Here is a 57,671-nt window from a genome sequence, read left to right on the forward strand (position 1 = left end):
TTACAAAAGACCTCACAAGTCTTTGGGATATAAAACACCGATGATGGTATTAAATGAAAAAAATGTATTTTTGAAACTCTAAGATTGAATGGCCCGAAAAAAAGGGAAGCTTACAATACTTCAAAAGAATACGTAAGACATCACTATATTTCCTATGAAGGTAAATTTGAATTATACCAGTTATTTATAGAAAAGTGTCTAATAATTAGCAATCATAACAAATCTTTTATTTCTCTTATCACACCTCAAACATGGCTTTCAATAATACAAGCTACAAAACTAAGAAAATTGGTTTTAAGTAACTTTGAACTTAGTGTTATTGTTTTCCTTGGCAAAAATGTTTTTGAGGATGCTTCAGTTGACACTATAATATTTTCAATTAGTGTTGGAAAAAGTAATAATGAAATTAAGTATTTGCATGAAACTCATTTATTGAATGATAATGCAGATATTGATTTTATAGGTTATTCTTCGATTGATAAAAACTCTTATGTTATACCATTATATATTAATAGTGTTTCTGTTCATATAACAAGTAAAATAAACACAAATTCAATTACTCTTGATCAAATTGGAATTTGGAGTGATGGTATAAAAATAGTTGGTGATGCAAAAGATTTTGCTTTTCAATGTTCCAGATTTGATAATACATTTTATCCTATGTTAATCGGAAAGGACATTGAAAAATACATCTATAATTGGGGCGGTATCTATTGTTGCAGAAATAAAGAAGAGATAGAAAGGCATAATGCTTCAGATATTCGCTTAAGAGATGAATCAATGTTTCAACGTAATAAAATTCTTGTAAGAAAAACAGGCAATGAAATAGTTGCTACTATTGATAAAAACAAAATATACTATGAACAAAGTTTATTTAGTTTTGGTGTAAATGATGAAACAAAATTTTCACTTGAGTTTATTTTAGCTATTCTAAATTCCAGTACTGCTGATTTTTTATTAAAGTCAAATTCATTTTCAAAAAAAGAAACCTTTCCTCAGATAAGAATACACTGGCTTAAAGAGTTTCCATTAAAAAATATCACAATCATAGAACAAGCACCCTTTATTGAAAAAGCAGACATCATGCTTTCATTAAATAAAGAACTGCAAGAATTAAAAATAAGATTCACCAAGTTGTTATCCTCAAAATACACCGACCTTAACATAACCAACAAACTTGCCGATTGGACAGAACTTGATTTCAAAGCTTTCATCAAAGAACTTGAAAAACAAAAAATAAAACTATCCTTACCAGAACAAGCCGAATGGCTTGATTACTTTGAAAAAGAAAAAGCCAAAGCACAGGAAATAAAAGCCGTTATTGATAAAACCGATAAAGAGATTGATAGCATGGTATATCAGCTTTATGGGCTGACTGATGAGGAGATAAGGATAGTTGAGGAAATGTAAATTTAATATTTACATTTTGGCTTTTGCTTGTTCTAATAATGAAAGTAATTCGGCAAAACTATCTTTCCCAAAGGAAACGTATCTTGGATTTACGAGGAGCTTGCTATAATCTTCATCAATATTATTGGGAAATGAAATTTGTCCTAAACCATAAGCTATTATTTTATGGCGGTTAAAATAGAATTTTGGATTTATTCCTAAAGAAATAACGGACATGTGCTGCTGCATGGCGGGGCATCTTTGATGTCACGCCCGCCTGAACGACGCAGTCGGGCAGGCCCAAATGCCCGGCAGGACAGTTTTCCCGCTTGAAGCAGCACAAAGTTACCGGCAGTATATATTCTATTTCTTTAAAATTCTTTTTGTCAAAATTGAATAATTATCAAACATATGAATGATATAAACTCCCTCTGACAAGTCAGTAATATTTATATTGTTTATGTCATGTTGCAACAACCCTTTTAATATTAATTGGCCTTGAATGTTGTAAATAGAAAACAATTTATCATTTGATTTATTTTCAATATACAAATGGTTTGTTGCAGGATTTGGATAAACAAGGATACTATTTTCATCTGATATTTCTTTTTCAATACCACTTTGAGTAAGAGAACGCCTCCAGATACCCACACTGTCATATTGGGGTTGGTTATAATGAGGTTCAATGGGTTGAGTGCCGCATAATACATCATTATTTACCACGATAAAGGTTCTAGTCCATGATTGTATTTTTACTCCTTGATTGTATGGATACCAATTACTACCATTATCATTTGAACGATATATTGTCGTTGTAGAATCAGGAGAACCATTATCCGTAACAACAAAAATATCATTTCCAAACCAATAAACCTGTTCTACTTCCATTGATGTAAAATAACTTATATTATTCCATGATTGGCCATAATTATTTGATTGAAGTAACGAGCCTGATGTGCTCCAAATTGCACATAAAAGATTATGATTTTGCGTTGCAAAATTAAAGACATAACTATCATTTGGTATAAATCCAGTGTCTATTTGCTGCCATGTGTTTGCTGTGTCGACTGAGTACCAAATACCACCATCGCTAAATCCAACAAAAAGCATACTGTCTAATGCTGTAATTGCTACCAGATGACCTGTCTCAAGTAGACCATTATTTTTTGGAATCCAAGTCAAACCATGGTCATATGAAGCACGAACACTTGAGCCCACGGAAGTAAAGATTATGTCAGAAAAAACTAATAATTCATAGCAGTATGTCGAAGGCATCGCATTAATATAAATCCAATTATCTCCATTATCAGTAGATTTGTATAAACTGTCACCGCCGATTAAATAAAGGTCGGGACCTTCGTACTGAATGTTAGCTACGTTTAGTTTATGCAATCCATTATTTTTTTGTATCCACGAATGACCATCATCATCGGAGACATAAATACCTTTTGAAGTTGCTGCTAAAACTCTTGAGTTTACTTTTAGGAAATATTTCACTGAAATTGCATCAGGTAATCCAGTATCAGAAGGAATCCATTGTGGAAATGCTTTAATTGAAATAAAAATTAATAACTGTGCAATTGCAATGGTGAAAAAATGTGTTCTCATAATTTGATTTATTTTATGTTAGACTTTTATTTTGTATTGATCTTATATTGCCGGTAACGATTGTGTTGCTGTATGTCCCTTTACAAACGCTTACAAACGACAATAAACAATATTTTTCAACAAATATATTTAATTTTTTGCAAAAAAACAATAAATAGCATAAATGATGTTTTCAATAATTATCGAACAACATTAATGATTTTGGAATACAGTGGTTTCCAAGTAAAACCACCACCGAGAACTGTTTTTGCGGTAATCATTTATTCATTTCCTGTAGGCTTCGTTGATAGAATTGATGAATTAAAGGGATTGCCTGAATTTAAAGAACCACCAAAGCCTTTTGAGATTGAATAATATTTATCATAATTAACTTGAAGCCTTTCATAATATCAAAAAAACGTCCGATTATTTGATTGCAAAATTACAGTGGAGGTTATACCAAATTGGAAATATTAAATAGTCCGATAGGACGTATTGATATTTCTAATTTGCCTGCCTGTCTGCGACAGTCAGACAGGGTTATACCGATAGTTAAAATAAATAGTACAAACGAGTGAAGCGAAGTTTGGACTATATTATTTTTTAAATCGGTATTATGGCTTTTATACTACTATTTTAACAGGCTTGTATTGTTTGGGGGAGTATTATTTACATTTTTGTTGTACTCAATGTATAACCACCAAGTGTTACGAAAAATTGCTCCACATCTTAATGAACCTCTGCATACGAGACCCTTACGTATCCGCCAACTGGCGGATGTGAGAGCCTCTCCCCGTCAGTGGTGGTTGATGAGCTTATCGAATCATACTGGCGGGGCGGGCTACTCGATTATGCGTTCGTGCTTCATTCTTTACGAAGATGTTTTGTTCAATACTTGTTAGTTATAACTAAAGAACTATTCCAGGCTGTAGCACCAATTTGAAAAACACTGAAAGTAAAATTAAAATTGAAATATAGTAAACGCTTATTTTCTCGTTGCCCGTGCTCTTAGATGCCATTACATCCGTAATTCTCTCACCATTTTGCCATGGACCAATAAAAACAAAACCACTCATTAAAGGATAAATAATACTGATGATTGCAATTATAGGAAGATAAAGTACTGTCATAATTAGTGAACCGAAAATCCATGGCAGAATAATTATGTAAAACAGGTATTTTTTTCTAGAACTTCCAACCTGCAACCATTCTTGGTGTGTCGCAAATCCCAGAAAAGGCCTGCTCATCATCAATGTAATTTTTACCAGCAGAACTGCCGCAATCAGTGCAAGTATTATTTGCAAATAAAGCGGTGCCCCGAGTATGTGATATACCTTGCCGATATCACCAACCTTGAATAATGGGCCGGTCAATAAATAGCCAAGAAAATTATTAAAGCCAAGAATGGCAACCCATGCTATTAACAACTGTGTCAAATCATATTTTTTCATTCTAAAAAAGATACCCGCTGCAATTATGCCCTGCATCAAACTAAAAAGTGGACCTGAAAGAGCAATTGCAATATTTTGAGAGTTGGTAATGGTTTCGCTATTAAGGTGCTCAACATAATTGTGATGCAAGACTGGATGGCTGTCAAATAAAACTCCAAATAGTGCATGAAAGGATTCATGTAAAATAGTCGTAACAAGGAAAGCAGTTACATAAAGTACAGTTGAATTTACCGTTATCCTGAACATTTGTCTTTTATGTTTTAGTTGTTAAAGTTAACTTCTTTTACTCAGTTTGAAGTTCCGATGTCGCGAGGCATGACGCATAACGTTTTGCTGCTTGGCAGCAGCTATTTTAATATAATTACAGTTCCACACGTATCAGGTATTGGTATAAATGATATATTATTTTCTTTACAAAATTTCAAAACGGCTTGCTTGGCTCCTTTATATAAATTATTATTATAATCATGAACAAAAATGTACCCCCCTTTTTCCAATAATGGATAAAAAAAATTCAAGCCTTCGTATATTGGTTTAAACAAATCTGCATCAATGCTCACAAAACAAAAAGAATCAGAAATTCCGAAAGCCGTTTCCGGGAAAAATCCTTTTTTAATTATGCAATTATCAGGATATGGCATTTTTTTCATTACTGCATCTACACTTGTGTCTGAGAAATCCTGATTGCCATATGAAAATTCATTTTCCTGATCAATTCGAATATCTTTGGTATCAAATCCTTTAAAAGTATCAAACAAATAGATTTTTCTGTCAGAAAACAAATAATTTATTTGCCTTGAAAAATCTCCTTTATATACACCAAGCTCTGCAGTGTTTCCTTTCACGTTATTAGCTATAATTTCTTCATAACAAAGCTCTAACATAAAGTATCTAACATAATCAAGAGAATTTGGCAACGTTTTTAGTTTATCTCTTAAAACAAGAGATCTCATCAGATAAAAGCGTTTTCTAGATAAAATAGAGTCAACAATACCAAGGATTGATCTTTTAAAATTCATGATTTCTACCAAATAATATATAAGTAAAATCTTATTTATTGCATAATTGTATGATCTTGAATAGTTGCCGCATAACGCTAACGGCTGGTATTTTGGCGGCGATTTTTAAACCGTTTCCTGTTCCACCAGCCCAAAGTTAATTATAAGAACGTTCTTGTCCAAATGTCCCGCCCCGCCGACCTGTCCCGCACACGAAGTGTCGGGATGCCTGCCCGTCCGGTCAGGCGGGCTTGCCGACACAAAGTTAGCAACTGGCATTATTTGATTCTTTTCCCGATATAAAACACATACCCATAATATTTATGGTATTTCCGATATAACTCTGCCTCATAACGCTGATAGCCTATAAATTCTTCTGCGGATTTATTACCTTTATATTTTTTCAGAAAAGATTCCTGCATTTGTGGTTGCTGAGCATAATAGTCCGTCCAGATAGTATTGGGCACGACAAAAGTAGCAACCGGAAGATAACCTTCTTTTTGCATTTGAGCAACCTTGTTAGATATTGTGTCAATCTCGGGATAGGCTTTTTGCCAAAAATCCTGAATTTCGGCGGGCCGTTCTTCGCTAAACCAAGTATTTTCTGTAATTGCAATATATCCGCCCTTTTTCAGAAATTTCCGCCATTCCTTCAGCCCTTGTTCAAATCCAATGTTATAAATTGCACCTTCCGACCAAATCAAGTCCAATTCATCTTCCTGAAACGGTAGTTTTTCCATATTCCCGATAATACCTTTAACTCTATCCTGAAGATTTTTGGTTTGGGCATTTTGGTTGAATTTATTTATAAAATCGGGGCAAGCATCAACACCGGTAATTTCGCCCGCTGTGTTTTTCGCCAGTACCATTGTTTGGCCACCTGTTCCGCAGCCAATATCGGCAATTTTGGATTTTTCAGTAAGACCGTCTATAAAACTCAATGCTTTGAGCGTTATTTCGGGACTTCCTGGACCTTGCCGTTCTGTGTTCAAAAAATAATCATATATAACATTCAAGTCGAATTCGTGTATCGTTTGTTTTGCATTGCTCATAAACTGTCTTGTTTAAATTTTATTATCTGTCAATTCAATATGCTGTCACATGCTTGCCGCTAACGAACAGATATGGCAAGTCGGCGGCGATTTTTAAACGTTTCCTGTTCCACCAGCCCAAAGTTTATTAAAAGAACGTTCTTGTCCAAATGTCCCGCCCCACCGACCTGTCCCGCACACGAAGTGTCTGGATGCCTGCCCGTCCTGTCAGGCGGACTTGCCGACACAAAGTTATAATGCGTTAATCTTATAGTTTTTCAATTTTTTCAATAAATTCTTTGTCCCAATATTTCTTGTCTGTGTATTTTTTATAAAGCTTCAAATACTTTTTCGCAAGGTCATTTTGTCCATGAAGGTAATAAATTAAACTGAGATTGTGATAGGCGTCGCCTCTTTTCTTATTTGTCGAAACGCACTTTTTAAAAGTAGAAATAGTCAAGTCACGAAGCTCAGATTCCTCATACATTTCAGATTTTACATAATATGTCATGCCCAAGTCATAATAATATTCGTCAAGTCCGCTCGAAATTGTAGATGTGTCAATGGCTAATAAACATTTAAGTGTCAGGTTTACCGAGTCAAGATTTGTGTCATAACATTTGAAGTGTATGGTTTGTTTCTTTATGTCTGAATAGTTGATTTTATTCTGTGTCCATGCGAACGAACCTATCAATGCGAACAAAACGGTCAATGTTAATCTAATTTGTCCTGACATATTTTTTGTTTTTTTAATGCATTATAACGAACCGGTGCTGCTGCATGGCGGGGCGTCAAACGGGTGTGTCTGAAGGACACTGCACGTTCTGATGTCCCGTCAAATGCCACACCGCCCGAAATAGAGTTATTAGAACTTCCTGAAATTGAAAACTCCTGACTTTGAACCGTATGTATTGATGTAGCCCCAACGATGATGAACACAAATACTAATTTAGTAAAATTTTTCATCATAATTTTGTCAGAGTTTATCGTGCTGACTCCGCACTTTTTAAATTTTTAATTATTTAGCAAAGTAATTCTTTCTTCCGTTTCCTTTGGTTGCATATAACGTTCCGGGGCTTTGCAGCGGGCGGAACTTGAATATTCCTGCCGTGTCAACCCTTCCATAAAATTAGTTAATTTTCCATGCGTTTCAAGTTTTTCCCGCATTCCGCCTGGTGCAAAGCCCCTGTTAGCGTTTCGTTGGATTTCCTTCATCATTTATTTTATCACAATCAATTTTTTGCAGACGCTCTTTTGCCCTGTCGTCTGTAACTGGCAGTAATACATACCCGAGGCAATGTCTTCTGTCGAGATGAGCAGCGTTGTAAATGTTCTGTCTATCGTAAAACGCTTTATCTCGTTACCTTGTAAATTGTAAAAAACTATTACACCATTATTTACACCCAGCGGTAAAGCATATTTTATTGTAACTTCGTTAGTCGTTGGGTTAGGAAATAAACCTATGCCAGTCTCATTTTCCATTTCTGAAATGCCATTTAAGTAATGGCAAGGATTTACGTATTCGTTTATAATATATGATGTGTCTTTTGTATTTTTATTACTTATTGTAAAATTTACAGACCCAATATAGGTGGTATCTTGAGGCATCGCAGAATAAAATTGATAAATTTCTGCAACATAGTTTGCATTAGTCAGTCCTGCAATCGTTACTTTAAAATCCAACAGACAGCTGCATGTCGCTAAGTCATACATTGTATCTGTTTCATAAAGTTTTATTTGATTGTTGTCGATATAATAATGCCAAATATTCATTTCTGCTACACAATTTCGAAATGCATTACTGTCTAATATAGTTACGGTATCATGTTTAACTGTGGCGAAAAGCATATCATATTGCTGTGAAAAAGCAGAAATACTCACAAACATGAAAAGTGCAATAAATATTTTTTTCATTTCTTTAGTTTTTATTATTTACTGGTAATTATATATGTCTTTTTTTCAATGAACGCTAACGATTGTTTTGCCGCAAGTTCATTTACAAATACTTACAAACGACAACAAATAGTTTTTTTATTTACAAATATAATTTATTAAAATTAATTATCAGATAAATGTTTTGTATTTTTAGTGAAAAATAAAAAACCTAACTATTGTTTTTTCTGACGGTAAATATTATGGTGTTTGTTTTTATTCCCGCCACAAAAAAGGTCTGTAAGTGTTGATTTCACAGGCCTTTCATTTTTTTGAGCAACATAACCTGTCGAACTTGTAATTAGCTCATAATATTCTTAATGGCAAATCTGGGGTTGATAATTTGCTAAAACTTACGCGGCTTATGCTTTCTGGCCTTTTCGGCCAATAGGGTGGTGTATTCTGGTGTGGTTCCGCAGCAACCGCCTGTTACCAACTGGGCGTTCTTATCTGTCAATGGTTTGAGATAATTTTTCAATTTAGTCTTTCCTTTATTCAGTCTTTAAAGAATTTAGTTTTTTAGTGTCGGTATAGTCAGGGTTGGTAATAAAGACAAGCTCCCTGCCTGCCGCCTACAAGCCCTTTAATGGGTAGGCAGGTGGCAGGTTTGGGTTTCAGCGTTGTCAGGTGAGACCTGTCAATGTGCTTGGCTGTGGGCTTGCTGTCTTCTTTTTCTAAGAATTTCAATTGAATAAATTATTTTGCGTCTTTTTTCTTTTTAATGGTGTGTTTGAATTTTAACACTGCAAAATTTAATTCAATAGATGTTTCAGTTTCATTTAGGTCAAGGTCATTATCCAAAATCTCTGCAATTATTTCACCGCTTTTCTGTAACAGATTTTTTTTATTTTTATCATCTTTAATTTCCGAAAGTTTTTTGACGTTCCGTGTCAGTTCTTTTATTTTTGCAAAGGTCTCAATAATGGTTAGAGTTGTTTGAGTCGCTTTATTACTTTTCATTATTGTTGCAAGCATATATAAACCCCTTTCGGTAAAAGCTTTAGGAAGTTTGGTTTTTCCACCTTTTATTGAAGTCGAAAATTTCGACTTCAATGTATTCCATTCATTATTAGTCAAAACAATAATATACCCATCAGGGAATTTATCCGGATTATTACTAACAGCTTCATTAACTCTTTTGGTTTCTACACCATAAAGTTCAGCAACATCACTGTCTAAAAGAACTTTCTGATTTCTAATTTCGATAATTTTACTTTCTACTTCTTCAAGTCTGATAATTGCTGTCATAATTTATCATGTATAAATTCTATCTCAAAGATATAAAATAAAATATGCTGAAACATTTTTGAAACTTTTCTTAAAAATAATTTATACTAAAACTATTTTCAAAATTTATTACGGTGCGAGATTTTATAATAAAAAACTCCTACTAACTTATTTAGCAGGAGTTTTAAAAAATCCGATAATAGTTACTATTTACAGTTTACTTTATTTATCCAACCCTTTTTACCGCCCAATAATTGCAAACATGACCAATCGCCTTTCTTTTCAAGAACCACAAATTCTTTTCCCCCAGGTATTTTTGCTACTACTGCTGTGTTTGGGTCGGGTTCTGTATAAACATCAATCCTGTCGGAATCCTTGCCTTTGGTTGTTATTTTTTCAGCTAAAGCCGTTGCTGATGTCTGGAAGTCATACTTCTCAAAAGTTACACCCATACTTTGAAGTGTCTTCCACATTTCTAGGCTTTTCTTAGCATTCGTATAATGTTTTCCGTATTTTTTAGCATCAATCTGATTGGCAATTTCCATATAGTTAAGGCAATTTTCAGCATCACCGGTCATGTCGTATAAATAAGCCAGATTAAATGCAGCCGAAGCATTATAATTATCAGCATCGTAAATTGCTTTGTAAACAGCATAAACGCTTTGTAGATCGTCATTCTTAAAATAATCATCTATGTTCTTTACCTTATCTTTAAACTCATCTACTTTAATTTTTTGAAATTCGTATTTACAATAAACATAATGTGGAGCAAAATAATCAACCAATTTGAAAGATAATGTTGTTAAACCTGCATCAAGATATCAATCGTTGGTTTTGCTTTTAATCCAGGAATTGCCGTACTTCCAATATGGTCAATTTTTATTATTTTATTGTTTTATGTGTTTATTATTTTAGTAATTTTTTATATTTTATTATTTTTTTAGCATCATCAATCTGTTCAATTCTATTCATATTAATTACTAAAGGAATCAATTTGCCAATATTTTTACTTTGACTAAATTCTTCTTTAATTCTCTCATCAATGTTGAGTTCATTGACTCCTGAACAATTTTTTTCAGTAAAATAGAATCCTAATTTGAAATACAGGTTCCAAATTGATAACCAAAATACAGTTTTCTTTTTATAGCAGACTTTACATAGCCATGATTTTCCATCATTATAATATCTCCATTCGAGTGTTAATCCCAAATCGGTATCAGTAATAATTTCAATAAACTCATTAAAAACTTTATAAATATCATCTCCAAGGGCATTTTCCAGAACTTCTTTTGTTGGAAATATACTTGAATCTCTTAACAAAATTTCTTCCATCATTTTATGAATAATTAAATATTGTAGAATGTATTACATAGCACATAACGTTCCGGGGCTTTGCAGCGGGCGGAACTTGAACATTCCCGCCGTGTCAACCCGTCCATAAAATTAATTAATTTTCCATATGTTTCAAGTTTTTCCCGCATTCCGCCTGAGGCAAAGCCCCTGTTACCAGCCGTTATTAATTCATTATTCTGTTGTTTCGTTCACAAACGTTATAACTTTAAAACTCTTCCAGTTGCATATTTTCCATCATTTCCTTTGACTTTTAATAAATAAATTCCGTGAGGATATTCAGTCATATCAAAGTCAATCGGCGAGAATTTAATATCTGTCTTTGATGAAATATATTTTCCAAGATAATCCAGAATTTCAATAGAATAGGGTAGGACTCCCTTATAATCAATTTGGATTTTGTCATTTGTCGGATTTGGAAATATATACAGAAATACATCCTCTGTTTCATCTTCTTCTATTCCGCCAAAATGAATGTAACATTGGCCATTAAAATACGGACTGGTGTTGGTATAGGTTTGAAAATAATCTTTGTGTGCACATAAAAGAAGCGTGCCTTCTCCACCAAATGTCGTGCTCTGATATCTCTGAAATATAATTCCGATGTCTGGACCAATACCCTCGATAAACCTAAAGTGTTCGCCAGTTCCAAGTATAAGATAATAGTTGCTTGAAGATAGTATCAAAATTTTATTGCCACTTTCAAACATTACAGAATCTACAATTGCTATGGAATCATGATACAATTGATGTTTAACAATAAAAGTATCGCCAATGTTAAGACTTAAGTCCATAACCAAATTCTCGTCAGTTTCATAGCTACTTAAATACCATACTCTGCCAGTTATAGTATCCTCCCTGATGAATCCATCAAAACCATGCTGTCCATTTACAGCTTTGTAATATTGTCCATTAATCATCGTGTCAGAAGATACAACGAGAGAATCTGTTTCTACCCAGTCAGGCATTGTATGAAAAGCAACATTCCATGATGTTTGTGTTTGTCCAAATATTGATTTATATGGTTGCCCTATTGTTGTCCCTGCGGTTACTGTCAAAAAGAAAGAAATGATAAATAGTTTTTTCATGATTTAAGGTTCTTTATAATGGCTAGTAACTATTGTTTTGCCGCAAGTTCATTTACAAATACTTACAAACGACAACAAATAGTTTTTTTATTACAAATATAATTTATTAAAATTAATAATCAGATAAATGTTTTGTATTTTAGTGAAAAATAAAAAACCTAACTATTGTTTTTTCTGACGGTAAATATTATGGTGTTTGTTTTTATTCCCGCTACAAAAAAGGTCTGTAAGTGTTGATTTCACAGGCCTTTCATTTTTTTGAGCAACATAACCTGTCGAACTTGTAATTAGCTTATAATATTTTTAATGGCAAATCTGGGTTTGATAATTTGCTAAAACTTACGCGGCTTATGCTTCCTGGCTTTTTGGGCTAACAAGGTGATGTATTCTGGTGTGGTTCCGCAGCAACCGCCTGTTACCAACTGGGCGTATTCTTTTATCAACATTCAAGTTAACTATTATTAAATATATAAGGTTTGAAGGCACTGTTTTCCTTTAGAATTTTTGCCCAACTTCTTTTTTCGCTTGTCCAATACTTAAATTCAGGTTGTACATAAACTAAGTTTAATAAGTCAAACCAATCATTATTTTTGAATTTTCTTCCAGGTTGAGTATCTAATTGTTTGAAGTACTCATCCCATGCGGTAATAAAAAAATCCAGTCTTTCCCATTGTTTGTCATTTATATCTATTACGATATCTTTTTTGTATTTATCTCTGTAATATTCAGAAATTAATAAAAAGAAAAAAGGCTTCTGTGTTTGTATAATAGTGAAGAGTAAAGAGCCCTTTTATTAAAATCTTCCTGTATTTGTAAGCTGTTAGGCTGTTAGAGATTGTATTATTGCGATCAGATATTTTTATGTAATGTCTGAACGAAAATTCCATTTTTTTCTCCGCCTATCCCCGTAAGCATATGCTTCAACTTAAGAATTTGTAAAAAGGCTGAAGCCCTATTCGAATAATATTAAAATGAGGTATAGGCTCGGTCGGGCAGACCCGACTGATCCACCAGTTTTCTAGGACAGTCGGGCAAGCCTCGAAACTGAACTTTTCGATTCAAACACTGGATTTCCACTCAGACACTATTTAATGCAATCACTCGAAAAATTAAAAAATTGCTAATTTCATTTATTTTATTTATTTTTGATGTACCAGTAATTTATAATCAGAAAAAAATAAAATCAAATTTTACAAAATTTCTTCGGTCAATTTCTTCTTATAGGATAAGAATTCTTATCATTATAATGAATGTTTTTGCATCAATTTATCTATACCGGTTTATAAATGATAATATCATTATAAAATCAGGTAAATTGGTAATATTAAAATAGTTTAACGACCATGATGAACAAACTAATATTTTTTATTATTGTCTTATTCTATTTTACATGTAAAAATACCATTGCCCAGTATAATTATGTACCAAACCCGAGCTTTGAGGAATATGATTCTATTCCTTTATACTTATCTGACTCAACTATTCATAGTTACTATTATATTCCTAAATATTGGTTCTTGCCAGTTTCTTGTGGCAATATGACTTATTTTAATGCATTATTAAATAATGTAAGTCTGTTTTGGGGTGTACCTCAAAATCCTTGGACATACACATACCCGTATGATGGTAACGCATATGCAGCTATGAATTTATTTGTTATTCACACAAGTGAATATAGAAATTATCATGAGATACAATTAAAAGATACCCTTAAACAAAATAAGCGCTATTGTGTAAGTTTTTACATTACATTAGCTGATTCAAGTGATATCACAATCGATAAAATAGGAGCATATTTCAGCTGCGATTCTGTTTTGTATTATTCAAATAATCCTGGGCCTTGTTTATTATTAGAAAATCCACAAGTTAAAAACAGCCCTGAAACATTTTTTGATTTACCTGATAAATGGTATAGAATAGCCGGTTCATTTGTTGCCTCAGGTGGCGAAAAGTATCTTACTATAGGTAACTTTAATAGTGACCAGAATACGAATTATACATGGATGCCTGATACTAATAACGTAATTAATCCATGGGCATATTTCTTACTTGATATGGTAACAGTAATGGAATGCGATACCAATGTAATAATTATAGATGCCTTTGCAGGCAATAAGGATTCTATATGCAAAGGCGATAGCATTATGCTGGGGCAGCAGGATACCACGCTAAGCGAGTATGAGTTTCACTGGCTGCCCGAAAGCGGGCTTAACGACCCCTGGGTGCAAAACCCCATAGCATCACCAGCGCAAACCACCACTTACACCCTAACCCAAACATATTTCGGTGCCAATGCCACCTACGATACTGTTACTGTCAGCGTAATAGACTGCAGCAGCTCCATTAATACCATCAACGATAATGCGGATATGCAAATTAAACTGTATCCAAATCCTGCCAAAGACCAATTAAGCATTTCTTACACAAATACCGAAAACATTACGGATGAATTATTGTTTGAAGTATATGATTTGCCGGGTAAAAAACTGATTACAAATTATATTACAGCAAACCAGCAGCTAACAATCAGCACACGCGAACTGGGGCAGGGTATTTATTTATACCGCTTTGTTAAAAACAACAATATTGTTAAAGCCGGCAAATTGGTAATAATTAAGTGATTTATAATATTTGTAGAAATTGTAGCTAATTATTACAAACACACCTTTTATTAAAGCAATGAAAAGGATATTTCTAACGATACTGGCATTGTGTTTTTTTTCACAAAGTGATTTAATGGCGCAATTTAATTATGTACCTAACCATAGCTTTGAAGAATACGATTCTATTAGGTTATACAATCCTTTTGATTCAACAGTTTACACTGATTATTATTACCCAACTCATTGGTTTATACCTGTTGACTGCGGGTACCACTATTACTATAACTCAAACCTAAACTATGTTCACAGTTGGTATGTTGTACCTCAGAATCCGTGGAGCTATACATGGCCTTATGATGGTATAGCTCAATCGGGAGTATGCCCATTTACATACAGCGTTAATGAAGGGTTAAGAAACTATCTGGAGGTTAAGCTTAAAATGCCTCTTATCAGCGGGCATGAATATTGCGTCAGCTTTTTCATTACAATAATGGATACTTGTTATATTGCAATAGATCAAATCGGTGCCTGTTTTACTATTGATTCGCTTTTGGGGCATAATTACCCTCCGAATCCACCATGCTATTTATTAGAAAATCCACAGGTAGTAAGCCCTCCGGGCTACTTTTACGACAAACGCAACCAATGGCAGCAGGTTTTGGGGCAGTTTACCGCACAGGGCGGCGAGCAGTTTATGACTATCGGAAATTTCAAAACGGATTCCAACACCAATTTTGTGTGGCTGCCGGACATCAGCACGTATGGTACTAATTCCTACTACCATATTGATATGGTTACGGTAATAGAATGCGACAGCAATATCAGGCAAGCCGTTGCAGGTAACGACACCACAATTTGCCGGGGCGACAGCATAAGGCTTGGCATAAATGATACGTTGGCGGGTTACCATTTTTTTTGGTCGCCGGCAACAGGATTAAGCGATTCGAACGTGCAAAATCCTTTTGCCAAACCTGATGTAACTACTACTTATCAGCTAATGCAAAATTACTACAGCTCATATTATACTTCGGATGAGGTAACCATTACTGTAATTGACTGTAGCACGCCGCCCCCGGATACCGGAGCAAACCGGGTGCTATACCTACCTAATATTTTCTCACCCAATGGCGACGGGCAGAACGACGTGTTTCGGGTGCGGGGCGAAAACATAGAAACCTTGCACCTTGCGGTGTATAACCGCTGGGGTGAGAAGGTGTTTGAAAGTCAAAACAAAAATGATGGCTGGGATGGAAATTACAAAGGCAAGCCATGCAGCGCGAATGTGTATGTGTACCACGCCACGATAGTATTTGAAGATGGAACGGAAACGAGCAGGAAAGGGAATGTGACGCTGGTGAGGTGAGAGAATAAGTGAAAATAGAAATTAAAAAGTTGATTATTACTATTATAAATGAAACGAATAATTATAATGAATTGGATGGTTCTTTCAAGTATTTCGAAAAACAATATGCCTATGATGTACTATCATCCGAAATCAACATCAATAATTCATCTGTTGAAAATTTCTTTGAAACTCTTGAAAACGGGAATATCGGAAAGTTTAATAAAATTTATCAAATGATTGACCGTAATCAATTTAATAGTGCGTTAATAGCAAATAATTCCATTGTTCCGACCAATCAAATTGAAGTTAACCGGAAGTGGGTAAATGGAGTTTATCTTGATTATGTTGCTCCGCAAAGAAGCATACCGCAAACCACAATTGATGAATTGGAAACACTTGCTTCATCGTCACCGTTTGTCAATGGGGATGCAGTCTATACTGCAAGGGCAATAGTGGGTTATACAGAACCTGAACTAAACAACAAGAATATGGAACAGGATAACCCGCAGGATGAAATTGTTACAAATAACCCAGTATTGGTTCATGTTTATCCCAATCCTACCAGCGATTTTATTATTGTAGAAGTCACTGGAGAAATAAGGGAACCTGTGTTATTTACGATCTATAATGTATTGGGATATAAAAAGAAAGAGGTATTAATTTCTAATGGTAAGATGAAGATTGATATCAGCGACTTCAATCAGGGTGCTTACTGGTATGATGCCCGCCTTTCGCTAATATCAATTAACAAGGGTAAATTCATCATAAGCAGGTAATGAAAGTAAAAGGTCTTGTATTACTTGTCGCATTAACATTGGCTGATGCCCATCGGGGTATCAGTCAATGTTTTACAATGAATTAAAAACCAAATTCAGAGGATATATTTATAAGACTACTTCTGATTTTGCAATATCTTGTTATGTTAATTGATCTCTACAATTAATAATTTCTATGAAGAAAATCGTATTAATTTTTTTGTTATGGATCAGTGCATTAAGTGGATTTAACCAGACACTAGGGGGTTATGTAATACTTGATTACCTTATCTCTGCAGAGCATCCCTATGGTTGTGAACCTGAATTTGTTACTGGCCCCCCTGATGATTCGATTTGGGTGAACTTAAACAATAATGACACCATGAGAGGTCTATTCATAAATACTTGGTTAGATACTATTGGTAGTAAGCTACTATTAGAAACCGGTTATCATCCTAGTAATTATCAAGTAAAGTTATTACTGACCAACAACCTGTACTCCGTCCCCTATAATGTAGATACTAGTGAATGGATACAAATCTGTGATACACTATGTCATAACTTATGGGCTGACTGTACTGAAGGAGTTCAGGAAGATAAACGTTTTATACTTCTTCTTGACTTTGCTTTGAACTTTGGTTTGACAAATTCAGATACCGTTAAAGGAATAGAAATCATTTTTAAAAATACAATTGGATTACCCGATCTAGCTGGAGTGTACGTTTGTGGTAATAAGATTAATAATTCAATTAATATAGGCAAGGATACGATTTTGTGTGATGGCAATATTTTAATGCTTAACGCAACAACCCCTAATGCAACATATTTGTGGCAAGATAACTCTTTATACCCTACTTATTCCGTTTTTCACGAAGGTATCTACTGGGTAGTCGTTACGCAAAATTGTGTATCATTCTCTGATACGATCGCTATTAATTACGAGAATTGTGTCAATAATACATTCATACCCAATATTTTTTCACCTAACGCTGACGGGCAGAACGACGTGTTTCGCGTGAGGGGAGAAAATATAGAAACCTTGCACCTTGCGGTGTATAACCGCTGGGGAGAGAAGGTTTTTGAAAGCGAAAGCCAAAATGATGGCTGGGATGGAAACTACAAAGGCAAGCCATGCAGCGCGGATGTTTATGTGTACCATGCCACAATAATATTTGAAGATGGGACGGAAACGAGCAGGAAAGGGAATGTGACGCTGGTGAGGTGAAAAAATAAGTGAAAATAGAAATTAAATGTTGATTATTACTACTATTAATGAAACGAATAATTATAATGAATTGGATGGTTCTTTCAAGTATTTTGAAAAACAATATGCTTACCACATTCTTGATGCGAATGCTTTATCTTTAAATGCTCAAACCGGGCAGTATTATTATGATTTAAAAAACAGTAATATCGGCAAGTATGATGAAATATACAGGAAAATCGAAGTAGGAGATATTAATAATGCTTCCCTATTAAATAATCAAACTGCGCCAGTAAATAGTATAGAGCAGTATCGAAAATGGGTAAATGCGGTTTACTTTGATTATATTGTGACACAAAAAGAAATTCCACAAAATATTATTGAAGATTTGGAAATTCTTGCGTCTTCTTCGCCTTTTGTTAACGGCGATGCTGTTTACACTGCCAGGGCCATTGTTGGTTATACTGAATCTGTTGTAAATCCAAAAAGTTTAGAACAAGAAAATGATACAAACAGCAGTTCTGAAATTACAGCAAAAGTTTATCCGAATCCCGCGAACGACAAGCTATTTATTGAGATAAAAGCAACAGGCGATGAAAAACTAAATTTTCTTATTTTAAACTCTTTGGGCGTAAAACTAAAAGAAGTTAGTCTGCAAAAAAATACAGTAATTGATGTAAGTCGGTTAAATAACGGTTTGTATTTTTATCAAATTTTACGTACTTTTAATCAAGAAATAACAGACAAAGGACGTTTTGTAATAAGCAGATAAATGGTTATTAAACAAGTTATATTGGTTATTTCTTTGGCATTGGCATTTCCCTATTATGGGAAATGCCAATGCATTTTTACTAATTTAATTAAAAATCCTGGATTGGAAGAATACACCTGCTGCCCAACAAATATGACCATGATAGATTGTGCAAATAATTGGACACAACCAATATTTAATAATAGTACTTCCGATTATTTTAATATTTGTGGAATAGATTCAATTACTGATTATTCTACCTTTGTTTATTTTCAACATGCATTTTTTGGAAATGGTTATGCAGGAATATGCAGCTATAATTATAATGCTCCATGGTCTAATAGAGAATACCTTCAAGGCACATTAACAGAACCGCTCTTAGCTAATATGTGTTATTATTGTGAGTTCTGGGTCAAACTCTTTAATTTCACTAGCTCATCTACATTTCCTTTATGTGCAATAGATGCTTTAAGCATTTTCTTTTCTGATACTCTTCCAAAGAGTAATGGTACCATGGCCTTGTATTTTCCTGCACAAATAAACAACCCAACTGGACGTATAATTTCAGATACAAGTAACTGGGCAAAAATATCAGGTACATTCATTGCCACAGGTGAAGAGAAATTCATTACTGTTGGTACTTTTAAACAAGAAAATGAAATAAATAAAATTTATTACGGAAATCCGGCAGCAGACCGTTCTTATTATTTTTTTGACAACTTCTCGCTTTGCCCCTGCGCAGATACCATACCTCCGGCAGAGCCGGAACCTGTGGTGTATATACCCAATATTTTTTCACCTAACGGCGACGGCAACAATGATGTGCTTTATGTGCGCAGCGAACATATAAAAGAATTAAATTTCAGTATTTATAACCGCTGGGGAGAGAAGGTGTTTGAAAGTCAAAACAAAAATGATGGCTGGGATGGAAATTACAAAGGCAAGCCATGCAGCGTGGATGTGTATGTGTACCACGCCACGATAGTGTTTGAGGATGGAACGGAAACGAGCAGGAAAGGGAATGTGACGCTGGTGAGGTGAGAGGAGAGTGGAACGTAGAAATTACTATTATGAATTTGTGATGACAGACGGGTAAGCAAGATTTAGCTCTTTTGCAAGTTTTGGTTGTGGGGTAGCTGGTGCGACTTGCAAATGTGCTAAATGTGCGGTGGCTGTTTTTTATTTTTGTCCCCTCATTATTCACTGTTTACGTTTCCATGAAGAAGTTTTCTTCGCCTTGTTGGTAACGGTTTGCCGGTATGGTGTCGTGCGGGAGTACGAGGCGAAAATTTATCAAGTTACAACAAGCTTTTTTACGAGCCACAAACTTTCAAAAACCACTGAAACCCGCATGCACTATACCATGTGTTGGCATTTCGTGCTTTTAACTCACTCTATCTTTTATCTTTTTTATCGTTTGGTCAAAGTCATTTTTTGTTCGCAACCAAAGTATTATCAGAAATATTCCGATCATAAAACCAACTATCGTAATTACAAGAAATACGATAAATGTATTTTGTTTATTTGTGTAATCACTTGTCAGCAGAGAAACAAGAAAGGATGCTGCTACTGAAATCAAGAATATAGCAAAATTTAAATAAATTGAAGAAGGTGAACCTTTCTCAATAATTTCAAGTTCTGATTCACTAACCTCATAAATTGTTAATGAATCAAATTTGTGTCGTTTTATTTTGAGTTTCTCGTCAGAAAGATTTTCTTGGCTTGGTCTAGTTGTCTCAATAACTTTACCTTCTTTAACTTCTGACTCGGTGGATTGTAATTTAGCTGAATTTTCCATGTCGTCAGATTTTAAAGATTATCTTTTAACCATTCATTTCTGCAAATCACGTTTCTCCATGCAGCTTCAACTCCAGATTTAATTATAAAAATCCTGCTACCTTTTGGAAAAAATTGTCCGAGATTTTCTCTAATCTCAGTCGCAGATTGTTCTGTTTTAACAGCCCATAATGATTCTGTAATATGAGCCCATGTTCCATAATCCTTAATGGCTTTGAAGAGTTCGTCATAATTTCCTCCTTCAGCCATATCATAGGATATCAAATATGTTTTTTTCATTTTATTGTATAGTATTTTTCAATTAATGCAGTGTCTTTTTAGCATGAATGCCAACTATTGTGTTGCCGTAAGTTCATTTACAAATGCTTACAAACGACAACAAATAGTTTTTTTATTTACAAATATAATTTATTAAAATTAATTATCAGATAAATGTTTTGTATTTTAGTGAAAAATAAAAAACCTAACTATTGTTTTTTCTGACGGTAAATATTATGGTGTTTGTTTTTATTCCCGCTACAAAAAAGGTCTGTAAGTGTTGATTTCATAGGCCTTTCATTTTTTTGAGCAACATAACCTGTCGAACTTGTAATTAGCTTATAATATTTTTAATGGCAAATCTGGGGTTGATAATTTGCTAAAACTTGCGTGGCTTATACTTCCTGGCTTTTTGGGCTAACAAGGTGATGTATTCTGGTGTGGTTCCGCAGCAACCGCCTGCAATATTCACCAGCCCTTCGCTCATATATTTCTCAACGATAGCGGCCATCTGTTCGGCAGTTTCTTTATGCTCGCCGGACTGATCAGGAAGCCCTGCGCCCGGATAAATACTCACAAAATAAGGAGCTTTAGCCGCTATCATTTCAACAAAAGGCTTCATCTGCAATGCCCCGGGAGAACAATTTATTCCTACAGAAAGAGGGGAAAAATGAGAAACGGAAACAAGAAACTTCTCAATATTTTGCCCGGAAAGAAGACAACCACTTTCATTTGAAATGGTAACAGAGACCATTACGGGCAGATGTCTTTTCTTTTTCTCAAAAACTTGGCTTATCGCATCCAGAGCAGCCATGGCGTTCAGAATGTCAAATACGGTTTCAACCAACAACATATCAACGCGGCCATCCATAAGCCCTTCAATCTGAACGGCATATTTATTTACAAGTTCGTCATAGGAAATAAATCTGAAATTTGGGTTGTTAACATCCTGCGGCACAGAAGCAGACCTATTTGTCGGGCCAATGCAGCCCGCCACAAAACGGTACCACATCGGGTCGCGTTCAAAATATTCATCGGCAGCAGCCCTTGCGAGCCTTGCGGCTTCATGATTTATTTCATAAGCATAAGTTTCCAGCCCGTAATCCGAAAGAGAAACGGACTGCGCATTGAAGGTGTTTGTTTCAATGATATCTGCCCCGGCAGAAAGATACTCTGCATGTATCTGGCTTATAATGGATGGCTGTGTGAGGTTAAGAATATCATTGCAGCCTTTAATTTTATACGGATGGGAAGCAAACCTGCGGCCACGGAAATCACTTTCAGAGAGACTGTATTTTTGTATCATGGTTCCCATTGCCCCGTCAAGAACCATAATGCGTTCTTTTAATATTTCAATTATATCCAACCTTTTTGAGTTTATAACAGCAACAATTATGTAAATTTCGAAAAAAAAACCACACAAAAAATATTTCTTTCAAAGTCCGGCTTGATTAAAAGAATTTTTATCTTTATATCAAATACAAACAACCGTAAAATATAATATTATGACGTACACAGTTTTAACATCATCACGTTTTGAGGATTTGATTAAACAGGTAAACAACTTAATTGAAAAAGGCTGGATACCGCAGGGAGGCTTTTGCGAAATGGGCAACGGAGCCATATATCATTATTCTCAGGCCATGATAAAAATTACCAAAAAGAAATAAAGCTTTTACACTGCCTGAATGAATAACAAAGCGGGGTAATGCATTTTTTTTTGCCGAAGCGTCCGATACTTTTTATTTTAATGTAAATTTGAAGCCGAAATTATTTTAAAAGTTAAAACGGACTCCTAGCTAGCGGTTTGTTTATTTTATGCCACAATCATGTCTATTAAAGTCAGCCAGATAACAAAAAAATACGGCAAACAAAAAGCGCTTGACCATGTTGCTTTCGAGATAAAAAGCGGTGAAGTTGTTGGTTTGCTGGGGCCTAACGGAGCCGGAAAATCCACTCTGATGAAAATCCTTACAGGATTCATACCTCCCACATCCGGCAATGCCTATGTGTGCAACCTTGATGTGAGGGAACAGTCCCTGGAAGTGCGTAAAAAAGTTGGTTATCTGGCCGAGCACAACCCCCTGTATCTTGAGATGTATGTAAAAGAATTTTTACTTTTTGTTGCCGGGCTGCACCAGCTTGGAAAAAATAAAAATACACGCGTTAAGGAAATGATTCATATTACGGGGCTTGAAACGGAGCAACATAAAAAAATCGGGGCGTTATCAAAAGGTTACCGTCAACGAGTAGGCCTTGCCCAGGCGCTGATGCATCATCCCGAAGTTCTTATTCTTGATGAACCCACTTCCGGCCTTGACCCCAATCAAATACTTGAAATACGCACGCTTATTAAAAAAATCGGCAGTGAGAAAACGGTAATGCTTTCAACCCACATCATGCAGGAAGTGGAAGCTGTCTGTAACCGGGCCATAATAATCAACAAAGGGCTTATTGTGGCTGACGAACTGACAACTAATATGCACAATCTCCTCAAAAAAAGGAATACAGTTACCGTGGAATTCAATACGAATGTTGACCATGGCTTTTTGAAAAGAATACCGGGAGTGCTTAAGGTAACACATAAAAGAGGGCATATTTGGGAAATGGAATCTGACGAAGGCTCAGACGTGAGAAGTGAAATTTTTAAATTTGCCGTAAAAAACAATCTGGAAGTACTTTCTATGCACAAGGAAACAATCAGTATAGAAGATGTGTTTCATCAATTAACGAAAGAATAAAAATTTTTTTTGTTTTAAAAAAATATGTAATTTTGCAGATGCAAAGTGGAAAGATTTGGATTGCTTGCAACCACGGAAAAAAATGCTAAAACAAAAATTTTCCCGCCGATACAATCCTTAAGCTTCCCGAAACTAATTATTAACTTAAACAAAAAATGTTATGGGATATTTATTTACTTCCGAGTCCGTATCAGAAGGACATCCGGATAAATTAGCAGATCAGATTTCTGATGCATTACTTGACGAATTTCTAAAACAAGACCCACATTCAAAAGTGGCCTGCGAAACTTTTGTTACCACAGGACTTGTAATATGCGGTGGCGAAGTCAAAACCAAGGGCTTCGTTGATGTACAAAAAACCGCTCGTGAGGTTATACGTGAAGTGGGTTACACCAAGGCTGATTATAATTTCGAGTCGGAATCTTGCGGTGTTATTTCTTCAATACATGAGCAATCTCCTGACATCAACCAGGGGGTGGAACGTCAAAAACCAGAAGAACAAGGTGCCGGCGACCAGGGGATGATGTTTGGTTTTGCCTGCAAAGACATGGATAATTATATGCCCATGCCTATCGAACTGGCACATATCCTACTTCAGGAACTTTCGGCTATTCGCCGCGAAGGAAAAAAAATGAAATACCTTCGTCCGGACTCAAAATCACAAGTTACCATTGAATATGATGAACATGATAATCCTTTAAAAATTGACACCATTGTTATTTCCACACAACATGATGAATTCATTAAACCTGAAAAAAACTCAGAAAAAGAAATCAAGATTGCCGAGAAAAAAATGCAGGAACAAATTATCACAGACATCAAAACTGTTTTAATTCCCCGTGTTATTAAAACATTGCCTGAACGTGTCCAGAAACTCTTTATGAAAAATTTCCGCTTGCTTGTAAACCCTACAGGTAAGTTTATAATTGGTGGACCTCATGGCGATACAGGGCTTACAGGACGTAAAATTATTGTGGACACTTATGGCGGTAAAGGCGCTCATGGCGGCGGGGCTTTCTCAGGAAAAGATGCATCAAAGGTTGACCGCTCAGCAGCTTATGCAGCAAGACATATAGCCAAAAACATGGTGGCGGCAGGCATTGCCGATGAAGTACTCATTCAGGTGGCTTATGCTATCGGAGTGGCAAAACCTGTTGGAATTTTTGTCAACACCTATGGTACAGCAAGGGTAAAAAATGCCAAAGGAAAGATAATGGCTGACGGAGATATTGCAAAAAAAATTGATAAAATCTTCGACCTGAGACCTTATGCAATTATTAAACGTTTCGGGCTGAAAAACCCAATTTTCAAAAAAACCACCGCTTACGGGCATTTTGGGAGAACAAACTATGTGGAAGAAATTGAAGTAGGTTATACTGATGATACCACAAAAACAAAAAAAATAAATGGGGTTCCCGTTCATTTTAAAAAAGTTGAGTTCTTCGCCTGGGAAAAGCTTGACTACGTTGAAAAACTTAAAAAGGAGTTTAACCTGAAATAAACCCTTTTTTGTATTTTCACAAAAAACCAAAGAAGTTTATTTTTCTTTGGTTTTTTTATTTGGCAAATTATACCAATTGTATTTATTTTTTAGTCCAAAGACAAAAAATAAATTACAATGGTTAATGCCGATGCTACATGAAAATAGTCCAATAAGAAAAAGTCAACTTTGGACTATATTGAATGTGCAATCGGTATTATATCATTGTGCCGGGCTACTCATCTGCAGAACAAAATTTACAGGCATGGTAATTACCACCCGTACTTCATGTCCCTGGGTTTTTCCGGGCTTCCAGCGGGGCATCAGCCTGGTAACCCTTAGCGCTTCTTCATCACAACCGGCGCCTATTCCCTGCAGAACAGAAATATTTGATAAACTTCCGTCTTTTTCAACAATAAACGAAATATAGACTTTCCCCTGTATTTTGTTTTGCAATGCAGTGGAAGGGTATTTTATATTGTTTTTTAAAAAATTAATTCTTGCCTTCTCTCCGCCGGGAAATGAGGGCGACTCTTCAACATAAGTATATACGGCATCGCTGGCTGGCTCCCCACCGTCGAGTACACCTTTATTGCTGCCTTCTGATGATGTACCCTCCCCGGCAGTATCTCCTTTTATTTCTTCATTTATAAAGAAAGCCACTTCTTCTTCCTGCGTAACAACAATCTGAGGAGCAACAAATTTCACGGCTTTTCTTATTTTTTGCAGCTCAGGAGGTAAATCCGTTTCCGGATTCTTTTTTTTCTCCTGAGGAACGGGCATAAACTCGGTGTATAGCTTATTTTCTATAATTGTTGTTTCGGGTTTGTGAAACATAAGAGAGGGTATAAATGCCGCAAGGAAGAAAAAAACAGAAGAGATAATTATTGCCGCAATAAGGAACTTATTATATTTCTTCCGCAACAGATATGCTCCATAAGATTTATTTCTGTATTGAAAAACAATTTCATCTATATTGTCTGAACCAAATCTCACATTCAAAGTTTTATATTACAGTTCAATCTTAATGCCAAAAAAATGTTTTTTACATGCAACAGTAAAATATTTAGATTCCTTCGGAAAATTTATTGCCTTATTTGAAAATAAAAAAAGCCCCCGCGTTTTTACGCAAGAGCTTTTCCTGTAATTTGTCTTATTAAGAATTTACCTTTTGTCCGTAAGCTTCTGCATTCATAAGCGAGCCTATCTCTTCGGGAGAAGTGAGTTTTACTTTAATAATCCAGCCTTCTCCGTAGGGGTCTTTATTAATCGTTTCGGGATTGCTTTCAATTAAGGCATTAAACTCAAGAATTTCGCCACTAACAGGCATATACATATCCGAAACGGTTTTCACGGCTTCAATAGTGCCAAAAGTATCTCCTTTAGCAAGGGTTTCGCCCACAGTATCAACTTCAACAAAAACAATATCCCCCAGTTCATGTTGGGCAAAATCGGAAATACCAATATAAGCTTCGGTCCCGTCAACCTTAATCCACTCATGGGATTCTGCGTAAAATAAATTTTCTTCTATTTTCATGATGTTGTTTGATTATTTAATTTTTGTCAAATATACTATTTTTTTTATAGTTGTAAATTTTATTGAGCAAGGGTAAATCTCAGGCTGATACCCCCATTGATGTTTGAATTGGGATACTGAGATGACACATAGGGTGTGTTAATGATGTGGTCATAAAACAATCGGACATTAAACTTTTCACTAATCTGATAATCAGCAGAAACATTAATTGAATATATCCTGCCTCCGGAGGAAACCTGATCCATGTTTTCCACAAGTTTTCTTAAGGTTGTTTTGTTATCTCGTATTGAGAAATCAGCTTTCAGGTTTAAGTCACTTTTTATCAGCCTTCTTCTTCCTCCAAGATTTAAGTTAAACGACACATCCTTAAAACGATACCCTGCGCCAATAACATATTCGTTCGACACTATTTCCGTAAGCTGGGTATTGGCAAAGCTAAGCGACAGGTTGCGGGATTTTTTCCATTCCAGCTTCAATAAAAGGCTGTTATTCATAGTCATATCGAAACCAACCAGGGGGCTGAATTGCTCAGTAATAGAAACCTGCCCTATTTCTCTTTTGGAAATAAAATCTCCCATCTGGTCGCGTATATATGCATATCCATCGATATCTTCTTTATACAAAACATTTGTCGCAAAAGAATTTACATTGTAAGTACAACGGTATGTATGGCTTATGGTGATGGAGCGGAAATATTTTTTTATAGCTGCTATTCTTGTCAATCCTGTGTACGTGAGTCGCCAGTTCGGCAGGGGAATTGCTCTTAATATTTTTTCCGAAAATGGTGTTAAAGCTACATTTTCGGGTTTTTTACCAAGATATGCCGCAAGAAATGCAGGGATCAACACATCTTGCGATGTAGGGCCATACCCATCAGGGAAGCCTGTTGAATCAATAATTCCGCCGGTTGAATAACGGTTGTTTTGTTCTGCAAGTCGGGTAGCTATAATTATTCTGTATTCTTTAAATTTTTCAAATACATCTGATGAATTATCTTTATTATCCCCGATAAAAGCTGTTTTTAATCCAATAATGGTCATACTGAAGCTACCGCTTTCAACCATAGAATATGGGTCGCTGGCCTCAAACTCTCCGGCATATTTGTAAAAGGCCTGACTTTGTTTGGCATAATTGGTATTTCCGGTTACATCAATTCTCATTCCTGCCAGAGGTTCGATGGATGTCTGATAGTTGAGCACTTTGGATTGTTTAACGGCAAAGGGAATGTTCAAATTTGTATCTCTTGTTACCCAGCCCTTTTGAAATGCTTTCGCTATAATATTTTCTGTAGAATTAAACATATCTCCGGGGCTCCCCATTACAAACCCAAAAGTTGGGGCCATATGTTTCCAGTTCATACCTAATGCCACGGGTTTGTATATAAAACCCGGCAGCACACGTCCGTTGCTTTCCTGATATGAAATGTTTAAGGTTCTGACAAGCATAAGAATTCCAAGGGCGTTATCGAGGATAAGCTTACCGGCATTGACTTTAAGTTTGGTGGAGTCAGCTTTTGCATTCTCATCTGGCATATTAGTTTTTTGAGGAGGCTTATTGGTGTTTAACCTCGCCTTATCGTTTATTTTTTTTAGATAAGGAACCTTGTTGTATAAATTGAGCAGATTTGCTGTGAAGTTAAGTTGTTGTGTGTTGGAGTTTTCAATGGTATTTCCAAAGGAATTTTCAACAATATTACCATAATCGTCTGTTGATAAGGGTAAAGCGGTCCAAACATAATTTCCCCCATACCTGGCAGTGATGTTTATCCAGTTAAATATCGGAATTTTATTTATGGGAAGCGTATAATTAATGTCAATAGACTGGTTATAATTTGTCATACGGCCGAAATCAAGGACGTTTTTCCAAATAGAGTCTCTTTTTTCTTTGTAATCCGGCTGGCCTTTAACAATTTTTCCCGGGGGTTCGTCAATCAAGGCTATGGCATGTGCCTGATAATCGAGTTTCAGGTTTTGTGTCAGGTCCCATTTAAACGCGTAATCGCGTGTCCACCCAAAACGTTTCACATAGGTTGGTTCAAGGATAATAAGTGCATTTGTTTTGTTTCGCAATAAATTTTCCTGAAACTGCTTGTTCAAATCGGTGCGGAACGAAAGCATCTTGGGCATGTAATAAAAATTAAAGTCTTTGATAATCCGCAGCCATTTTGATTTTGATAAGAGTTTCCATTTATCCAGTGGCTTTACAGGTTTTAAATTGGCAGTGTAATTGTATCCCAGCCCTCCCATGTGAGTAATCCTCCTGTCGTATTCAATGTCAACATTTCTGTGGAATAATTCGGTGTAGGCATAAGTAAAATCAAAATTCTCCAAATCATAGATATGGCTTTTGGTGTTGGCGCCCACCTTTGTTTTGCGGACATTCATAAAATTTACGCTGGTTCTTGTGGTTACATCCTGAGTAATTTTTCTGACAGAATCTCTTTCTCTTTGTGTTGCATAGGTTTGTAAATCGTCCTTATAAAGAACATCGGGATTTATGGGGTTGTATTCGGGTATAGCTCGTTGCTCTGAGTAATCAAAGTGCATAGGGATTTTTATGCCCCATTTCTCGGGGAAAAACTTGCCCAACTCTAAATTTGTTGCGATATCATAAGATATCATAGTTTCTTTTTGAAGCTGATTGAGTTTCTTGTCGATACTTCCGAAGCCGGGAGTACTTATGGTTCCGGCAAGACTAACATTTCCGAAATCGGCAAGATTGGCCGAAATCCTTGCTGTGGCGGCATATCCTCCACTCTGGTCAAAATCAGTGAGACGCAATTCATTCACCCATATTTCTGCACATTTTTCTTTACCATCGTCGGCCGAACCCAAATCTGTCTTTTTGGGGTTTCTTATCCCAATCATAATAACTTTTACATCGCTGATACTTGGATTCCCCAAAACAGTAATCTTGTTGTTCCTGTCATCATAAACTTCATAAGGCAAAGAAACAGAGACAGATGTTCCCTGTTGGTGAAGTAAGGTGTTTCTTTCTTTTTTAACTTCAACCAGTTCGTCAAGCACAATTTCCATTCTGTTACGTTCGGGCCAGATAGCTTCCTCGTCGCTCGAAAACCAGGGAGTTAATTCTAAAGGAACTTCATATTCATAATAATTGCTTTTAAAATCAGAGCCCAGACGGAGGAAAACGGTCAGGTCGCCATCCTTGATCAGCGATTCATTACCCGTGGCTTCCGCATGAACAAACATTTTCAACGTTTTAAATTTCCGCATGTCAAAGTCACAGGTTTTATAAACCGCTCTGGCATCGCCATCAAAAAGGTGGCATACCTTCATGGATAAAGCCTGCTCGTTCAGCTGTTGCATGGTCGTGCTGGAATAATTGGTTTCTCTTTCAATGCCCGGCGGAATAACATAAGTTACAGGAGTGCGTTGGCCATTTTCTTCAAGATTTACAGCGGAGACATCAAAAGATGTCAGGGTAATATCATCAACGGGGATATATTCCCCGGGTGCAAGCAGGCTGTAATCATATTTACGCCAGTCGCTTCTTACCAGGTCAAAAGTAGCAAATCGGCAAATGACTGAGTCGCTGAAATTCTTGAAAAATACACGTATGAAGCGTATGGATTTAAAATCCTGTATGCCTCCGACAATTTTATCGGGAGATTTTACAGGAACTTTGAATTGATACCATTTAATTGTTGTGGAAGTCCCGTTTGGCAATCTGCCCGTAGTGGCTTCCAGTTCATCGGTGATATAATTCTGCCCAACAACCATTTTTGAAGGGTCAAGGTCAATGCGGTACTGAAAATACCTTTCTCCTTCACTAAGGGTATTATCCCTGTTTATGTCTTCGCCATCCGGTAGTGTTGTGGCTTGCATGGGATAGCTCACACCATAAAGGTCTTGTGTTTGCTGGTCGGTAGGAGAATTTCCCTCTGTAAGATTGAATTTTTTATAGCGCTGAAGTATTGATTTGCTTTCATTATCGTAATCAGGACCTCTGAAATAATGAAAATCATCGCCTGATGGGTCAGCAATAGCATTTTGATAGGCGACAGAGCCTGTCCCCACATGATTTATTATACGGTTTATGTAATCACTGAAAAAGATGTTTTCGTTGCCTGAATTTATACCATCCAAACCCACATCCTGATAAGGCCTGGCACTTTCGTTGTTGTCAAAAGAATTAGTCAACGGCTGAAGGCTTGGGACTATACCCCACGCGGTAGTGTCAACATCTTCCGTTGTGCCGTCGGGTGGCAATCCGTTTTCAATGCTTTTACGGGAATCTTTCAGAACATCTTCCGAAATATCTCCCAGGTTAATATACATTTGACCCCCTGTGTGTGAAGTATTATACACAAAAGGATCCATCATCCAGAATTCAATATATTCGATATTGGTTTCTTCAAAATCTGTTGACTCTATCCGGCGCATCATACCCCCCCAGCGGGTATCCGGGTCTATCAGTTTCCCGTCAGGGCCTATACCTTTTGAATATCCCTCCGAACCATCCACATCATAATTATACGAGCCTCTTTCCCAAGGATAATATGCCATGTTTAACACAGCAATATTAGAAGGAAGGTTGTTTTCAGGTTGCCTGTTGGGAAAAACTTCCTGTTCATAAACTTCTCGTGCAAAATGATTTGAAATGTCGTCAGTAGTAATATTGGGTGGCAATTGATTGTTATCGCGGTAAAAAACAGAAGGGTCAATCACATACCAGGCCAACCTTGCTCTGTTATAGTTAAACGCCAAATTGGAATTCAGCACAGCTTCAGGAAACAAATCGGTTTGCCCCTGAGGAGTACTTGCTAAAAACCAACTTCCCACATTTCGGAGGTCAATGGTTGATTTACTGCTTTCAAAATCATCAATATATGACGTTCCTGTTTTCCCAATTGCCTTGGAATGCCCGGGAATAAGGTTGGCAAATTCAGCATTTATAGAAACATTGGAAGGGGCTTTTGTTTCAATTAATGGTAAAAGGTCAACTAATTTTGTCAGCCAGCGTGCCTCTGTAGTGTAAGCTCCGTCAACACCCCATATGGTGTTTGAGATAGGCTCATCGCCAAAATTCACTTTTTGTGTCAGCGGCTTTTCGGTAAGGTTAAGCACAGTGCCTCCGATATTGAGGTTTTTGTTGACCATATAATCCACTCTCAAGCCCATGAGTGTTTTGGTTTGGATACCAAAAGTGCTGTTGTTTTCCAAAGAAATATTTACGGGAGTTCCGGAGTTCAGAATACCTTCATTTATAATTTTAACTCTTCCCAGCGTGTAATCAACGGTATAATCAACATTTTCTGTCAATGGTATTCCTCCCGCAGTAACTTTGACGGACCCCTGAGGCACATTCATAGCCCCAAGGGATATTTCCGAGCCGGAGGCGGATTTATAAAAACCCTGAAGGGAAAATTTATTTCTGTCTGGATATTGCTGTGCCCCGGTTTTTGTCATGCTGTAGAGGGAATCGTAACAATATTTGTCGGCTATAGGATTAAGCAAAGGGTTTCCGCCTGTGATAGCTTGTCGAAGGTTGCTTCCGAATGGTTCAAGAACAGGAAAGAATATTCTTCCGTTGGTTGATTGTATCAACCCCCCACCGGTAGCCGCATTATCAATAAAATCAAAAACTCCGTCAGGAACAGGGTTTTGATTCATATCAAGGCGGTCACAGCCCAACACCCGGATGAGAGGCTTGCCATCAATTGCCCCTTCAGTAATGTACCCCATGGGAATTCCTTGTTCTTCTCCTGAATATAAAACATTCAGCCTGAAATCCTGAGAATTGATTTGATATCCTCCAATAGAGTACACGTTTTTCATCATCAGTTTGTACATAGGAGTTTTAGTGTTCAAGGTAGTGCTCTTAAGCAGTTTCAGCATCAGGCAACTCGGCGCACTGACTCCCGTTCCTGTCATTTCCCCAACCTGATACACCGTAGTGTCACCAACGAGGGTGTACTGATATGCGACAGCCAATACCTGGTCTGAGTTCAGGGAAGTATTAAGTGAAATAAAGCCCAGCTTGCTGTTAAAAGTATATTCCGATGGTTGTAAACGCCTTGCAAGTTCAACCTTTTCATAGTCAAGGCCCGAAACCATTCCCAAAGAAGCAAGATAATTATTAACATTATTCAGGTTTCGTATTTGCCCCGGATCCACCAGAAAGGTAATCAAATCATTAGCTTCGTTATCGGGATAGTAACCGGTCTGATGTACGTTGCCATTAAATATTTTCTGTGCCTCGCCCAAATCCTGAAATGCAACAATGTTGCGATTGTCTGTTGTAGCCGCTCCAATATTTGTAAGCCAAACTTCTATGTTGGTAATATTGATGTTCGAGTTGATAATCGGAAGTTTTTTCAGCGAGTTTTCGTAATTGTCACGGTAATAATGTGAAAGAAAAAAGTGTTTGTTTTCCTCATATTGGTCAGCCTTAACATTGAATTCGCTTGTTTGTGCTCCTCCCGAAACGGTAATATTTTCGGTATTGCTTTCTTGTTGAGACCAAAGTCCCGTAATTGTTGCCCTGCCGAATTTTAATTTTGTTTTAATACCAAACAAAGATTGGCTTCCTGTAATTAAGGTACTGTTCAGGGGCAGTGTAACATCTCCTGCTTCAATTAATTGAATAATATCATCTTCTTCGCCTTCATATTTCAGGTTCATCTTGTTTTCAAAATCAAAAGACGATTCTGTATTGTAGCTTACCATAAATTCGATTCGTGTACCTATTTTGGCTGTTACATTAAGCTGTATTTTTTCCTGAAAATCAAAATTTGTGGTGCGGCGCTGTTTCACATCGAGTGCAGGGTTGTTGGTTTTGGTTGAGATAACCCCAAATATCAGTTCCGCAGAGCCTGAAGGGCGAATATCTATAGTGGTGCCTCCGAATATCTTGTCAAATACTTTGTTGTTGATATGAATTTTGGGAATAATATTTCCATCACCTTTTGAACCGCGGTTGGCTTTATTCCTGTCGTGCCAATATTGCTGCAAGGCTTGGTCCATGTCAAAATTGGTATATTCATCAAAACTCATATAGTTTGACGGGCGGTATTCAAGCGTTCCGACATTATTTTTAATAATATATTCATTATTTTCCGGGTCATACACAACCTCGGTTTGCACATTGGACGGGTTGTTCATGTAAAGCCCACCGTTTTGTCCGGCATCATAGGGATTTCCGCTATTATCATCAAAAGGAAATTGGAGAGAATCCGGCGGGTTGGTATCGGGGGGCAATATAAGTTCTTTTTTGGCAACACTATAATTGACAGGAACATGAACACTGCTGGCAATAGCGATTGACAGTAAGAATAAGGCTGCTAAAATTTGAATTATATATCTGGCTGCTTTCAACAAGACTGGTGTTTAATGCTCTTTCAATTATAAAATTTTCAATGTTTTTTTTATCAACTCTTCAACAGTCTCAATATTTACATCAGATTTTAGTATCCTGTCAATGGCTTTTTCTGCATTGTTTTTATTAAAACCCAATATTATCAAACCTGATAAAGCTTCTTCTTTGTATTTATTGTGCAAAGGCATAACAACATCCTGTTGTAACGCAATTTTTGCATATTTATTTTTCAGTTCTATAATGATTTTTTGCGCTGTTTTCGAACCAATACCTTTTACCCGTTCAAAAGCCGCTACATATCCGTTTACTAATGCACTAATCACTTCGTCTGTTGTCAGGGATGAAAGTATTAAACGGGCAGTATTTGCCCCCACGCCATTTACTGAAAGCAAATTAATATATAATTCACGTTCATTCGGGGAGTAAAAGCCATAAAGAGTAATTCCCACCGGAGTTGTTGCTTCGTTTTTAACCGCCATATACGTAAATAAGCGGCATTTAGTTCCAATTTCTCCAAGTTTTGAAAAGGTATTCAGGGAGATATTCATAAAATACCCTATTCCGCCAGTTTCAAGAATCGCATAGGCAGGATTTTTCTCAGTAAGAGTACCTTCTATATAAGAAATCATGGTATATTAAAAGGCACAAATTTACAAAACTTCCTGAATAGCCAAGTCAAGTGCCTGTTGTAATATTTCTTGTTGTGGTTTTTGAATAAAGTCATTATCTACCAGGGCCTGTGTCATTGCTCTGGCTTCCCGGATGTCTTTCTCTGCCCTGTTAAAAGCTTCTTCACGGGAAATTGTTATACGTGCCACACCGTCTTTTATTGCTTGCATAGCAACATCCGCTGCCTCTTCGGGAAAAACCGAAGCTTCATTCATGTTGGGAACAATATTTTCGGGGCTGATACCGCGTTTTTCGGCATAATTTGCGAGGGAATGTGCGGCAGCAATAGCCATATTGTCGGTGATCTTTTTAGCACGTACCATTAATGCACCCTTAAGGATTCCCGGGAAGCCGATGGAATTATTCACCTGGTTTGGAAAGTCTCCACGCCCTGTCGCCACGATATATGCCCCTGCTTCTTTAGCTGCATAAGGGTAAATTTCAGGAACGGGATTGGCACAGGCAAAAACAATGGATTTTTCAGCCATAGATTTGACCCATTCTTTTTTTACAGTTTCCGGGCCGGGAGTTGATAAGGAAATAAGAATATCGGCACCTTTCACAGCTTCTTTAATATTTAAAATTTTATGCGGGTTTGTTTTTTCGCAGAGCTCCCATTTGCGGTAAAAGCGTGGGTCGTTTTTAATATCCTCTCTGCCGGTATGTAACGAACCTTTGGTGTCAAACATGATGATTTTCTTAGGATCTCCGCCATCCGTGATAAAAAGGCGCGCAATTGTTGTATTGGCTGCTCCGGCTCCAAAAAGCACGACTTTCACATCGGATATTTTCTTATTCGCAAGTTTTAAGGCGTTGAGAAGTCCTGCCAGCGTAACACAGGCTGTTCCCTGAGCATCGTCGTGCCAAACAGGAATATCACATTCTTCACGCAGTATATCAAGAACTTTGTAACAATTGGGCTGTGAAATGTCTTCAAGATTAACAGCGCCGAAACTATGCTGAACCATTTTCACAAACTGTATGATTTTATCGGGGTCATTCTGCCCTTTGTCATTTTTACTGTCAACACATAAGGCAACGGCATCAATACCTCCAAGGTATTTCATCAGGAAAGCCTTGCCTTCCATAACGCCCAGACCTCCCGAAGGCCCGCAATCCCCGTCGCCCAAAACACGTGTGGAATCGCTGACAACAGCAACAAAATTGCCCCTGTTGGTTAGCTGAAATGAAGCATCAACATTGTCACGTATTGTTGTGGAAATTTTAGAAACTCCGGGTGTGTACCACACATTGAACCAGTTAAACCCCATAACGGGTGCTTTGGGAACTGTCTGTATTTTTCCTTCATAAAAACGGTGAACGCTTTCGGCAAGTTTTTTTAAAAATATTGTTTTTGCTTTTGCAATTTGTTCTTGTGTAAAATTTTTAGGAAAAGCTTTATTTAAGTTTGATAAGTCCAGTTGTATTTTTTCCATATATTTTTTAAATTATGTTGTTTTTAATAGAATGTAAAAGTACATTTTTCAATTGAAAAATTTTTTTTAATGGTGAATAATTTTTTTGCTTTTTATATTAATAACATTTGTTTTTTTATGAAAAATGATTTACTTTTGGACTTTACTGAAGTTAGGTAAAAACCGAATTTTTTAAATGATTAATATCCAGAAAAATGTTTGACAAAAAAGTCCTTAATGCCTGTTCTGTCATCATTGGTGTTTTCTTCATCTTCTCTGGTTTCGGAAAAGTTTTAGATACGGCTGCTTTTAGTAAACTAATTGCACAATATGGGTTCAGCTATTTCATGGTTCTTTCTCCTGTTATTGTTATTTTAGAAATTTTTCTTGGGCTTTTACTAATCTTACTAATAAAACCAAAGTCTTCTGCTTTTTATTCTTTTTTACTATTGATATTTTTCACAGCCGCATTTGCTTATGCGCATTTTTCAAAAGGAGTAAATGACTGCGGTTGTTTCGGAACTATGAAACATACAAATATTTCCCCCGCATTTTCATTTGTTAGAAATCTGCTATTGATCATATTATCATTTCTAATTTGGCTCAAATACCCGAGCGAAAAAACTTCAACAGCAAGGTGGAAATATTATGTTATCATTTTAATTATGGGAATTTCAATTTTTATCGCGGGATATACCTTCGAAAATCCTTTTATGAGCTCAGGGAAAAAAAATAAACATAAATTTCAAAATTTACCAATTAAAGACACTCAATTGTCAAAATATCTCACAACTTCTTACGATAGCACATACCTGGTTTTTTGTTTTTCCTATAATTGTCCGCACTGCTGGAATTCTATAGAAAACCTTAATCATTTTAAAGAAACAAGGGCTGTGGACAGCATTATCGCCTTTTCTACCGGAAGCCCCACTGCCAAAGATTTTTTTAATAAAAATTTTTCGCCGGACTTTTCAATTATTGAAATGCCAGCAGATACAATCAGTATTTTAGCAGATGGATTTCCCACAACTTTCTTTATAATTCATGATACAGTTAAATTTGTTATCCAATCCGTATTGCCATCACCGGTAACATTTAAAAAGCAATATTTTCCACAATAAATTAAAATTTTTAACCCATGAAATCAAAACTAATGAAGTGTATCGTGCCGGTAAGTTTCGGACTGATACTGGCTGTTATCAGCATTTCCGGTTTTTTAACCAGCTGTGTTGACATTGATAACTGCACCGACCCCGACTATCCTTATTGGTGTTCTTCGGCAAAACACTGCTGTGGTTACGAATATACAGACGGTCACGGCACATGTTACAACACTCTTGATGGTTGCAGGGCCTCGGGCTATGCTTGTGAGCATTGTTGGGTAGAATAACTATTTTTTATCTCCTAAAAAGGAATAATTTTTCTTTAAATATGTGGTTATTTGTGTTAGCTATGTATGTGTTTTGTTAACAGCATAATTATTATGGGGAAAAAAATCAGATTAAGGATTAACAATAACAAAAGTTATTTTCATTATACTGTTTTTTTATTGTTTTTTTTCATTTTTATTTCTTCCGCCAACAGAAATTTTGCCCAAAAAAACTTACCCGCAGATAACCTTTGTGGCGAATGGTGGACACCCGAAAACCAGGGCCGGATTATTTTTTTCAAAGACGGAACTACCTATTCCGGGAAAGTAAGCTGGTTTAAAGTTCCTAACGATCCCGAAACCGGGAAGCCCAAACTGGATAAACATAACCCAAACCCTGCATTGCGTAAAAGGCCTGTTATGGGACTTGTTCTGTTTTATAACTTCAAATACGATCCTTCAAAAAATAAATATGTTGACGGAAAGCTTTATGACTCTGAGCATGGAAAGACATACTCCTGCTGGATAAAATTGACAAGCCATAATGTTCTTGAGTTGCATGGCTATGTTGGTTTTTCGCTTATCGGAAAATCTGTTTATTTCACCAGGGTACAAAAATAATTTGCGGATGCAGACAGTTGTTGTGTTGACCGGAGCGGGTGTAAGTGCCGAAAGCGGTATAAAAACCTTCCGCGACAGCGACGGGTTGTGGGAAGAACACCGCATCGAGGATGTTGCCACATATGATGCCTGGTTGAGGAACCGCGATCTTGTACTCGAATTTTACAACCAACGCAGAAGGCAACTGGCGAAAGTGGAACCTAATGCCGCCCATTATTCCCTGGCAAAACTCGAAAAAAAATATAACGTTCATATCATTACTCAAAATGTGGACAACCTGCATGAACGGGCGGGTTCAAAAAACATATTGCATCTGCATGGCGAACTCACCAAAGCCCGGAGCACTCTTGACGAAACCCTGATTTATGACATCGGGTTTAATGACATTAAAGAGGGCGACAAATGTGCGAAAGGTTCGCAATTGCGACCACATATTGTTTGGTTCGGCGAAGCTGTGCCCAACATAATGCTTGCAGCTACCCTGGCAAAAAAAGCAGACATTTTATTGATTATAGGGACTTCCCTGCTTGTTTACCCTGCCGCTGGCCTTATTGACTATGCGCCGACTTCTGTTCCGAAATATTACATAGACCCGAAAGCGGCAAATTCATCACATTATAAAAATCTCACTGTGATCAAAGAAAAAGCCGGAACAGGAGTGCCGGCTTTGGTGGAGAAAATGCTTCAGGAATAATTTTTACCAATCTTAAGTCCTAACGGGACAATCCCAAAGGGAATGAATATTGGCAGATAATTATTAACACTTAGATTATTAATTCCTATAGGGACGAAATACATTTTTACCGTACCAATAAAATATATTTTAAGAATTTGACAAAGCCATCAAGGCTGAAAATTATTTTATATAAAATACTTGCTTTTAATATATTTCTTTTTTAATTTTACAAAGAAAATCTTAACACATCATTATGAAAACATCAGCTTTGAATCTTTACAGGTCTTTTGTAAAAGTATCAGTAGTTCTACTGTATATTGTTACACTCGGTAGTGTCAATGCTTCCTCTTTGACTACATCTCCCAAAAGCAATGACCCCGCTATTCCGCCGGCCCAAATCAGCATTACTTTAACACCTTATGTATATCCGAACGGGTTTAACACCAGTTGTTTTGGATACAAGGACGGCAGTATAAACCTTACAGTCAGCTGGGGAAAAGCACCCTATCATTTTAAATGGAGTAACGGCGAAACCACAGAAGACATCAGCGGCCTGCCCGCCGGATATTATAAGGTGGTGGTGGTTGACTCGAAAAACAACGAAGCTACTGCCGAGATAACCTTACAGGAGCCCGACCCCAAGCAACAGCCCGAAATAGCATCGACGGTGTATATGTATCCCAACGGTTATAATATCAGTTGTTATAATTGCTTTAACGGTATCATAGAACTCACCGTTACCGGCGGCTCCGGTAATTATGGCTTTGACTGGAGTGACGGAGCTGTTACGCAGGACCGCGCAGGGCTGGGCGCCGGAGAATATTCGGTGACTATAAGTGACAACAGCTCCTGTGGCAACGGAGAAAAATATTATTTAAGTTTTAACCTCCGTGAGCCCGGCAAAGAGGGCTGGACTATGGACGGTAATTACAACACCAGCCCTCCCGGCCAGTTTATAGGCACAGCCGACAATAATGACCTGGTTTTTAAAACCAACGGCATGGAACGCCTTACCATAAGCAAAGATGGGAATGTGGGGGTAGGAGTCAACAATCCTGATACAAAGCTTGGCGTAAATGGAAATATGAATATTACAGGGATATTAAAAAGTGATAGCCTTGCAGGCGACGGTTTTAAATTTGACAGTACTTCTGCAAAAAGTTATAATCTTGTTTATGCCGACGAAGTAGGCACGATTATAACCCTTTCAGATCCCTTTGTTGTCGGGACACAGATACATTTTTGCGGCACACCTTCGACAGCATGGTTTCTGGGGGGAAATCAAATCAATAGTACAAATGCCAATGCTAATTATATTGGAACATGTAATTATAGGCCATTCCGAATATTCACAAACGGTTCAGAAAGGTTCAGAATTACAGAGGATGGAAATTTAGGTATAGGTACTGATGATCCTGAAAACTATAAGGCAAAAATTGATGCTGGAGAGGATAATGGGCTGTGGATAAAAACCACACACGGTAATTCGCAATACGGGTATTGTTTTAAAATGGATGTTGATAGAGATGATACGAAGGCAATGGCTGTTTGGAATTCAGGCATTGAAAATTTTTTAGTATATGGCAGTGGAAGAGTTTTTGCCAGGGAAATTACAGTCTCATTAGGAACGCTTGGAGATTTTGTTTTTGATAAGGATTACAATCTTATGACAATAAGAGATTTAGAAAAATTTATTTATAAAAACCACCATTTGCCAGGTATCCCATCAGCAAATGAAGTAAATTCAAATGGTTTAAATGTCGGAGAATTTCAAAATCTATTACTACAAAAAATTGAAGAGTTAACATTGTATGTTATTGAGCTTAACAAGAAGAATGAGGAGATGGAAAAAGAAATTTCAAAACTGAAAAACGAAAACAAAAATGATTAAAATAATAATAGCTTTTTATTTATCATTATTCTCCCTATACTGTATATCTCAAAACTCAGAAAAAAATGATTCAACCAGATATGCAAGTAATTCCATTTTTTTTGAAATAGGCGGTAATGGAGGATTATATTCTTTTAATTATGACAGGGTAATATCCGTTAAAAAGAATATTATAAATCTTCAAAAGACTGAATAATTATGAAAAAAATTTTTTTGATTTTAATAGCAATAGCATCTGTTACATCAGGTTGTGTAAAATATAAAGAAGGACCGTGTATGAGCAGAAGTTCTGTAAAAGGGAAACTATACGGCTATTATAATTTGACAACTTATTCTGTTGATAACGCAGACTCTTTAATTTTATTTAAGGATTATTATGGAACTTCAGTTGAAATATATTATAACGAAGTATATTCTTATGATGTTTTAAGAATTGTTGGGTATCGTGTAGATGGTGTTTTTATTGATATGGTTTGTTTTTGGGAATTAAGTGAAGATTATAAGATTTTTGACATTTATGATTCTAACGCCAATGGTATTTATGGTACTGGTCCATTTAAAAATAAAACATCTGCTTGGTACATTTTAAGGTTAACTAACGATGATATTAAAATGAAAACAAATTTTAACAACAAAGAATATCTAATAAAATTTGAAAATGTATTTTAATAAAAAAATGATGAAAAATCTCAACATTAAGATTGTTTTTTTTATTTTATATTTTTTTTATTCCCCAATAATTACAACATGTCAAATTAAAACCGATCTGATTAAGTATTGGTATTATAGAGAAAGATTAAAGTATTTCGTTGTGCCTGGTGAAAAGCATGGTGAAAGTCAACTGATTTGCGTAAGAAATCATCTATGGGCTGATAATGATTTTCTTAATAACGATATTACAGACACATTAGTTCATCCTAAATCAAAAAACGCCGATTACGGCCAGCATGGGAAACATACAGGTTTGTATATTGGTATGCTTGCGACAGAATATTATTTGCTAATGAGAAATGAGCAATATGAAGATGCGGCCAAAACATACAACGAACTTTATTTAGCTTTAAATGCAGTAAAAAAATATTGGGATGAAAAAGCAGAGCCGTACTGGGAACAAGATGAAAGTTTTAATGGCTTTTTTATTAGGGGTAATGTTGCTTGCGATTTCTTTAATCCTAATTCTTATAACGGACAAACATCTTCTGGAAAAACACATCTTGAGTTACTTAATAAAAACCTTACCCAGGGAAATACATGGGAGGGGTATTATACCGAACCCCCAGCTCAAGACCCAAGTGTAATTAATTCTACATATAATTTTCATAATTTACCAAGAGGCCATCCCGGCTATGTTGATCACCGAACATCCAAGGCTTGCAATGGAAATTATGATTTTTCAATAACACCACAAGAATTTAACGGGCATCCCGAAAGTATAAGCAAGGATGAGGCTATTTTTTTATTAATGGGTATTGAATTAACAATAAAATTAACTGCTGGTTCATGTTATGCGCTTGCTTCCAGTATGAAAGAAAAAATTATACGATTTTTGATCAACAGAGATTATTTATATGGTAATTTAATGTATCGTTTGTACGAACCGGATGGTCATAAAATTTGTGATGCAGAGGGAGGAAGTACTTATATGTATTCAGTGCCTCTACTTTTGGAACTTGGAATGGTGCCAGCACTACTTGAGACCATTGTATGGCAATTTCTTTCCTCCACATCTGCCCCCGCATCAAGTGATCCAGATTTAACAGCAGTACTTGGCGCAATAAGCAATTCATGGATTAGCACAGGTTCTAGTTTAAATGTTATATGTGAGCCTCATAATTGGGAAACATTTTATATATTATTGTGGGAAGTTTTACACAACACGAAAAAGTCAGATAATTTTCAAGAAAATTTATGTACTAAAGCCTTAGACCAACTTAATGCATCTCCATGCGAAGGCCCATATAGTTATCGTTCGGATTATTATAAAATATGTTTAAAATATGATAATGAAGGAAAATGTATTAAAGAAAAATGGGAATATGAGGGATATGGTATTTATTCTTCTGGAATAGGCTGGACATCTACCTATAAATGGTCAAAAGATAAAATGTGGCAAAATCATGGCGATTGGTATACCGGGAATTATCATGGGTTAGACTATATGCTCCTCTATAACTTATATCACATTATCAATTATGAAAATTGTCCGCATTACGTAAATTACGTTGACAGAAAACTTGCCGGGTATATGCCCATTAATAAGCAACTGGGCTTACCAAACAACAATCCTCAAGGCCCACCCGATAACCCTGTTTTTTATGAGTTTGGCACAGATTTTCGGCCAGCAAAATTTGTTGCCTTTAACACACTGGAATCCACTCAGGAAATAGGCCTTCAAACACAACCAGTGATTACTGATAATCCGGGCAATGTAACTTATGTTGCCGGCACTTCCATACATTTGAAACCCGGGTTTAAAGTTAAAGAAGGTTGTTATTTCCATGCGTATATTAATGAGCTTCATTGTAACGAATATGCTGGCGGGGCAAAAAACACAACAGTTTCTGATTATCCTGATAATATGCATATTCCTTTTTATGACTCGCTTATATCAGCACAAAAAACACCTTATGACCTGAAAGTTGACGAAGACACCGGCATGAGCAACTATGTTAAACTCGAATGTCCCGTTGATACTTTGCGTTTTAAGGGCATCAACGGCGACACCATTGATGAACTGCATACCTACTATTGGGATTTCGGCAACGGAACAACTTCAACGGAAGTGGACCCAAAAGTTTTTTATGAGCCGGGAACTTACAATTTCACACTCATACTAACCGACACCAACGGTGTTTCGGATACCATGAAAGTTGTACTTGAAGTGCCTGATTGCAGGGGTACTTTATGCGGCACCCTCACCGAAAGCCCCGCCTGCGGCTCTGCTCCTCTCCCTTATGATACTATTTATCTTGTGGATACCAACGACAATATCGTGCAAAACATAACCGCTGCGGTAACAGATTCAAACGGGTATTTCTGTTTTTACGATCGCGAGCTGAAAGCCCTTGACAGCACAGCCCTCTTTGGTTTCAAATCCGGTAAGGGCTATGTCATTGAAGACACTACTCTCCGAACTATACCAGAATGGTTCGCCCTCAGCCCTCTTCAATTAAATATTACAGATATTCCAAAACCGGAATGGACAAGGCAGTACTTTGGTGCCTCAGACCCCTTAAATTTAGTTGCAAAGACCATAGACATTAATGAAAATATCCATGTACTGGGCGCACAATATTACAATATCTCAAATACGGATTTATTGCTGCTTAAATATAATTCGGATGGAGATTTGCAGTGGGTAAGAACCTATGCCAGCCCTGGAAATATTTCCGACAACCCCGTGAATTTATGCACGGATTCGCTGTGTAACATTTATATTATTGGAAATAAGGGAGTGTACTCATACAATGTTGATTTTCTGGTTCTGAAATATGATTCGTCGGGAACACAGCAATGGATGCGGCAATACAATGCAGGAAAAAGCCCTACAAGCCAGGACTATGTTACGGATTTAGTAACGGATAATCACGGGAATTTATATGTAAGCGGGTATAGCATTGAACAAAACGCTCTAGTAAATCTGGTAACAATAAAATATAATGCCCTGGGTCGGCAGCAATGGGTCAGAACATTTTTTAGCGGCGATTACAGCCAGAATCCGGGTATTTATAATGCAGACCTGAGCGTTGATAATCTTGGAAATACTTATTTGGCCGGCAGTTGCATAGATGTTCCGGGCAATAATACCAAATATCTGATAATAAAAAGAAATCCGGCGGGCGATGTTCTGTGGACGGTAAAAAAAGATATCAACTTGTCCGGCCCCGACAATGCAACAGGAATGGCTCTTGATAAAGCAGGCAACATCTTTGTTACCGGCAATTCAGGGACTGTAAAATATGATAATGATGGTAATTTTATCTGGCATCAGCCGGGTAACTTCAATAAAATTCTTGTAGATAACTCTGATAATATTTATGTGGGAAATATCGGCCCGGCAGACTTTCTGAAAAAATACGACAATATTACAGGAAATGTATTATGGTCTTTAAATGAAAATCCGGTTTATGATTTTTTTGTGGACCGCAACAACAACATTTATTTTGGCTCAACAGATAATTGCTGGAAAGCAGATTCTGCAGGGAATATAGTGGCTTCGATAACTTTTCCGTATCAGGCCGTTTCTGCATGTATTTCCCCCAACCTGAATTTATATGTAGCCGGATATGAGCCTCAAAACGACAGCAATTATGCTTCTTACAGTATTTATATGTCCAAATATTCTCAATGCCCTTCGCTGGCGCCTTTGAGAACGATGCTTAGCGTTTCACCGGAAGATGACCGGCAAATTAAAGTTGAGGAAAAACATTTTATGATTGTTCCCAATCCCAACAACGGAGAGATGTGGCTGATATCCAAAACCCTTATTGATTTTGGCACCTATATTTCAATTTATGATTTGACCGGCCGTGAAGCTTACAGGAAACAAATCAACGAAATGTCCGACAGGGTTCAGATAAGTACATCCGGGCTGGATAACGGAATATATCTTTATACGGTTATATCGGCACAGGGAAAAATGCTAGCAAAAGATAAACTGGTAATAATAAAATAAGATACAAAGAGCAGCAAGCCTTTAAATTACTGACGGGGTGACTGCCATTGCGCATGCTTTCGCGCAGTCACCCCGACAGTTAACGATTCACTTATTATTATACTTATTCATCGCGATATTCACGCCTTCGCAAACAAAACTGAGTATGGCATCAACAGCCACGGGTATCCGCTCAAGCATGATCTTTTCCTCTTCTTTGGTCCATTTTCCAAGCACATAATCCACCTGGTAGCCTTTGGCAAAATCATTGCCCACGCCAACTCTCAGTCGCGAAAATTCTTCGCTTTCCAAAGTCGTGATAATATGGTTCAGTCCGTTATGGCCGCCATCGCCGCCTCTGGCTTTCATGCGTAAAGTTCCAAGCGGCAGGTCAAGGTCATCAACCACCACCAGCAGGTTTTCGGCCGGGATGCTTTCGGCATTCAGCCAATATTTTATTGCTTTGCCGCTCAGGTTCACATAGGTGGCTGGTTTCAGAAGAAACAGCGTTTTCCCTTTGTGCGTAACCCGGGCAACAGCGCCATGCCTCCCGCTTGCAAATGACGCCCTGAGTCGTTGTGCCAGCGCATCCAGAACCACAAATCCGGCGTTATGGCGGGTGTTGGCGTATTCATCGCCGATATTGCCCAGGCCGGTGATAAGGTATTTTTTGGATTCGGACACTATCATAAGTACAAAAATAAAAAAAGCTGCCGATGTTTTATTTTCCCGGCAGCTTTGTGATACAAAGAAATTTATTTTTTCCCTTTTTCTTTGCCTTTGTCTTTACCTTTTTCTTCGGCGGCTGGGGCTTTAGCTCCTGCAGCAGCACCTGGTGCTGCGGCTGCCGGAGTGCCGGGAGCGCCGGGAGCAGCGGCTTCAGCAGCAGGAGCAACTTCTTCAACAACCCTTGTTACGGTTACAGCAACTACTGTATTATTTTTGTTTTCCGTAAACATAAAATTTTCGGTAGGAATATCTCCGATTTTTACCGATTGCCCTATTTCAAACGGGGTAATGTTAATTTCTATCTTTTCAGGCATGTGTGCCGGAAGGGCTTTGATTTTTAGCCGTCGGTACTTTTGAACCATGCGGCCGCCTTTTAACACACCGGCAGCTGTACCTGTAACAATCACAGGTATGTTCATCAATATAGGCCTGTCGGGATGCAACTCCAGAAAATCAGCATGAAGAATGTTGTCGGTAACAGGATGGTATTGTATGTCCTGAAGAATGGCATCCAATTCCTTGTCTCCCAGCTGAAGTTTCACATAGCAAACATCCGGTGTAAAAACGATGTTTTTAAAACTTTTTGCTTCGGTAAAAAAGTGTACTTGTTCTTTTCCGCCATAGACCACGCAAGGCACACCGCCTTCGTTGCGGATTTTTCTAGCATCTTTTTTCCCTACGTTCCCGCGAAGGGAACCGCTCAATGATACTACTTTCATTTTTTTTAATTTTAAGTGAATATTTATTATTTATTGAAGTGATGTAAATTTAAAATGGGAGCTTATGGATTCGCAATTTATAACGCTGTTGATTACATCAGCAAAAAGATTGGCGGTGGATAAAACATTAATTTTTTCGCATTGTATTGCTCTTTCATTCAGGGGGATGGTGTCGGTAACAATAACTTCTGTGAGGGCTGATTTTTCAATTTTTTCACATGCCTTATCGGAAAATACCGGATGGGTGCACATGGCGCGAACGCTGGCAGCGCCTTTTGATTTTATCAGGTCTGCTGCTTTGGTTATAGTTCCTGCCGTATCAATAATGTCGTCAACCAAAATTACATTTTTGTTTTCCACGTCTCCAATAACCACCATATTTCCAATTTGATTTGGCTTGGGGCGCTGTTTAAAACAAATCACCAGGTCGGCATCCAGATATTTGGCATAAGTGCCTGCCCTGCGTGTACCTCCGGTGTCGGGTGACGACATGGTTAGATTTTCAAGCTTCAGGCTTTGAAGGTATGGAACAAAAATGGTAGATGCATACAGATGGTCAACGGGTATGTCAAAATAGCCCTGAATCTGGTCGGCATGAAGGTCCATTGTAATCAGTCTGTTAATGCCGGAAGCCGTTAACAGATTGGCAATCATTTTTGAAGTTATCGGCACTCTTGGCTTGTCTTTCCTATCCTGGCGTGCAAAACCGAAATAAGGTATCACTGCGATGATATTTTTTGCAGAAGCTCTTTTTGCAGCATCAATCATCATGAATAACTCCAGAAGATTTTCGGCGGGCGGAAATGTTGATTGAATAATAAACACTTCATTACCACGAATAGTTTCGTCAAATGAAGGGCGAAATTCTCCGTCGCTAAAACAGGCATAAGAAACATCGCCGAGTTTTTTACCATAACTCAATGCTATTTTCTCAGCCAGGTATTTTGTTGCTCTTCCCGAAAAAATAGAAACTTCTGAAGACATAGCCTTTTTTTTGATGGTGCAAAATTAGAAATTTTTAGGCAAACAAACTATGGCAGTAATTATTTATTTGCAAAATAAAGCCGCATTATTACTAAAGCGGCCATTACATAATGAAAATAAATTTTTATTCTTTACTGTTGAGGGGGTCAACAAAAACTCTTGTTTTCATTTCGCGATCCAACAACAACAGGCCATGCCCTTTACCTTCCACCAACTTCAATTGTTCAAGGATTTCCGAAGCACTGGCTTCTTCCTCCACCTGTTCCGCTACAAACCATTGCAATTTGTTGTTGGTAGCGTGGTCTTTTTCCTGTATTGCAATATTTACAAGATTGTTTATCAGGGCTGTTACTTTTTGTTCGTGTTTCAACACTTCTTCAAAAACTTTTATTGGATTTTTCCAGTCGAAGGCGGGTTTATCAATAGCTGTTAATTCAACTTTACCGCCTCGTTCGTTAATAAAATTGAAAAAAATCATACCGTGGGCATTTTCTTCTTGTGCCTGTATTCGCATCCAATTGGCAAAACCGGCAAGGTTCATACGTTCAAAGTATGCTGCCATTGATAAATATAAATAAGCAGAAAAAAATTCTGCATTAATCTGACCATTTAATGCTTTTTCCATTTTTTTGGTTAACATAATATCCTCCTTTAATTAATTTTTTTGATTTTTTTGCAAAATTACAAAAATTATTTTATATAATTAGGTATTAAAATATTTATTTTAACCTTTCAGGGCATTTACCCCGCTGACAATTTCAATAATTTCCTTGGTAATAGCTGCCTGACGGGCTTTATTATAAGAAAGTTTCAGGGATTTAATAAGTTCCTCGGCATTATCCGTAGCTTTTTGCATGGCCGACATGCGCGCTCCCTGTTCCGAAGCCCATGAATCTAAAATTGCTTTATAAAACTGTATTCTTAAAGATTTGGGTACCAGTTCTTTTAAAAAAATGTTTTTGTCTGGTTCAAATAAATAATCTGTACTAATTTCTGAATTATCAACAGCTTGCGGGGATTTTTCTATTGGCAGAAATTGCTCAATGGTAAGTATCTGGGCAACAGCATTTTTAAACTGGTTATAAATCAGTTCTATTTTATCATAAGTACCTGCAGCATAAAATCCCATAAGTTTTTCGGCCAATATTTTTGTTTTTTCGTAATTCAGATTTTCATAAATATCATCATGGCTTTCGATGACCTTATATTGTTGTTTGGTAAAAAAATCAGTTGCTTTTTTCCCGATACACATTAAATGAATGTTTTCTTTTTCGTTCAGGTCGTTGTATTTTTCATGTATCTGTGTTACAGCTGCTTTAATAACATTAGAGTTAAAAGCTCCGCACAATCCCCGGTTTGAGTTTATGATAACGAGTAAAACTTTTTGAATTTTTCTTTTTTTAAAAAAAACTATATCATCGGGAGTGCTCATGCTGCTGCTTAATTCCGAAAGAATACCGCTTAAGCTGTTGGCATAAGGGCGCAGTTTAAGTATTGCACTTTGTGCTCTTCGCAATTTGGCTGCCGACACCATTTTCATGGCGCTGGTAACCTGTTTGGTAGTATTTACCGAAGCAATTCTGATTCTTACTTCTTTAAGTCCGGCCATTTGCCTTATTTTTCGTAACGGTAAATAATTTCTTGTGCTGCTTTTTCGAGCTCTTCCATCATTTCATCGGTCAGCATTCCTTTGCTTAGGTTTTCAAGAAGTTTCTTATGATACGAGTCCAGAAAATGTAAAAATTCTTCCTGAAAATTAATAATATTTTTGACAGGGATTTTTTGAAGTATCCCTTTTGTTCCGCAAAAGATGATTGCTATCTGGTGTTCGATAGACATAGGAGAATATTGCGGTTGTTTAAGTATTTCAACATTTCTTGCGCCTTTATCGAGCACGGTTTTCGTTGCGGCATCCAAGTCAGAGCCAAATTTCAGAAACGATTCCAGTTCGCGGTATTGTGCCTGATCGAGCTTAAGTGTTCCTGCAATTTTTTTCATAGGTTTTATCTGTGCGGCTCCGCCCACACGAGATACTGAAATTCCAACATTAATAGCCGGCCTGATGCCAGAGTTAAACAAAGTAGTTTCAAGAAATATCTGTCCGTCAGTAATTGAAATTACATTAGTAGGAATATACGCCGATACATCTCCTGCCTGTGTTTCGATAATTGGCAGGGCAGTGAGGGAGCCTCCTCCTTTAGCCAGATGGCGAATAGATTCGGGAAGGTCGTTCATTTTTTGAGCTATCTTATCCGATGAAATAATACGCGCAGCACGTTCCAGAAGACGGGAATGCAGATAAAATACATCTCCCGGGTAAGCTTCCCTGCCCGGTGGTCGGCGAAGCAAGAGCGACACCTCACGATATGCCACGGCTTGCTTGGATAAATCGTCATAAACAACAAGCGCAGAACCTCCAGTATCCCTAAAAAATTCGCCTATAGCAGCGCCGGCATAAGGTGCATAAAACTGCATAGCTGCCGGGTCAGAAGCCGTTGCGGAAACTACAACCGTATAAGGCATAGCGCCTTTTTCTTCAAGGGTTTTTACAATATTTGCTACGGAAGAACCTTTTTGCCCAACGGCAACGTAAATACAAAAAACCGGTTCTCCTTTGTCATAGAAAGCCCGTTGGTTTATTATTGTGTCAAGAGCTATAGCAGTTTTTCCCGTTTGTCTGTCGCCAATGATAAGCTCGCGTTGTCCCCGCCCAATAGGAATCATGGCGTCTATGGCTTTTATCCCGGTCTGCAGAGGCTGGTTAACCGGTTGTCTGAAAATTACACCAGGAGCTTTGCGTTCAATAGGCATATCATACAAATCACCGGCTATAGGGCCTTTACCGTCAATAGGTTGTCCAATAGTATTTATTACTCTTCCCAAAACACCTTTACCCACAGGTATGGAGGCTATACGGTTTGTTCTTTTCACCACATCACCCTCAATAATATTGTCGGTTTTTCCCAGAAGCACAACTCCAACATTATCTTCTTCAAGATTCAACACCACACCCATTACACCAGTTTTTTCAAATTCCACAAGCTCTCCCGAGCCCACATTAATGAGGCCGTAAACTCTTGCAATACCGTCTCCCACCTGAATAACAGTGCCGGTTTCTTCCAGCTCCGTTTCCTGGTTAAATCCTGCCAGTTGCTGGCGTAAAATTGCAGTTACTTCTGCGGGTTTTATTTCTGCCATTATCTTTAAATTAAAATTTTGGGATATAAATATTTACATTGTATTCTTTTTTCAGGCGGTTTATATTTCGCTTCACAGAAGCATCATATTGTTTGTCGCCTACTTTAAGAACAAACCCCCCGACAAGGTCGGGTTTAATTTCATTTTTAATTTCAACATTTGCTGCAAGTTGTTTCGAAAGAATTTCCTTCACGCGGGTAATTAAACCTTGGTCAGGAAAAACTGCTGTTTGAAAAACCGCCCGTTTAATGTTTTTAGATTCATCATAAAGTTCCGAATATTCTTTGGCAATTTCGGCAAGTATTATTTCTCTTTTCTTTTTTGTAAGAAATTCAAGAAATGCAAAAGATAAAGAGTCAAGTTTCTCGGCAAAAATCGCCCGAAAAATAGTATTTTTTTTAGAAACATTAATTACCGGACTCTGCATGATGCGCATAAAATCACGGCTGTTGATACTGACTTGTTTCAATAACTGCATATCCCCGAAAACTGCATCTGTTTTATTTTGGTCTTCTGCCAATAAAAACAAAGCTTTTGCATATCGTTTTGCTATTCTTTCGGATTTCATTACGGTGATGAGCTTAATTAAAGCTTATATCTTTAAGCAGTTTGTCAATAAAATCCTGTTGTTTGTTGTCTTTTGACAATTCTTGTTGTATCAATTTCTCTGCGATATCCACCGACAACAGTGCAACCTGATTCTTTAATTCTGTCAGCGCTTCCATTTTCTCATAATGTATACTGTCTTTGGCTGCCTGAACAATACGGTCTGCTTCTTCGTTGGCTTTAACTCTGGCATCTTCGATAATCTTTTCCTTGATAGCTCTGGCGTCATTCAAAAGACTGTCGCGTTCTTCTTTAGCCTCCTTAAGAAGTTGTTCGTTGCTGAATTTCAATTGTTTCATTTCGGCATGTGCCTTTTCAGCCTGTCGCAACGATTCGTCAATTTTGTTTTCACGCTCTTTCAGCATCTTAAGTACCGGTTTCCAAGCAAACTTTTTTAAAATCAACAATAACAAAAGAAATGACAGCGTCATCCAAAATATAAGCCCTATTCCGGGGGTTACTAATTCCATGTTATTATATTTTTATAATTGTTTAAAAAAATATCAACGTCCCTTTTATAATTTTTAAGAGAACAAGTAATGTTTTTTTAAATAAACAGAATCAGCAAGCAAACCACGATAGCAAAAAAAGCAACACCTTCAATAAGGGCTGCTGCCACAATCATATTTGAACGGATATCACCAACGGCTTCAGGCTGTCTGCCGATAGATTCCATGGCGCCTTTTCCGATATTTCCAATACCAAGGCCTGCGCCAATTGAAGCAATTCCTGCCCCGATGCCTGCCCCCATTTTTGCTATAGGAGCAAAATCAGCGGCTGCTTGTAATAAAACTGACATTAATGACATAATTTTTAATTTAAGTTAATTTATATTGTTTTTTTAATGTGCTGCTTCATGATGTTCTGCGGTCGCCATTCCAAAATAAAGTGACGAAAGCAAGGTGAAAACATAAGCCTGAATGAAAGCTACTAGTAACTCCAATAATCCCATAAAAACATAAAAGAAAACCGAGATGATTGAAAACCCGTATCCTGCACCAGGCGACATCTGACCGAAAATAAAGATCAGGCTGATAAATCCCAGAGCGATAATATGCCCGGCAGTCATGTTGGCAAAGAGACGGACCATCAGTACAAAAGGCTTTGTAATGACGCCGACAATTTCAACAATGGGCATTAATGGTATTACCTTCAACCACCAGGGCACGCCGGGAGCGTTGTATATTTCTTTCCAGTAATGTTTATTTCCGCTGATCGTGGTAATAATAAATGTAAACAATGCCAGCACCATCGTTACGGCGATATTTCCGGTAAGGTTTGCCCCGCCTGGGAAAAACGGTATCAGACCAAGCAGGTTGTTTATAAAAATAAAAAAGAAAATGGTCAGCAGGTAGGGCATGTATTTTTCATATCGTTTTTCACCAATGGCAGGCCTTGCAATATCATCGCGGACAAAAAGTATCAGTGGTTCCAGCCACGACTGCAAACCTTTTGGTGCTTCGTTCGGATGCTGTTTAAATCTGCGTGCAATAGAAATAAATATCCAGCAGATAAGAATGACGCTAATAAACAGGGAGGTGACATTTTTGGTAATAGAAAAATCCAGGGGCGGTTTTGCGGTCTCGTCCACCTTAACGATTTTTCCTTTTTCATTAAGTTTGTATCCTTTATATTCGGCTGTTCCGTGATGAAATTTTGACGACATGAAGGCGACAATTTTTCCATCATCATAAAGTATCACAGGCAAGGGAATGCTGAAATGTGTTTCGCCGAAATTGGCAATATGCCATTCGTGGGCATCGGAAATATGCTCAATGATAGTTTTTCCGGCATTAAAGGGCTCTTTTTCTTCAGCTTTACCAACAAATGGGCATGAGAAAATAATTAAAGCAAAAAAAATCAAATAATACTTAAAACTACCCATTTTCGAAAAACATAATAACATATTGGCCACTATCTTTTTTGAAGCAGGGCAAATATAGTTAATCTTCTTTAATCAAATGAAAATTTTAAAAAAGAAAATTAATGGCAGTATTTTAAAATTACATTTTCGGCATCAGAATAACCAAGTTTGAGGGCAATTATCATTTGCTGGCATCCTTCGTCTATTTCATCGTTCACCAACAATGCAATACCATAATTGTAATAATTTAATCCTTTTTCAGGCTTTATTAAAATAGCTTTTCTAAAATCGGTTTTTGCACCTTCAGGGTCTCCACTCAGGCTTTTGACAATACCCCTTTGTCCATAAGCTTCTTCATAATTTGAATCCAACTCAACAGCAACATTATAGTTTTCAATCGCCATATCATACTGTTTCAGATAGTAATAAGCCAGGCCTTTATTGTAATATGCCTGCGGGTCGGTAGTGATATATAATAACGCCACATTAAAATCAGCTAAGGCACTTTCAAAATTCCCATCATTTGCTTTTTCAACGCCATTCAATAGATATTTCTCATACATAAACTCATAGGAAATTGTAACTGAAGAATCTCCCATCGTTATCTCCATGGCATTTCCATTATCCCTGATAATAATTTTGTTTTTTATACTGTCAACGGCTTGTGCATAAACAAAGCACGAAAACATGGTGGTTGCTATATATGTAATTAATCTCTTCATGGTTCTTTTATGTTTAATAAAAGGACAATGAAAAAGGTAAATTAAAAAATATTATTTTTTAGGCAGATTATTTACAAGAAAGACTACGTCAAAAATGAGAAACAGTATAAATACCAACAGGAAAGATATTAGAAAATTAACGGCATCGCCTCGAAACATAAAGGCATATATAACCATAATGATAATAAAAAAAATAAACCTTAAAAATGTTACCATCATAAATGCTCTAATAAAGCTCGCCGGTTTCTCTGAAGTTACTGACAACAATATCAGGTTTGATAAAAAGGATACAGCAAAGAAAAAGGGTACCAGGTAGGGCAATGTAACAGTAATATACTTACTGTTAACAGTGAAATAAATTATCAATGATATTATTTCCAGCAACACTGAAAACAATAATGTTTGTAATAATAACTTTTTTCTCTTTTCCAATTATTTTTTTTTTATAAAATCTTTTATTGCCACATAAATAGCCACAGCAACTGAGCAAAATGACAATACAACCGTAAACACAGGAAACTTAAATTCAAGCCATTTATCAAGCAAAACACCCCCCCCAACGCCTAAAATAATAATCACCAGCATCTGTATGGCGATACTGGAGTATTTGGCATAATTATCAATAGGGATTTTTGTTTTTTTCATCCGGGGTTTTTATGGTGGCCTCAGGTTTATAGCTTTTGTCTTGCGACATATTGCAGGTGCCTGTAAAATTTGCACCTGATTCCACGGCAAATTTTCCGGCAACAATGTCACCATTTACCTTTGCAGAAGCTGTCATAGAAAGTAATTCGGTAACTGCGATTTTTGCTTTTACGATGCCCGAAATATCGGCGCTGTTACAAACGATTTCCCCCTCAATAGTTCCGGTTTTTCCCACAACCACTTTCCCTTTTGTAATTACTGAACCAGTCAAAGAACCGTCAATTCGGATATCCCCGTTTGAATTAATATCTCCTTTGATGGACGTTCCGACTCCAATAATGTTTACAACCGGGGTTTCAGTTTCAATTGTTTTAGCCATTTTATTTTTGCTGTATTTTATAATATTTATTAAAAAACTTCAGGTATTTATCAACGTCTTTATTTTGATAAAACAAGGGGTAGTTGGCTGCAGAAATCACAAAATGCCTGTAACTTGCATTTTCCAATATTTTAACCAGGCCCTGATTGTTTTGAACAGCGTTGAGATAATCCAATGCTTCGTTTTTATTATTAAATCTTGCCACATTCAGCACTTCATGTTTATCATCAAGAAACAAAGTGTTGATGGTGTATTTTTGGGTAGAAAAAAATTTCATGTTAAAATCAGAATAGGCAATCTTGACTTCGTTAATACTCGTATTTTTCATTTCCAAAACGGCAATATAAAAATGGAAAGCGCCGGGATCAAACTTGTAAATTTCTTTTGTTTCGGTTTTTACAGTATCGGTTATATTTACATTCTCTCCGGACGACATATTTTTTATTCGCGACAAAGCATCTAAGTATTCCTGCGCTTTGCCTGCCGGTTCTGTTCCGCCGTATTTACTTACTATATCTTTTAAGGTTTTTTCAAATGTTTCTGTGGGTTGAGTTTTCCCAATGGCAAGTGCTTTGAGCAGTTCAAACTTGGGGACAAGTTTTTTATCTTTAAGAGTTTTAATTACACTGTCAGCATTGTTTATCACGATATTATAATTTCCCTCCTGATAAAGCATGTATGTTTCTTTGTAGTATTTTTCGTAACGATTTTGTTTTTCTTCAAGTTTTACATAATATTCAGGGTCCTGAATTATTTTAGCATAGTCGCTGTCGGGATATTTTGTTAAAATCAGGTTTTTATAATAATCGGCTTTTGGAGTATTGTCTGTGGAGATATAAATCTGAAAAAGATTATAATACGCCGGAAGTATGTGAATGCTTTCGGGGTAACGTTTTTCTAATTTATTAAAGGCTTCAACGGATTTATCATTGTCTAACAGAGATTCCTTATAAATATACCCAATATTATACAGCGCTTCAGCAATGTCCAGATTTGATTTTTCAATAGCTTCAGGCGTCAGTGGTAATTGTGAAATATAATAATTTCTGTCTTTGAGATTGATTTTTGTACTGTCTTTTTTATTATCGGTGCTGTCAGACTCTTCGGTTATGTCCTGAAATTGTATTTCTGTAAATGTTTTGTCACTAAGCCGCCACAGGTCTTCGTAGGGCCTTTTTCCCCATTTGCGGACAAATTCAGTATATCCGAAATTCATGGAGGTTGGATTATAAAAATACCAGGAACCTGTGGTTTGCATATTGTTCTGATTTTGCATTGCCAATGCCAGATTTTGCTGACGCTCCATTTCTTCCTGCCGTTTGCGTTCTTCATCTTTTCTGATTTGTTCAATCACTTCATCAATTTTTTTATTTCTTTCTCCTACAGGCATCCGGGCAAGTTTTTGCAGGCTATCCTGTAAATCAACAGCATTAATATTTTTTACCAGCTCGTTCAGGGTGTTTTTTTTGTTTTCAATCAGAATATAATTAGGATAATCTTTTGGTAAAAACTGCACACAACTGTCATAATATACCTGAGCTGGCTTGTATAAAGGTTCGGCAAAGTATAAATCAGCAAGTTTCAGGTAAGATCTGGCTTTCTGTTTGTTATTTGACACACTCAGGCGCGCTGATTTTTTCAAGTTTTCAACAGCGGACTCCATGTCGTTTTCCTTAAGGTTAATGTCTGCAATAACATAATATATCTGGTCAAGATATTCTTTATTTTTATCATCACGCAGCATTTTACTCAGTAGTTTTTTTATGTCTTTGCTGTCACCGGAAGTAACATCGTAATTCTGGGCAAGGTTCATTTTTGCTGCAAACTCCATATCATATATAGGGTTCAACTTGATGACTTTTTTAAAATTTTCATTGGATTTTGGCAATTGCCCGGTACGTTGGTATGCCTGAGCAAGTATAAAATGCAGCCGTGTACGAATTCTTTTCTTTTTGTTGAGTTTAATACTAGCGTTAAGATTTTCTATGGCCTGCTCATAACGTTCCTGTTTCAATAATACATTACTTAAAGCCATAGGATAAAGTTTTTCTGCAGTACGGGTGCTTTTCTTTTTTTCAAACTTATTCTCTATGGAAACCAACAGAGCCTCTGCCTCGTCCAGCCTGTCTTGCTGAACATTAATCAAAGATTTTAAAATAATAACTTCATTTTTTAAATCGCTTTTTTTAAACCTGTTAAGTATATAGTTACAGGTCTGCATGGCCAAGTCATATTCTTGCTTGTAGAAATAAGATTGACCAATAAGCAGATATGCATCATCTATCCACTTGATGTATTCTTTTCCTTTTATAAAAATTGAATGCCTTTGAACTACTATTGAGCCCTTTTCGAGAGAACGGTCAAGATAATTATAAACTGATTGAGCGTCGGTTTTCGTTCCAAGTTGAAAAACAGGTAATATTTTAGTAAAGTCATCCTTGCTTATTTTACCAAGCTCAATTGTGCCTTCCTTTAGGGCTTCCTTGCCATTAAAGTATGCATTATAGTGTGCTGTGAGATTATGATATACTCTTCTTGTAAATGTGTTTTTTTTTGTAGAACAAGATAGAGAAAAAATCAAAAACAATATTATGACTGCCGCCAAAATTCTTGCCAGATATTTATAATGCACTTTCTTGAGGTTAAAACAAAATAACTTTTTTTT

At 36.8% G+C, this 57,671-nt stretch carries 56 protein-coding genes; 18 read left to right on the top strand and 38 right to left on the bottom strand.

Going from position 1 to position 57,671, the window contains the following annotated elements; all coding sequences use genetic code 11:
* The first annotated feature begins 84 nt into the window (after positions 1-84).
* Positions 85-1,410: a hypothetical protein gene (locus M0R16_05420; GenBank protein ID MCK9612323.1), complete on the top strand. Its 1,326-nt coding sequence runs from the start codon at positions 85-87 to the stop codon at positions 1,408-1,410.
* Between the two features lie 9 nt (positions 1,411-1,419).
* Here M0R16_05420 and M0R16_05425 read toward each other — a convergent pair whose 3' ends face one another.
* The 16 genes from M0R16_05425 to M0R16_05500 all read right to left on the bottom strand — a co-directional run bounded on the left by M0R16_05425 (position 1,420) and on the right by M0R16_05500 (position 12,053).
* Positions 1,420-1,638, bottom strand: coding sequence for a hypothetical protein (locus M0R16_05425; GenBank protein ID MCK9612324.1), 219 nt, complete (start codon positions 1,636-1,638; stop codon positions 1,420-1,422).
* A 114-nt stretch (positions 1,639-1,752) separates the two neighbouring features.
* Positions 1,753-2,997 (bottom strand): T9SS type A sorting domain-containing protein, encoded by a 1,245-nt coding sequence (locus M0R16_05430; GenBank protein MCK9612325.1) that lies wholly within the window; start codon positions 2,995-2,997, stop codon positions 1,753-1,755.
* A gap of 887 nt (positions 2,998-3,884) precedes the next feature.
* Positions 3,885-4,673, bottom strand: a complete 789-nt coding sequence (locus M0R16_05435; GenBank protein ID MCK9612326.1) for a hypothetical protein — start codon at positions 4,671-4,673, stop codon at positions 3,885-3,887.
* A 101-nt stretch (positions 4,674-4,774) separates the two neighbouring features.
* Complete coding sequence (locus M0R16_05440; GenBank protein ID MCK9612327.1) at positions 4,775-5,446, bottom strand: TylF/MycF family methyltransferase; 672 nt, start codon at positions 5,444-5,446, stop codon at positions 4,775-4,777.
* Between the two features lie 105 nt (positions 5,447-5,551).
* Complete coding sequence (locus M0R16_05445; GenBank protein ID MCK9612328.1) at positions 5,552-5,704, bottom strand: hypothetical protein; 153 nt, start codon at positions 5,702-5,704, stop codon at positions 5,552-5,554.
* The gene (locus M0R16_05450; GenBank protein ID MCK9612329.1) at positions 5,704-6,477 is read right to left on the bottom strand and encodes a class I SAM-dependent methyltransferase; all 774 of its coding nucleotides are present in this window, start codon (positions 6,475-6,477) and stop codon (positions 5,704-5,706) included. Before M0R16_05450 ends, M0R16_05445 begins: the two co-directional genes overlap by 1 nt.
* Before the next feature lie 247 nt (positions 6,478-6,724).
* Positions 6,725-7,192, bottom strand: a complete 468-nt coding sequence (locus M0R16_05455; GenBank protein MCK9612330.1) for a hypothetical protein — start codon at positions 7,190-7,192, stop codon at positions 6,725-6,727.
* Positions 7,171-7,425 carry a hypothetical protein gene (locus M0R16_05460; protein ID MCK9612331.1) on the bottom strand — a complete coding sequence of 85 codons (255 nt, stop codon included), beginning with the start codon at positions 7,423-7,425 and terminating at the stop codon, positions 7,171-7,173. The genes M0R16_05455 and M0R16_05460 overlap by 22 nt, the downstream gene beginning before the upstream one ends.
* Positions 7,426-7,470: 45 nt before the next feature.
* Positions 7,471-7,674, bottom strand: a complete 204-nt coding sequence (locus M0R16_05465; GenBank protein ID MCK9612332.1) for a hypothetical protein — start codon at positions 7,672-7,674, stop codon at positions 7,471-7,473.
* Positions 7,675-8,370, bottom strand: coding sequence for a T9SS type A sorting domain-containing protein (locus M0R16_05470; GenBank protein ID MCK9612333.1), 696 nt, complete (start codon positions 8,368-8,370; stop codon positions 7,675-7,677). It lies immediately after the preceding gene.
* Between the two features lie 552 nt (positions 8,371-8,922).
* Positions 8,923-9,075: a hypothetical protein gene (locus M0R16_05475; GenBank protein ID MCK9612334.1), complete on the bottom strand. Its 153-nt coding sequence runs from the start codon at positions 9,073-9,075 to the stop codon at positions 8,923-8,925.
* 9 nt (positions 9,076-9,084) lie between these two features.
* Positions 9,085-9,636, bottom strand: a complete 552-nt coding sequence (locus tag M0R16_05480) for an ORF6N domain-containing protein (protein MCK9612335.1) — start codon at positions 9,634-9,636, stop codon at positions 9,085-9,087.
* Between the two features lie 185 nt (positions 9,637-9,821).
* Complete coding sequence (locus M0R16_05485) at positions 9,822-10,400, bottom strand: SH3 domain-containing protein (GenBank protein ID MCK9612336.1); 579 nt, start codon at positions 10,398-10,400, stop codon at positions 9,822-9,824.
* Between the two features lie 17 nt (positions 10,401-10,417).
* Positions 10,418-10,468, bottom strand: a complete 51-nt coding sequence (locus M0R16_05490; GenBank protein ID MCK9612337.1) for a GrpB family protein — start codon at positions 10,466-10,468, stop codon at positions 10,418-10,420.
* Positions 10,469-10,521: 53 nt separating this feature from the next.
* Positions 10,522-10,950, bottom strand: coding sequence for a DUF3788 domain-containing protein (locus M0R16_05495; protein ID MCK9612338.1), 429 nt, complete (start codon positions 10,948-10,950; stop codon positions 10,522-10,524).
* A gap of 215 nt (positions 10,951-11,165) precedes the next feature.
* On the bottom strand, positions 11,166-12,053 hold the full coding sequence (locus M0R16_05500; GenBank protein ID MCK9612339.1) for a T9SS type A sorting domain-containing protein: 888 nt from the start codon (positions 12,051-12,053) through the stop codon (positions 11,166-11,168).
* Positions 12,054-13,396: 1,343 nt separating this feature from the next.
* Between M0R16_05500 and M0R16_05505 the strand changes: the two genes are divergently transcribed.
* From M0R16_05505 to M0R16_05530, 6 genes are all read left to right on the top strand, one after another.
* Positions 13,397-14,674 carry a T9SS type A sorting domain-containing protein gene (locus M0R16_05505; GenBank protein MCK9612340.1) on the top strand — a complete coding sequence of 426 codons (1,278 nt, stop codon included), beginning with the start codon at positions 13,397-13,399 and terminating at the stop codon, positions 14,672-14,674.
* A 58-nt stretch (positions 14,675-14,732) separates the two neighbouring features.
* Positions 14,733-16,019 (top strand): gliding motility-associated C-terminal domain-containing protein, encoded by a 1,287-nt coding sequence (locus tag M0R16_05510; protein MCK9612341.1) that lies wholly within the window; start codon positions 14,733-14,735, stop codon positions 16,017-16,019.
* A gap of 8 nt (positions 16,020-16,027) precedes the next feature.
* Positions 16,028-16,777: a T9SS type A sorting domain-containing protein gene (locus tag M0R16_05515; GenBank protein MCK9612342.1), complete on the top strand. Its 750-nt coding sequence runs from the start codon at positions 16,028-16,030 to the stop codon at positions 16,775-16,777.
* Between the two features lie 175 nt (positions 16,778-16,952).
* Positions 16,953-17,981: a gliding motility-associated C-terminal domain-containing protein gene (locus M0R16_05520; protein MCK9612343.1), complete on the top strand. Its 1,029-nt coding sequence runs from the start codon at positions 16,953-16,955 to the stop codon at positions 17,979-17,981.
* Between the two features lie 25 nt (positions 17,982-18,006).
* Entirely contained in the window at positions 18,007-18,732 is a 726-nt protein-coding gene (locus tag M0R16_05525; protein MCK9612344.1) for a T9SS type A sorting domain-containing protein, read from the top strand.
* Complete coding sequence (locus M0R16_05530; protein ID MCK9612345.1) at positions 18,733-19,752, top strand: gliding motility-associated C-terminal domain-containing protein; 1,020 nt, start codon at positions 18,733-18,735, stop codon at positions 19,750-19,752.
* 343 nt (positions 19,753-20,095) lie between these two features.
* Here the strand turns inward: M0R16_05530 and M0R16_05535 are convergent, their stop codons facing one another.
* From M0R16_05535 to M0R16_05545, 3 genes are all read right to left on the bottom strand, one after another.
* Positions 20,096-20,509, bottom strand: a complete 414-nt coding sequence (locus M0R16_05535) for a hypothetical protein (protein MCK9612346.1) — start codon at positions 20,507-20,509, stop codon at positions 20,096-20,098.
* 11 nt (positions 20,510-20,520) lie between these two features.
* Complete coding sequence (locus tag M0R16_05540; protein MCK9612347.1) at positions 20,521-20,787, bottom strand: hypothetical protein; 267 nt, start codon at positions 20,785-20,787, stop codon at positions 20,521-20,523.
* A 358-nt stretch (positions 20,788-21,145) separates the two neighbouring features.
* Entirely contained in the window at positions 21,146-22,132 is a 987-nt protein-coding gene (locus tag M0R16_05545) for a homocysteine S-methyltransferase family protein (GenBank protein MCK9612348.1), read from the bottom strand.
* A gap of 139 nt (positions 22,133-22,271) precedes the next feature.
* Between M0R16_05545 and M0R16_05550 the strand changes: the two genes are divergently transcribed.
* From M0R16_05550 to metK, 3 genes are all read left to right on the top strand, one after another.
* Positions 22,272-22,436, top strand: coding sequence for a hypothetical protein (locus M0R16_05550; GenBank protein ID MCK9612349.1), 165 nt, complete (start codon positions 22,272-22,274; stop codon positions 22,434-22,436).
* Between the two features lie 159 nt (positions 22,437-22,595).
* Positions 22,596-23,507: a gliding motility-associated ABC transporter ATP-binding subunit GldA gene (gene gldA, locus M0R16_05555; GenBank protein ID MCK9612350.1), complete on the top strand. Its 912-nt coding sequence runs from the start codon at positions 22,596-22,598 to the stop codon at positions 23,505-23,507.
* Between the two features lie 160 nt (positions 23,508-23,667).
* Positions 23,668-25,008: a methionine adenosyltransferase gene (gene metK / locus M0R16_05560; protein ID MCK9612351.1), complete on the top strand. Its 1,341-nt coding sequence runs from the start codon at positions 23,668-23,670 to the stop codon at positions 25,006-25,008.
* Between the two features lie 201 nt (positions 25,009-25,209).
* On the opposite strand, the gene M0R16_05565 is transcribed toward metK, so the two are convergent.
* The 5 genes from M0R16_05565 to M0R16_05585 all read right to left on the bottom strand — a co-directional run bounded on the left by M0R16_05565 (position 25,210) and on the right by M0R16_05585 (position 35,970).
* A complete protein-coding gene (locus M0R16_05565; protein MCK9612352.1) occupies positions 25,210-25,983 on the bottom strand; it encodes a TonB family protein in 774 nt (257 codons plus the stop codon).
* A gap of 160 nt (positions 25,984-26,143) precedes the next feature.
* Positions 26,144-26,524 carry a glycine cleavage system protein GcvH gene (gcvH, locus tag M0R16_05570; GenBank protein MCK9612353.1) on the bottom strand — a complete coding sequence of 127 codons (381 nt, stop codon included), beginning with the start codon at positions 26,522-26,524 and terminating at the stop codon, positions 26,144-26,146.
* Between the two features lie 59 nt (positions 26,525-26,583).
* The gene (gene sprA, locus M0R16_05575) at positions 26,584-33,864 is read right to left on the bottom strand and encodes a cell surface protein SprA (protein ID MCK9612354.1); all 7,281 of its coding nucleotides are present in this window, start codon (positions 33,862-33,864) and stop codon (positions 26,584-26,586) included.
* Between the two features lie 27 nt (positions 33,865-33,891).
* Positions 33,892-34,494 (bottom strand): Holliday junction branch migration protein RuvA, encoded by a 603-nt coding sequence (gene ruvA / locus M0R16_05580; protein MCK9612355.1) that lies wholly within the window; start codon positions 34,492-34,494, stop codon positions 33,892-33,894.
* A 21-nt stretch (positions 34,495-34,515) separates the two neighbouring features.
* The gene (locus tag M0R16_05585; protein ID MCK9612356.1) at positions 34,516-35,970 is read right to left on the bottom strand and encodes an NADP-dependent malic enzyme; all 1,455 of its coding nucleotides are present in this window, start codon (positions 35,968-35,970) and stop codon (positions 34,516-34,518) included.
* Between the two features lie 194 nt (positions 35,971-36,164).
* Here M0R16_05585 and M0R16_05590 point away from each other — a divergent pair, with 194 nt between their 5' ends.
* From M0R16_05590 to M0R16_05620, 7 genes are all read left to right on the top strand, one after another.
* Positions 36,165-37,070, top strand: coding sequence for a hypothetical protein (locus M0R16_05590; protein ID MCK9612357.1), 906 nt, complete (start codon positions 36,165-36,167; stop codon positions 37,068-37,070).
* A gap of 17 nt (positions 37,071-37,087) precedes the next feature.
* Positions 37,088-37,339, top strand: coding sequence for a hypothetical protein (locus M0R16_05595; GenBank protein MCK9612358.1), 252 nt, complete (start codon positions 37,088-37,090; stop codon positions 37,337-37,339).
* A 93-nt stretch (positions 37,340-37,432) separates the two neighbouring features.
* Entirely contained in the window at positions 37,433-37,939 is a 507-nt protein-coding gene (locus M0R16_05600; GenBank protein MCK9612359.1) for a DUF2147 domain-containing protein, read from the top strand.
* Between the two features lie 7 nt (positions 37,940-37,946).
* Positions 37,947-38,633: an NAD-dependent deacylase gene (locus tag M0R16_05605; GenBank protein ID MCK9612360.1), complete on the top strand. Its 687-nt coding sequence runs from the start codon at positions 37,947-37,949 to the stop codon at positions 38,631-38,633.
* A 235-nt stretch (positions 38,634-38,868) separates the two neighbouring features.
* The gene (locus M0R16_05610) at positions 38,869-40,506 is read left to right on the top strand and encodes a hypothetical protein (GenBank protein ID MCK9612361.1); all 1,638 of its coding nucleotides are present in this window, start codon (positions 38,869-38,871) and stop codon (positions 40,504-40,506) included.
* Between the two features lie 198 nt (positions 40,507-40,704).
* Positions 40,705-41,175: a hypothetical protein gene (locus tag M0R16_05615; GenBank protein ID MCK9612362.1), complete on the top strand. Its 471-nt coding sequence runs from the start codon at positions 40,705-40,707 to the stop codon at positions 41,173-41,175.
* A gap of 142 nt (positions 41,176-41,317) precedes the next feature.
* Positions 41,318-45,181: an SBBP repeat-containing protein gene (locus tag M0R16_05620; protein MCK9612363.1), complete on the top strand. Its 3,864-nt coding sequence runs from the start codon at positions 41,318-41,320 to the stop codon at positions 45,179-45,181.
* A gap of 87 nt (positions 45,182-45,268) precedes the next feature.
* Here the strand turns inward: M0R16_05620 and pth are convergent, their stop codons facing one another.
* From pth to M0R16_05675, 11 genes are all read right to left on the bottom strand, one after another.
* A complete protein-coding gene (gene pth / locus M0R16_05625) occupies positions 45,269-45,850 on the bottom strand; it encodes an aminoacyl-tRNA hydrolase (GenBank protein MCK9612364.1) in 582 nt (193 codons plus the stop codon).
* 65 nt (positions 45,851-45,915) lie between these two features.
* On the bottom strand, positions 45,916-46,608 hold the full coding sequence (locus M0R16_05630; GenBank protein ID MCK9612365.1) for a 50S ribosomal protein L25/general stress protein Ctc: 693 nt from the start codon (positions 46,606-46,608) through the stop codon (positions 45,916-45,918).
* A gap of 30 nt (positions 46,609-46,638) precedes the next feature.
* Positions 46,639-47,592: a ribose-phosphate pyrophosphokinase gene (locus M0R16_05635; GenBank protein ID MCK9612366.1), complete on the bottom strand. Its 954-nt coding sequence runs from the start codon at positions 47,590-47,592 to the stop codon at positions 46,639-46,641.
* A gap of 124 nt (positions 47,593-47,716) precedes the next feature.
* A complete protein-coding gene (locus tag M0R16_05640; GenBank protein MCK9612367.1) occupies positions 47,717-48,217 on the bottom strand; it encodes a ferritin in 501 nt (166 codons plus the stop codon).
* Between the two features lie 99 nt (positions 48,218-48,316).
* A complete protein-coding gene (gene atpG / locus M0R16_05645) occupies positions 48,317-49,201 on the bottom strand; it encodes an ATP synthase F1 subunit gamma (GenBank protein MCK9612368.1) in 885 nt (294 codons plus the stop codon).
* 5 nt (positions 49,202-49,206) lie between these two features.
* The gene (gene atpA, locus M0R16_05650; GenBank protein ID MCK9612369.1) at positions 49,207-50,793 is read right to left on the bottom strand and encodes a F0F1 ATP synthase subunit alpha; all 1,587 of its coding nucleotides are present in this window, start codon (positions 50,791-50,793) and stop codon (positions 49,207-49,209) included.
* Positions 50,794-50,800: 7 nt separating this feature from the next.
* Positions 50,801-51,358, bottom strand: coding sequence for an ATP synthase F1 subunit delta (gene atpH, locus M0R16_05655; GenBank protein ID MCK9612370.1), 558 nt, complete (start codon positions 51,356-51,358; stop codon positions 50,801-50,803).
* A gap of 13 nt (positions 51,359-51,371) precedes the next feature.
* On the bottom strand, positions 51,372-51,866 hold the full coding sequence (gene atpF, locus M0R16_05660) for a F0F1 ATP synthase subunit B (GenBank protein MCK9612371.1): 495 nt from the start codon (positions 51,864-51,866) through the stop codon (positions 51,372-51,374).
* Positions 51,867-51,943: 77 nt separating this feature from the next.
* Positions 51,944-52,204, bottom strand: coding sequence for an ATP synthase F0 subunit C (gene atpE / locus M0R16_05665; GenBank protein ID MCK9612372.1), 261 nt, complete (start codon positions 52,202-52,204; stop codon positions 51,944-51,946).
* 33 nt (positions 52,205-52,237) lie between these two features.
* Positions 52,238-53,281: a F0F1 ATP synthase subunit A gene (gene atpB, locus M0R16_05670; GenBank protein MCK9612373.1), complete on the bottom strand. Its 1,044-nt coding sequence runs from the start codon at positions 53,279-53,281 to the stop codon at positions 52,238-52,240.
* 98 nt (positions 53,282-53,379) lie between these two features.
* Positions 53,380-53,982, bottom strand: a complete 603-nt coding sequence (locus tag M0R16_05675; GenBank protein MCK9612374.1) for a tetratricopeptide repeat protein — start codon at positions 53,980-53,982, stop codon at positions 53,380-53,382.
* A 94-nt stretch (positions 53,983-54,076) separates the two neighbouring features.
* Between M0R16_05675 and M0R16_05680 the strand changes: the two genes are divergently transcribed.
* Positions 54,077-54,298, top strand: a complete 222-nt coding sequence (locus M0R16_05680) for a hypothetical protein (GenBank protein MCK9612375.1) — start codon at positions 54,077-54,079, stop codon at positions 54,296-54,298.
* Positions 54,299-54,414: 116 nt separating this feature from the next.
* Here the strand turns inward: M0R16_05680 and M0R16_05685 are convergent, their stop codons facing one another.
* From M0R16_05685 to M0R16_05695, 3 genes are read right to left on the bottom strand one after another with little or no spacing between them, the layout of a single operon-like run.
* On the bottom strand, positions 54,415-54,627 hold the full coding sequence (locus M0R16_05685) for an AtpZ/AtpI family protein (protein MCK9612376.1): 213 nt from the start codon (positions 54,625-54,627) through the stop codon (positions 54,415-54,417).
* Complete coding sequence (locus M0R16_05690) at positions 54,602-55,006, bottom strand: polymer-forming cytoskeletal protein (GenBank protein MCK9612377.1); 405 nt, start codon at positions 55,004-55,006, stop codon at positions 54,602-54,604. Before M0R16_05690 ends, M0R16_05685 begins: the two co-directional genes overlap by 26 nt.
* Before the next feature lies 1 nt (position 55,007).
* Positions 55,008-57,587, bottom strand: a complete 2,580-nt coding sequence (locus tag M0R16_05695; protein MCK9612378.1) for a tetratricopeptide repeat protein — start codon at positions 57,585-57,587, stop codon at positions 55,008-55,010.
* Positions 57,588-57,671 lie beyond the last annotated feature (84 nt).

The organism is Bacteroidales bacterium (genome assembly GCA_023228145.1).
Classification (GTDB): Bacteria; Bacteroidota; Bacteroidia; order Bacteroidales; family CAIWKO01; genus CAIWKO01.

What these genes read in the sequence shown, in the direction of transcription:
- gcvH (MCK9612353.1), bottom strand. Translation starts at nt 26,524, where the DNA reads ATGAAAATAGAAGAAAATTTATTTTACGCAGAATCCCATGAGTGGATT.
- M0R16_05530 (MCK9612345.1), top strand. Translation starts at nt 18,733, where the DNA reads ATGGTTATTAAACAAGTTATATTGGTTATTTCTTTGGCATTGGCATTT.
- M0R16_05630 (MCK9612365.1), bottom strand. Translation starts at nt 46,608, where the DNA reads ATGAAAGTAGTATCATTGAGCGGTTCCCTTCGCGGGAACGTAGGGAAA.
- M0R16_05605 (MCK9612360.1), top strand. Translation starts at nt 37,947, where the DNA reads ATGCAGACAGTTGTTGTGTTGACCGGAGCGGGTGTAAGTGCCGAAAGC.
- M0R16_05550 (MCK9612349.1), top strand. Translation starts at nt 22,272, where the DNA reads ATGACGTACACAGTTTTAACATCATCACGTTTTGAGGATTTGATTAAA.
- metK (MCK9612351.1), top strand. Translation starts at nt 23,668, where the DNA reads ATGGGATATTTATTTACTTCCGAGTCCGTATCAGAAGGACATCCGGAT.
- atpF (MCK9612371.1), bottom strand. Translation starts at nt 51,866, where the DNA reads ATGGAATTAGTAACCCCCGGAATAGGGCTTATATTTTGGATGACGCTG.
- M0R16_05540 (MCK9612347.1), bottom strand. Translation starts at nt 20,787, where the DNA reads ATGAAAAAAACATATTTGATATCCTATGATATGGCTGAAGGAGGAAAT.
- M0R16_05425 (MCK9612324.1), bottom strand. Translation starts at nt 1,638, where the DNA reads ATGCAGCAGCACATGTCCGTTATTTCTTTAGGAATAAATCCAAAATTC.
- gldA (MCK9612350.1), top strand. Translation starts at nt 22,596, where the DNA reads ATGTCTATTAAAGTCAGCCAGATAACAAAAAAATACGGCAAACAAAAA.
- M0R16_05465 (MCK9612332.1), bottom strand. Translation starts at nt 7,674, where the DNA reads ATGATGAAGGAAATCCAACGAAACGCTAACAGGGGCTTTGCACCAGGC.
- M0R16_05470 (MCK9612333.1), bottom strand. Translation starts at nt 8,370, where the DNA reads ATGAAAAAAATATTTATTGCACTTTTCATGTTTGTGAGTATTTCTGCT.
- M0R16_05430 (MCK9612325.1), bottom strand. Translation starts at nt 2,997, where the DNA reads ATGAGAACACATTTTTTCACCATTGCAATTGCACAGTTATTAATTTTT.
- atpB (MCK9612373.1), bottom strand. Translation starts at nt 53,281, where the DNA reads ATGGGTAGTTTTAAGTATTATTTGATTTTTTTTGCTTTAATTATTTTC.
- atpH (MCK9612370.1), bottom strand. Translation starts at nt 51,358, where the DNA reads ATGAAATCCGAAAGAATAGCAAAACGATATGCAAAAGCTTTGTTTTTA.
- M0R16_05680 (MCK9612375.1), top strand. Translation starts at nt 54,077, where the DNA reads ATGAGAAACAGTATAAATACCAACAGGAAAGATATTAGAAAATTAACG.
- M0R16_05495 (MCK9612338.1), bottom strand. Translation starts at nt 10,950, where the DNA reads ATGATGGAAGAAATTTTGTTAAGAGATTCAAGTATATTTCCAACAAAA.
- M0R16_05445 (MCK9612328.1), bottom strand. Translation starts at nt 5,704, where the DNA reads ATGCCAGTTGCTAACTTTGTGTCGGCAAGCCCGCCTGACCGGACGGGC.
- M0R16_05510 (MCK9612341.1), top strand. Translation starts at nt 14,733, where the DNA reads ATGAAAAGGATATTTCTAACGATACTGGCATTGTGTTTTTTTTCACAA.
- M0R16_05455 (MCK9612330.1), bottom strand. Translation starts at nt 7,192, where the DNA reads ATGTCAGGACAAATTAGATTAACATTGACCGTTTTGTTCGCATTGATA.
- M0R16_05590 (MCK9612357.1), top strand. Translation starts at nt 36,165, where the DNA reads ATGTTTGACAAAAAAGTCCTTAATGCCTGTTCTGTCATCATTGGTGTT.
- M0R16_05535 (MCK9612346.1), bottom strand. Translation starts at nt 20,509, where the DNA reads ATGGAAAATTCAGCTAAATTACAATCCACCGAGTCAGAAGTTAAAGAA.
- M0R16_05675 (MCK9612374.1), bottom strand. Translation starts at nt 53,982, where the DNA reads ATGAAGAGATTAATTACATATATAGCAACCACCATGTTTTCGTGCTTT.
- M0R16_05690 (MCK9612377.1), bottom strand. Translation starts at nt 55,006, where the DNA reads ATGGCTAAAACAATTGAAACTGAAACCCCGGTTGTAAACATTATTGGA.
- M0R16_05585 (MCK9612356.1), bottom strand. Translation starts at nt 35,970, where the DNA reads ATGGAAAAAATACAACTGGACTTATCAAACTTAAATAAAGCTTTTCCT.
- M0R16_05480 (MCK9612335.1), bottom strand. Translation starts at nt 9,636, where the DNA reads ATGACAGCAATTATCAGACTTGAAGAAGTAGAAAGTAAAATTATCGAA.
- M0R16_05615 (MCK9612362.1), top strand. Translation starts at nt 40,705, where the DNA reads ATGAAAAAAATTTTTTTGATTTTAATAGCAATAGCATCTGTTACATCA.
- M0R16_05685 (MCK9612376.1), bottom strand. Translation starts at nt 54,627, where the DNA reads ATGAAAAAAACAAAAATCCCTATTGATAATTATGCCAAATACTCCAGT.
- M0R16_05600 (MCK9612359.1), top strand. Translation starts at nt 37,433, where the DNA reads ATGGGGAAAAAAATCAGATTAAGGATTAACAATAACAAAAGTTATTTT.
- M0R16_05460 (MCK9612331.1), bottom strand. Translation starts at nt 7,425, where the DNA reads ATGATGAAAAATTTTACTAAATTAGTATTTGTGTTCATCATCGTTGGG.
- M0R16_05520 (MCK9612343.1), top strand. Translation starts at nt 16,953, where the DNA reads ATGAAGAAAATCGTATTAATTTTTTTGTTATGGATCAGTGCATTAAGT.
- M0R16_05450 (MCK9612329.1), bottom strand. Translation starts at nt 6,477, where the DNA reads ATGAGCAATGCAAAACAAACGATACACGAATTCGACTTGAATGTTATA.
- ruvA (MCK9612355.1), bottom strand. Translation starts at nt 34,494, where the DNA reads ATGATTTCTTATATAGAAGGTACTCTTACTGAGAAAAATCCTGCCTAT.
- M0R16_05595 (MCK9612358.1), top strand. Translation starts at nt 37,088, where the DNA reads ATGAAATCAAAACTAATGAAGTGTATCGTGCCGGTAAGTTTCGGACTG.
- M0R16_05640 (MCK9612367.1), bottom strand. Translation starts at nt 48,217, where the DNA reads ATGGAAAAAGCATTAAATGGTCAGATTAATGCAGAATTTTTTTCTGCT.
- atpE (MCK9612372.1), bottom strand. Translation starts at nt 52,204, where the DNA reads ATGTCATTAATGTCAGTTTTATTACAAGCAGCCGCTGATTTTGCTCCT.
- M0R16_05440 (MCK9612327.1), bottom strand. Translation starts at nt 5,446, where the DNA reads ATGAATTTTAAAAGATCAATCCTTGGTATTGTTGACTCTATTTTATCT.
- M0R16_05610 (MCK9612361.1), top strand. Translation starts at nt 38,869, where the DNA reads ATGAAAACATCAGCTTTGAATCTTTACAGGTCTTTTGTAAAAGTATCA.
- M0R16_05505 (MCK9612340.1), top strand. Translation starts at nt 13,397, where the DNA reads ATGATGAACAAACTAATATTTTTTATTATTGTCTTATTCTATTTTACA.
- pth (MCK9612364.1), bottom strand. Translation starts at nt 45,850, where the DNA reads ATGATAGTGTCCGAATCCAAAAAATACCTTATCACCGGCCTGGGCAAT.
- M0R16_05500 (MCK9612339.1), bottom strand. Translation starts at nt 12,053, where the DNA reads ATGAAAAAACTATTTATCATTTCTTTCTTTTTGACAGTAACCGCAGGG.
- M0R16_05435 (MCK9612326.1), bottom strand. Translation starts at nt 4,673, where the DNA reads ATGTTCAGGATAACGGTAAATTCAACTGTACTTTATGTAACTGCTTTC.
- M0R16_05525 (MCK9612344.1), top strand. Translation starts at nt 18,007, where the DNA reads ATGTTGATTATTACTACTATTAATGAAACGAATAATTATAATGAATTG.
- M0R16_05635 (MCK9612366.1), bottom strand. Translation starts at nt 47,592, where the DNA reads ATGTCTTCAGAAGTTTCTATTTTTTCGGGAAGAGCAACAAAATACCTG.
- atpG (MCK9612368.1), bottom strand. Translation starts at nt 49,201, where the DNA reads ATGGCCGGACTTAAAGAAGTAAGAATCAGAATTGCTTCGGTAAATACT.